The sequence below is a fragment of the Bacillus sp. NPDC094064 genome (assembly GCF_050279585.1).
Classification (GTDB): Bacteria; Bacillota; Bacilli; order Bacillales; family Bacillaceae_G; genus Bacillus_A.
This window is the reverse complement of record NZ_JBNNUI010000015.1, coordinates 21,500-79,170: the sequence shown is the minus strand read 5'-3', so window position 1 is coordinate 79,170 and position 57,671 is coordinate 21,500. Positions and strand designations below refer to the sequence as shown.

Genomic DNA, 57,671 nt, shown 5'->3' with positions numbered 1-57,671 from the left:
GAATTGATGCGGTATTTAGTATTACATCGAGTCCGATGACATTAGAAGAAGCATATAAAGTAGCAGAAGAGAATGTCGAAATAACAGCAAAAAATATTGCAGCAGTGTGGAAAATAGCATCAGAAAAACACTTCTAAATGTAGGAGTGTTTTTTATTATTATCTAATAATAATGATGGTAGTTGTTTCATTAAGTTAACTTTATACATAGAATAGTCTTAAAATTTGGATTTTAAAGCGGATACAAGTGAATAAATTGTATATCCATGCAGAAAAATGTCGAGTTGAGTCAGACTATATAAAAGATTTAAAATATTTAGTGAAGGCATAAAAGGGGGATACTAACTATGAAAAAAGAAATCTCAGTTATTGGAGTTCCAATGGATTTAGGACAGATGCGTCGCGGGGTTGATATGGGACCGAGTGCGATCCGTTATGCAGGGGTAATTGAAAGAATTGAAGAAATTGGATATGACGTTAAAGATATGGGAGATATATGTATAGAGAGAGAAAAAGAAGTAGATGAAAATACAAAGTTAAGAAACCTTACACAAGTTGCAACTGTTTGTAATGAATTAGCAAGTAAGGTGGATCATATTATAGAAGAAGGTCGTTTTCCACTTGTATTAGGTGGTGACCATAGTATTGCTATCGGTACGCTAGCTGGCGTAGCGAAGCATTATAAAAATTTAGGAGTTATTTGGTATGATGCACACGGTGATTTAAATACGGAAGAGACTTCACCGTCTGGAAATATTCACGGTATGTCACTTGCAGCAAGTTTAGGTTATGGACATCCCGCGCTTGTAGATTTATATGGAGCTTATCCAAAGGTGAAAAAAGAGAATGTTGTAATTATCGGTGCACGTGCATTAGATGAAGGAGAAAAAGACTTTATTCGTAATGAGGGTATTAAAGTATTCTCAATGCATGAGATTGACCGTATAGGTATGACGGCTGTTATGGAAGAAACAATTGCGTATTTATCTCATACTGATGGTGTGCACTTATCATTAGATTTAGATGGTCTTGATCCTCATGACGCACCAGGAGTTGGAACGCCAGTAATTGGTGGTCTATCTTATCGTGAAAGCCACTTAGCGATGGAAATGTTAGCGGAAGCTGATATTGTTACATCTGCTGAGTTTGTTGAAGTAAACACAATATTAGATGAGAGAAATAGAACAGCAACAACAGCGGTTGCTTTAATGGGTTCTTTATTCGGTGAAAAACTAAAATAAATGTAAGAAAAGCAACCGAGAGGTTGCTTTTTTTATTTGAAAATAGGCGTATAATAATGATTTAGATTATACTGTACGATAAGAATGTTTGACATCTTACCAATTTAAACTAAAGGGGGCTGTTTGTAATTGTTGTTTGTTTCATGTATGGTATAATTAACTAGTTGTTGGAAATACATACAGATAGAGCATAAAACAATATTTCAATATATGGATAGAATTGCTCGTAAGTAGGAGGAAGGGTTAGCATGCCTTTTGAAGATACGACCATTTTGAAATATCTTAGTACGGTATTAGATATTGCCGTTGTATGGTTTATTATATATAAGCTAATTCTTATAATCCGAGGGACGAAAGCTGTTCAACTTTTAAAGGGGATTACAGTTATTATTGTCGTTCGGATGATCAGCATTTTCCTTGGATTACATACGCTTTATTGGCTAACCGAACAAGTATTAACGTGGGGATTTTTAGCCGTTATTATTATCTTTCAGCCAGAATTGCGAAGAGCACTTGAGCAGCTAGGACGTGGGAGTTTATTTTCGCGTGTGGGGACTCATGGAGATGATGAACCTGAAATGGTTGCAACAGCGGTAGCAAAAGCAACGGAATACATGGGAAAACGTAGAATTGGTGCATTAATTACTTTGTCAAAAGAGACCGGTATGGGTGATTATGTGGAAACGGGTATTCCGCTAAATGCAAACGTATCATCGGAACTACTCATTAACATCTTTATTCCAAATACGCCTCTTCATGACGGAGCAGTAATTATGCAAGGTAGTACAATTAAAGCAGCAGCGTGTTATCTTCCATTATCGGAAAGTCCGTTTATTTCTAAGGAGTTAGGGACTAGGCATCGAGCTGCAATGGGAGTTAGTGAAGTTACTGATAGCATTACAGTAGTTGTGTCGGAAGAAACTGGCCAAATTTCTTTGACGAAAAATGGTAAGTTACATCGTGATTTGAAGACAGAACAGCTGAAGGATATGCTGTTAGCTGAATTTAGTGCGAATGAAAAAACGACTTCTTCGTCTTTATGGAATTGGAGGAGAAAGCGTGATGGATAAGTTAATGGAGAATCATTGGTTTTTAAAAGGGATCTCATTACTATTGGCGTGTATGCTTTTTATGTCAGCGACTTTAACTGAAAAAAATACGACATCGGGTATATTACCTTTTGTAAATGAAGCGAAAGAAACATTAACTAATTATGCTATTAACCTTAAGTATGATGAAGAGAAATATATTGTCAGCGGTATTCCATCAGAGGGAGTCAAGGTGAAGTTAGAAGGTCCAAAAGCGGCGGTTGCTACAGCAAAAGCCAAAAACCAATTTGACATACCAGTTGACTTGAGAGACCGTCCAGAGGGAACGTATGAAGTTTCTTTAAAAGCAAACGGGCTTCCAGATGATGTGAAAGGAACAGTTCAACCATCAAAAATTAAGGTCACTCTTCATGAAAAAGCGAAAAAATATGTTCATGTAGATTTGAAATTATCAAATGAAGATCAAATGCCACCAGGTGTTACTCTTGAAAAATCAAATATTAAGCCCGATACTGTTGAGGTAGTGGGAACGAAAGAAGAAATAGAAAGTATTTCGTCTGCTAAGGCATATATCGATTTAAAAGGTGTTAATAAAACTGTTACAAAAACAGCGGAAGTTACACTATATAATAAAGAAGGAAAACGTTTAAATGTAAGAACGAATCCATCGAAAATTAGTGTAACGTTGAATGTAGCAACGCAAGCTACAGCAAATAATACTGAAAAAACTGTTCCTGTAACATATACGAAGAAGGGTAGTTTACCAGAAGGATTGGCCGTTACAAATATCAGTGTTGAGCCGAAGGAAGTAACGATAGCGGGTCCAAAAGATGTTTTGGATAATATACAGTCTATAGAGGGGGTCGAAGTAGATCTTAGTCAATTGACAGAGTCTACAACATTCGATACCTCTGTTTTATTGCCGAAGGGTGTAACAAGTGCAAAGCCAAATCAAGTGAAGGTTTCCGTAGGAGTACAAAAAACGAAACAAACGAAAACCAGAACGATTGATGGTATCCCGATTCAAAAAAATGGAGTTTCTAAAGATATTACTGCTCAGCTACTTTCGCCACAGGATGGAAAGATAAGCGTTGATATTTCAGGAGAAGCAAGTATAGTAGATAAAATAACAGCTGCTCAAATAACAGCGGTAATTAATTTGCAAAATGTATCTCCAGGGACGAAAGATATTTCGATTCAAGTGAGCGGTCCTGGTAATATCTCAATAGAGCCAAAACAAAAAAGTGCTAAGGTCACAATTGTGAAGAAAGAAAAGCCAGATAAAGAAGTACAGGGTGACGGTGAACAAGCGGATTCAAATAATCAACAAGATAATCAAACTGAAAAACCAAAAAATCCTGAACCTGAACCTGATCCAGAAAAGGAAAAAGATAAAGAAACTAGTCAAGAACCAACAGGAGATAATCAAAAAGAGCCAGAAAAAGGAGCGAATCATAATGGGTAAATATTTTGGTACAGATGGAGTACGCGGAGTTGCGAATCAGGAGTTAACACCTGAATTAGCGTTCAAAATTGGACGTTTTGGGGGTTATGTATTAACAAAAGATACAGATCGTCCAAAAGTAATTATTGGCCGTGATACACGTGTATCTGGTCATATGTTAGAAGGAGCTTTAGTAGCAGGTCTATTATCAACTGGAGCAGAAGTAATGCGACTTGGTGTTATTTCTACGCCAGGTGTTGCTTATTTAACAAAAGCATTAGATGCACAAGCAGGTGTGATGATTTCTGCATCTCATAATCCGGTACAAGATAACGGAATTAAGTTCTTCGGTTCAGACGGTTTTAAATTAACAGATGAGCAAGAAGCAGAAATCGAAGCTTTATTAGACAAAGAGGTTGATGAACTACCACGTCCAACAGGTACGAACCTTGGACAAGTGAGCGATTACTTTGAAGGTGGACAAAAATACTTACAATATATTAAACAAACTGTAGAGGAAGATTTCTCTGGTTTACATATCGCTTTAGATTGCGCACATGGTGCTACGTCTTCTTTAGCTCCATACTTATTTGCAGACTTGGAAGCGGATATTTCAACAATGGGAACTTCACCAAATGGTATGAATATTAACGATGGAGTAGGCTCTACGCATCCAGAAGTATTAGCTGAATTAGTAAAAGAAAAAGGTGCTGACATCGGTCTTGCTTTTGATGGTGATGGCGACCGTTTAATTGCTGTGGATGAAAAAGGAAACATCGTTGATGGCGATCAAATTATGTTTATTTGTGCGAAGTACATGAAAGAAACTGGTCAATTAAAGCATAATACAGTCGTTTCAACAGTTATGAGTAACTTAGGTTTCTATAAAGCACTTGAAGCAAACAATATTACAAGTGATAAAACAGCAGTTGGTGATCGCTACGTAATGGAAGAAATGAAGCGTGGTGGTTACAACCTGGGCGGAGAACAATCAGGTCACATTATCTTACTTGATTACATTACAACTGGTGATGGAATGTTAAGCGCACTTCAACTTGTAAACATCATGAAAATGACGAAAAAGCCATTATCTGAGCTTGCAGGTGAGATGACGAAATTCCCACAATTACTAGTAAACGTTCGTGTAACAGATAAAAAATTAGCATTAGAAAATGAAAAAATTAAAGAAATTATTCGTGTTGTAGAGGAAGAAATGAACGGCGACGGTCGCATTCTTGTTCGTCCATCTGGAACAGAGCCACTGATTCGTGTAATGGCAGAGGCACCAACACAAGAAGTTTGTGATGCTTATGTACACCGTATTGTAGAAGTTGTGAAAGCTGAAGTTGGCGCCGAATAATTTGCTGAATTTGTTTTAAAAGGAGCACAAGAGGTGCTCCTTTTTCATATGTTTTATAGACAATGAAAAAAATTTCATTGACGGTTTATATTGTTTGTTATAAGATTGTCTTGTTCTTTTTCTCAAAGTAAATATTGTAAATTATAAAAGCGCCAGAACTACAAGTAGTGTAGTTGACGAGGTGGAGTTTATCGAGATTTCGGCGGATGACTCTCGGTTGTTCATCACAACCGCAAATTTTCACTTAAAACATTAAGGTGACTTAATGGACAAAGGTGAGAGTGTGATGAGAGAAAAGGAACGGATGAAAACTAGCTGTATAAGTATATACGGACTTAAACCCCCAATCGAAAGGAAGGTGAAAGCCGTTACAAGCTTACAGGGCTAGCAATATGTAATCCGTTTTTTAGTATAAATAAAAATGGTATCGGACTATGTCGTTACATGTTCGCAGAGCAGTGTAAGCATTTGTAACGGCGACTAAACATGTGTGGAATCGTAGGATTTATTGGAGAGCAAGATGCAAAGGAAATTTTATTAAAAGGTTTAGAAAAGCTAGAATATCGTGGATATGATTCAGCTGGTATTGCAGTACAAACAGATAACGGTGTTGTTGTATACAAAGAAAAAGGCCGTATTGCAAAACTTCGTGAAATCGTAGATGAGAACGTAGCGGCAAGTGTGGGAATCGGTCACACACGCTGGGCTACACATGGTGTTCCAAGCAAAGTAAACGCGCATCCGCATCAAAGTACATCAAAGCGCTTTACACTAGTTCATAATGGTGTAATTGAAAACTATGAGTTAGTGAAAAAGGAATATTTACAAGATGTAACGTTCGTAAGTGAAACAGATACAGAGATTATCGTACAACTTATGGAACAACAAGTGAGCACAGGATTAAGTGTAGAAGAAGCGTTCCGTAATACGCTATCTCTTTTACATGGCTCTTATGCAATCGGATTACTTGATGCTGAAAATCCAAACATGATTTATGTTGCTAAAAACAAAAGCCCGCTATTAGTAGGTGTTGGTGACAACTTTAATGTTGTGGCGAGCGACGCTATGGCGATGTTACAAGTTACAGATCAATTTATTGAGTTAATGGATAAAGAAATCGTAATCGTAACGAAAGAAAGCATTACAATTAAAAACTTACAAGGTGAAACGATTGAGCGTGCACCGTTTACAGCGGAATTAGACGCAAGTGATATTGAAAAGGGAACATATCCTCATTTCATGCTTAAAGAAATTGATGAGCAACCACTTGTAATCCGTAATATTATTCAAAAGTATCAAGATGAAAATGGCGAAATTGAATTAGATCAAGACATCCGCAATGCGATTTTGGATAGCGATCGTATTTACATCATTGCATGTGGAACGAGTTATCATGCAGGTCTTGTTGGAAAGCAATTTATCGAGAAGTTTGCAAAAATGCCAGTTGAGGTACACGTAGCAAGCGAATTCTCTTACAACATGCCATTATTAACAGAAAGACCATTCTTCATTTACATTTCACAAAGTGGTGAAACAGCTGATAGCCGTGCAGTACTTGTGCAAACAAACGAAATGGGTCATAAAGCATTAACAATTACAAACGTACCTGGTTCTACGCTTTCTCGTGAAGCTGATTATACACTTCCGTTATATGCGGGACCAGAAATTGCAGTTGCATCAACGAAAGCCTACACAGCACAGCTTGCAGTACTTTCAATTTTAGCTGCTGACATTGCAAAAGCGAAAGGTGAAGTTCTTGATTTCGATTTAACACATGAACTAGGACTTGTAGCAAATGCAATGGTAGAACTTTGTGATCAAAAAGAAGAAATGGACGCATTAGCAAAACAATTTTTAGCAACAACGCGTAACTGCTTCTTCATCGGACGTAGCGTAGACTTCTATGTAGGATTAGAAGGTGCGTTAAAACTAAAAGAAATTTCTTACATCCAAGCAGAAGGATTTGCTGGAGGAGAATTAAAACACGGTACAATCGCTTTAATCGAAAATGGTACACCAGTTATCGCCCTTGCTACACAAGAGCACGTAAACCTTGGAATTCGTGGTAACGTGAAAGAGGTAGTAGCACGCGGAGCTAACCCATGTATCATCTCAATGAAAGGCTTAGAAATGGAAGGAGACAGCTTCGTATTACCAGCTGTACACGAAGCACTAGCACCGCTAGTAGCGGTTATTCCATTACAACTTATCTCATACTACGCAGCACTTCACCGCGAGTGTGACGTTGATAAGCCACGTAACTTAGCTAAATCTGTTACGGTTGAGTAGGATCTTGGTAGATTTGAAATAAAGATGCAATATTTTACCCCTTTAGATATAGCTATCTAAAGGGGTATTTTTGTGTTAAAAAGAACATCTAAAATCGATAGGAGAAAGTCAGGCTGCCCGTACTCCACTAAAGTATTACTTTTATTTATCTGAATTTTCCGTTATCATTTTAAGTATTCGTGAACAATTTCCTTTATTACGACAAGAAGAGACGAGAGATTATTAGGCATTACGAGGGGGCTTATTAATGCAAATAAATAAAAAAAAATACTTAAGTATAGAAGAGATTATTTCATTACCAACCTTATCAAGTACAAACATAAGCGATGATGGCAAGAACGTAGCATTTGTTAAGAAGGCAGCTAACTGGAAAGACAATACGTATAGAAATCATGTATGGATATATGAAAAAGATAAGGGCCAGAGTTACCCGCTAACAAATGTGGATATAGATAGTACATGCCCGTTATGGTCTCCAAAATCTAGGGATATTGCATACCTTAGCCCTGTTGGTAATGGAAAAAATCAGATCTTTATTAAATCAATAGATGGTTATGGCGGGGTGCAAATTACTGATGAGGAAGAAGGGATCAGTACATTCAAATGGGAGCCTACTGGTAAAGGTTTTTATTATGTTACGCAGTCAAAAGAAGGTGAGGAGATAAAGAAACGTAAGGAACGATATGGAGATTTCCAACATGTAGGTAAGGAACATCAGAATAATTGTTTATATTACATTGAAATAGAAAAAGTGATACAAAATGATAAAGAGGAACGAGAGATTAGCGGTGGTTATCCATTAACTGATGGGAAAGATTTTTATATCCATGGATTTGATATTTCAAATGATGGGACAAAGGTTGTATTTATGGCTACACCAAGCCCGAGCGATCATATGAATGGTGATCTATATATATTAGATGTTGCAGCTGGGGAACTACAAAAGATGAATGTAGACAAGTTGTTGGGAGGGAGCATTTGTTTTTCTCCTGAAGGCAGTAAAATATGTTATGCAGCGAGTATAAGGGAGAAGGATTACTATAGAAACCATATACAAGACAGTACATTAGAAATATATGATATGAATAATGGAGAGGTAATTCAGCCTCTAACAGGTTTTGATAGCACAGTTATGCCATTACAATGGACAGCTAGAGGAATTTTAATTAGATGGCAAGATAAAACGAATTATCGTATTGGATTACTAGCTGAAGATGGCACTGTGGAAGCATTAAGCGACAAAGTAGATGGCTTTATAATAGATGCCTCTATAACAAAGGATGGAAATCATATAACCTATAATAAGGCTATAACAAATGAAACCTTTGAAATCTATTTGGCCGATGAAAAAATAACGAATGAAAATAGCTTTTTTGAAGGGAAGCTTAAAAGTAACAGGGAAATCATCTCATGGAAAAGTTGTGATGGTCTTGAAATAGAGGGTGTTTTATCAACCCCAGTAGCGTTTGACGCAAATAAAAAATATCCTTTATTAGTAGTAATTCACGGCGGTCCGGCTTGGGCATCCTTTCCGATATTTTCAGACTGCTTCAATGAGAAATATCCGATTGAACAGTTTGTTGAAAAAGGCTTTATCGTTTTAGAACCAAACTACAGGGGAAGTTCTGGTTATGGTAATGAATTTTTAAAAGCAAACTATAAAAAACAAGGACTTGCTGACTATGATGATGTTATATCAGGGGTGGATAAGCTAGTTGATCAAGGGATGGTAGATAAAGATAGAGTAGGAGTTATGGGATGGAGTAACGGGGGATATATATCGGCTTTCTGTTCTACATTTAGTAGCAGATTTAAGGCAATTTCAGTTGGGGGCGGAATTACGAACTGGAGTACTCATTACGTAAATACAGATATCCCTTACTTTATTAGGATGCATTTAGGAAATACTCCATGGAATGATCCAGAGATATATATGAAAACATCACCAATGACGTATATTAAATCAGCCTGTACGCCTACGTTAATCCAACATGGAGAAAAGGATGCAAGAATTCCAGTTACAAATGCATATGACTTATATCAAGGATTAATGGATATGGAAGTTGATACAGAATTAATTATATTTAAAGGAATGGCATATAGTCCTGATCAGCCGGGAATGAATGTAGCTATTATGAAGCAGAATTTGATGTGGTTTTCACACTATATTCTTGGGGAAAGTATGGAGGATTTTAGTACTATATAATGGATATACGTACAAGGATTTTTCGTTGTGCAATCGGGCCAGATTGTTGTAAACTGCATTTAAACCATTATTGAGAAGATTTAAATGAGTATAAGGAAACGTAATTCGGAGGACTAATATGACAGAGAATAAAAATGTATTACCAGTAGAACAGCGTGAAGAACTATTAAAAGTATTACAAGCTCGTTTTGAGAAAAACATGAACCGCCATGAAGGTCTTGAATGGGCTAAAGTTGAGGTAAAGCTGAATGCTACCCCTGAAAAGTTATGGTCACTTAACGAAATGGAAGTAACGGGCGGTGAACCGGATGTTGTTGGGTATGACAAAGAGAAGGACGAGTATATTTTCTGCGATTGCTCAAAGGAGAGCCCTAAAGGCCGCAGAAGCCTTTGTTATGATCTTGAAGCGTTAGAAGCAAGAAAGAAGCATAAACCAGAAAATAACGCTATTGATGTGGCAGCCGCTATGGGTATTGAACTATTAACTGAAGAACAATATCGAGAGTTACAACAACTTGGAGATTTTGATATGAAATCATCAAGTTGGGTACAAACACCTTCAGACATTAGAGAACTTGGTGGTGCTCTATTTTGCGATTATCGCTTCGGACACGTTTTCGTGTACCATAATGGAGCAGATTCCTATTATGCTGCTAGAGGATTTCGTGGTTCTTTAAGGGTGTAAGTTGTATGTACATAAGAAAAGAGTTTGCATTTGGTGATCACTAAATGCAGACTCTTTTTTTCATGTCGTTATCTCGTAGGCGGTTTCTTAAATGATGGATTAGATTCGATGGAGTTGTCTGGAGTTACTGTTTTGTTCTATCCATAGGAATGGCATTTTTGAAATCATCTTCTGTGTAAAGGCCCCCGGTTTCTTCATACACTGAATCTTTACTTTGAATATAGTTTTTTGGTTTGGAAGGCTCATCTGGATTCATTATTGTTACTGGGGTTTCAGGGGCTTCTGAAACCTTTGTTTGTTGTAATGGTAGCGACGTAGAGAATATTGAAAATAGGACAATAGAAAAGAGACATACATTTTCATTGATAAAAAATTTAAACATACTAGCCTCCTTAAACTTGATTAGATAATTATATCATCAACCAACACTTAGTGATAATAGTTATCAATTAGTGTTGCCTTTTCATTTTTTCTCCCTACACTTATACAACGAATAGGTAATGGTAATATCCCTTTAAATTCAAATGCGTTATTAACTACGGTTTATAGTACATGATACTTCATAAATAGGAGTGGTTATTTTATTTTTTGAAATATTAAATTTTTGATGGTAAAATAAAAGTTGGAGATATATGGAGAGGGGATAAGGACTCAATATGTGGATGAACTTGTAATGATTCGAAAGTAGATAGATGAATTTTTCTCTCATAAGTGAGAGTTTATTTAGCTATCTGTAAATCATGCAAGGACTGCATATTTGGCTTGTACATCCCTTTTGTAAGGACAGATGCCTATGTGGGGAAAGTTTATATCTCTTATATAAAATATGCGTCCTTTAAACTTGGAGGAGTATATGATGAACCAATTAAAAAATAAAGTAGCAGTTGTTACAGGTGTAAGTCGTTTAGACGGTATAGGAGCAGCGATTTGTAAAGAATTAGCTGAGGCAGGATATGATATCTTTTTTACGTATTGGACAGAGTATGATAAAGAGATGCCTTGGGGCGTTGAGCAAAACGAACAAATACAATTAAAAGAAGAGTTATTAAAAAACGGTGTCAAAGTATCAAGTATGGAGTTAGATTTAACTCAGAATGATGCACCGAAAGAGCTTATAAATAAAGTTACTGAACAACTAGGATACCCTCATATATTAATTAATAATGCAGCGTATTCTACAAATAATGACTTCTCTAATTTGACTGCTGAAGAGCTCGATAAGCATTACATGGTAAATATTCGTGCGACCACATTGCTCAGTAGTCAATTTGCCCGAGGATTTGATAAAAAATCTGGTGGTAGAATTGTTAATATGACTTCGGGGCAATTTCAAGGTCCTATGGTTGGAGAATTGGCGTATGCAACAACGAAAGGAGCTATTGACGCTCTTACTAGTTCGTTGTCAGCTGAGGTAGCTTATTTAGGAATAACAGTGAATGCAATTAATCCAGGTCCGACCGATACAGGCTGGATGACTGAAGAGATAAAGCAAGGTTTAAAACCAATGTTTCCTTTCGGTAGAATTGGTGAGCCAAAGGATGCAGCAAGGCTTATTAAGTTTTTAGTAAGCGAAGAAGCAGAGTGGATTACTGGACAAGTTATTCATTCAGAAGGTGGATTTAAAAGATAAAAAGAAGGTATCTCCCCCTGGTGAGATACCTTCTTTTTTTAATCTTTTTTCAATCTTCGTGCAACACCATTCCCTAAAGACTGTAATCCTTGAACGAGGATAATCAGAATAAAGACGGTTGCATACATTACTTCAGGTTCGTAGCGTAAATGTCCGAAGCGATATGCTAAGTCCCCTAGCCCGCCAGCACCTACAAGTCCAGCCATTGCTGTCGCGCCAATTAAGCCGATTGTTGCAATTGTTAATCCAAGTACAAGAGATGGACGGGCTTCTTTCACCATAACGTGCCAAATGATTTTTATAGTAGAAACCCCCATCGCCTGATAAGCTTCAATGACGCCGCGATCTACTTCTAGTAAAGCTGTCTCCATTAAACGTGCAATATAAGGAGCTGTGAAGACGACAAGCGGTACGATAACACCTTTTACGCCAATGGATGTTCCCATTAGAAACTTTGTGAAAGGTAAAATAAAGAATAATAGAATGATAAATGGAAGAGAGCGAATGACATTAATAACTGTATTAAGAATAGGATAGATGATTTTATTTTCATGCTGTCCACCAGGTCTCGTTAAAACAAGTGTGACACCAAGTGGCAGTGCAATAAGAATAGAGATAAGTAATGAAATAGATGTCATTTGAAATGTTTGAATGGTTGCTTCCCATATTACGTTACCCCATTCATCCAAAAAGGACTTGTTTCCCATAGTCTGTTCTACCTCCTTCTACGATGATCCCTTGCTCTTGTAAAAATGATAAAGCACGGTGTACTTCGTTTTCTTCCCCTTGCATATGAACGACAAGTCTCCCATATGCCTCATGTTTTAACTGTGTAATATTACCGGACAAAATATTCGGATATACTTGGAAACGTTTTGTAGCGACAGCTAATGCTGGCTCTCCTGAAGCATTTCCTATAAAAGAAAGAGTTACAATCTCACCAGTAGTTTGTAGTTCTTTTTGTACTTCTTCTGGAATTTTTGCTGCAAATGCGCTGTTTACAAATTTCTTCGTCGTTACATGTTGTGGGTTTGTGAAAATATCTTTCACAGTCCCGCTTTCGACTACAGATCCGTGTTCCATAACGGCAACGCGATCACATATACGCTGGATGACATTCATTTCATGTGTAATGAGTAAAATCGTAATTCCAATTTCTTCGTTAATCTTTAATAGCAAATCAAGGATAGAATCGGTTGTTTCTGGATCTAATGCGCTCGTTGCTTCATCACTTAATAAAACTTCAGGTTCATGTGAGAGTGCACGAGCAATCGCAACACGCTGTTTTTGACCGCCAGAAAGCTCACTTGGATATGCATCTTTTCGATTAAAAAGATCGACAATGCGTAAATACTTTTCTACTCTTTTTTCAATTTCCGCTTTTGGAATACCAGCAAGGCGTAACGGTAATGCGATATTTTCATAAACGGTAACAGTTTTAAGTAAATTGAATCCTTGAAAAATCATCCCGATTTTTTGTCTCGCTTTTGCTAGTTCTTTTGTCGATAAAGTTGTTAAGTCTTGATTGTTAACAATGATATGTCCTGTCGTTGGCTTTTCTAATAAATTTACACAGCGAATTAATGTACTTTTACCAGCGCCGCTATAGCCGATGATTCCAAATACTTCGCCTTTTGCCACTTTAAGAGAAGTTGATTTAAGAGCTTCGACATTCCCTTTTTTTGTTGAAAATACTTTGGAAATATTTTTTAATTCGATCATTATAGTCAGCTCCTACCAAGACGGTAAAACAGAACCATCAAATTTTTTCTCGATAAATTCTTTTACTTCTTTAGATTGATAAGCTTTCTTTAATTTGTTTACGACAGCATCATCTTTATTTTCAGTACGAACAACGACCCAGTTCACATACGGTGAATCTTTCCCCTCGCGGAAAATAGAGTCTTTCGCTGGACTTAATTTTGCACCTAATGCAAAGTTTGTATTGATTGCAGCTGCTTTCACTTCGCTTAGTTGTGTTGGTAATTGAGATGCCTCTAATTCAACAATTTTTAATTTTTTTGGATTTTCAATTACATCTTTCGCAGTTGCCTTTTCTGTAGCCTTTGGATCAACCTTTAAAACCCCTGCTTTTTCGAACAGTTTCAAAGCTCGAAGTTCATTCGTCGGATCGTTTGGTACAGCAATTGCGTCGCCCTCTTTTAATTCCTTTATATCTTTTAAGCTTTTAGAATATACACCCATAGGGAATGTTACTGTTGAAAATACTTCCGTTAATTTCATGTTGCGTTCGGCTTTAAATACATCTAAATACGATTTCGTTTGATAGCTATTTACATCAAGGCTTTTTTCATCTAAAGATACGTTCGGTGCTACATAATCATTAAATACTTTTACATCAATTTCGAGACCATCTTTTGCTGCAACTTCTTTTACCTTTTCAAAAATTTGTTCATGTGGTCCGCCTGTTACACCGACAGTAATCTTTTTCTCATCTAATGCCTTAACTTCTTTATCTGAGCTGGCGCTACATGCGCCTAATAATAGTACTGCTCCGCTTACAATGCTTAGTAATACTTTCTTCATCTATAATTCCCCCTTAATATACATTCCAAAATAAAAAGCACCTCTCAAAATAAGAGAGGTGCCGAATAGACAAAATAGGTTCCTCTCTTATCTTCCAAAACGAAAACTCGTTTTGCAGGAATTAGCACCTTAGCTTATACGTTATAAGCTCGGTTGCCGGGCATCATCGGGCCAGTCCCTCCGCCACTCTTGATAAGAGTATGTGTATGTAGTTTTTTAATATGGTACTAATAGTAAATCTTACAAAAAGAATTGTCAACAATATTTTCAGAATATATTTTATTTTAAGGTAATCGAAACGTTTCCTTTTTTGCGCCCTGTTTCTACGTACATATGGGCCTCTGAAATGTCTTCTAACGGATAAGTTCTATCAATAACAGGCTTTAAATTTTCTGTTTCAGTTAGTTTTTTTAGTAGAAACATATCTTCTTTACTTACCTTTGCCATCATGCCATTAACAGATACATATACACCAGTAGGCGTTAATGCTTTTTTTCCAAGGGATCTTTTATGTTTTCCAACAGCATCAAATATAATATCATAGTATTCACCCTGCTTCGTAAAATCTTCTTTCGTATAATCGATTACTTTATCAGCCCCTAAAGATTGCACTAGTTCAAAATTTGAATTGCTACAAACAGCCGTAACGGTTGCGCCGAAATATTTAGCAAGTTGTACGGCAGCTGTTCCTACGGATCCAGATGCGCCGTATATGAGCACTTTTTGCCCTCTTTTTATACGGGCCTTTCTTAGGAAGTGTAATGCCGAAGTTCCGCCAAAGGGAATAACTGCGGCTTCTTCATACGTCACATTGGTAGGTTTTAATGCTACTAATCCACTTTCATGTACACATGTATATTCTGCATAACCACCAACATTAAGCTCTGTTAATGCAAAAACTTGGTCTCCTTTTTTAAATAGAGTTACATCCGTTCCTACTTCTTCGATTTCCCCGGATAATTCTACGCCGAGTATAGGTTTTCTAGGTTTTCTGAAACCCAATATAATCCGCATAGGAACCCAAAATAAGAGGGGGCTATTAAAGCCACGTATTCTACAATCTCCAGTCGTTACACTTGTTGCGTGAATTTTAACTAATACTTCATTCTTTTTAGGTTTAGGCTTTTCTATATTTTGAAGCTGGAGAACATTAGGTGGTCCATACTTTGTGCAAATAATAGCTTTCATAATGACCTCCTGAAATTAGTTGTTTTCTTTACATCATATTTAAGTATTTCTTGAAACATGTTGTTATGAGAGGAATAAAGTTTGAGCCAATACAATTGCCAGCAGCAAAGTGATAGTCTTGATGAGGGAGGGACCTGAAATAAGTGGGCTCTCTCTTTTTTGTTAATACTTTCTTCTTAGGAAAATAGGTACAATATGAAGAGGAAGAATGTTAGAAGAGGAGAGTGCCATTTGAAAAAAAGAAAGATAGTAGTTGTCATTATAGCGTATACGGTGTTGTTAACAGCGTCTATACAGACGTATAAAAAACAACTCGATCATCCTATTATGAGTGATGTAGGTAAATTGCTTCCGACAAAAATAAAACGTGTTGAAAGTGCTACGGATGAACATTCGTTAATAAAATTAGTGCAAGATGCAAAGGTTTCAGGAGAGAAGATTTCCATTGCGGGTATGCAACATAGCCAAGGCGGACAGACGTATTATCCGAACGGTACGATGCTTGATATGAAAGGATATAACGAAATATTAGAGTTTGATCCGGAGAAAAAGAGGATTAGGGTACAAAGCGGTGTTACATGGAATGATATTCAAAAGAAAATAAATCCATATGGTCTTGCGGTTCAGGTGATGCAGTCTCAAAATATTTTTACGGTTGGTGGTTCATTAAGTGTAAATGTACATGGACGTGATATTCGTCATGAAGCATTGATTGATACAGTTGAATCATTTCGACTATTAATGGCAGATGGTACTGTACGTAATGTAAGTAGAGAAGAGAATGCGGATTTATTTCCCTATGTCATCGGTGGTTATGGGCTATTTGGTGTCATTTTAGATGTGACGCTGAATTTAACAGATGATGAATTATATGAAATGCACACGAGAATGATAGATTATAAAGAATATACGACGTATTTCAAAGAGAAGGTAAGAAAAGATGAAAATGTTCGTATGCACTTAGCGCGTATTTCTGTCGCTCCACATTCATTTTTAAGAGAAATGTATGTGACAGATTATGTATTGGTAGAAAATCAACAGAGGCTGGAAGAGTACAGTAAATTAAAAGAAGAAAATATTATAGCAGCACCGAAATTTTTGCTTGGATTATCACGTTATAGTGATTGGGGAAAGAATACATTTTGGGATATACAAAGAAGTTATTTTGAGCGTACAGATGGACAGTTTGAGACGCGGAATAATGTGATGAGATCAGATAGTGCTTTTATGGAATATGAAAATCCGAACCTTACAGAAGTGTTACAAGAATACTTTGTTCCTATAGGCTCCTTCACGGAATATATAGATGATTTACGTACCGTATTAAGTGAAGAGGAACTGAATTTACTCAATATCACGATCCGTTACGTGGAAAAGAATGAAAATGCAGTTTTATCCTATGCGAAAGATGATATGTTTGCGTTAGTTCTTTTAATTAATCAAGGGCGCTCTGAAGATGAAATAAAGAAAACAGAGGGTGTCATTCGAAAAATGATTGATGTTACATTAAAGCATAACGGTAGTTATTATTTGCCGTATTATTCTTATCCAACGAAAGAGCAGTTAAGGAGGGCATATCCTCGTATAGAAGAATTCCTTCAGAAGAAGAAGGACGTAGATCCAGAAGAGAGATTTATGAATTTATTTTATAGGGAGTATAAGAAATGACATATAGAAGATTTGTAGCCTCACAAAGTATCATTATGATGGCAGGAAGTATGGTATTTCCTTTTTACATTCTATTGCTTCGGAATGTCGGGAACAGCTTCTCACAGTTTGGATGGGCTTATGGCTTATTTGCTTTAACTGCAGCGCTTGTATATCCGTTAGTAGGAAAGGTGTCTGATAGAGTAGGCGATAGAAAATTATTAATCATATATGCTTGGTCTATGGCGATATTAATGCTTTGTTTCCCTATTGCCAGTGAAGTTTGGCATGTGTATATTCTTCAAATTGTAATGGGGATTTTAGGTGCCGTGCAGCGTAATACAGAGAAAACGTCGCTAGCAAGAAAGGTTGCACAGGAAAAGGCTGGTTATGAGATTGGGAAATATCATGTGTGGACATCAATTGGAGGCGCAATAGCAATTATTGCAACGGGGTATTTAGTAGACTTCTTTACAATTGGTACGATTTTTTATATTGCATCCATCTTATATGTAGTGAGTGGAGTTGTATTAAGTAGTAAAAAAGCATAATCATTCCCATTTTTACCTTATTAACCTTTATTTGTTATACTGAAAGGGAAAACAAAAGAAAAGGGGACATTGCCTTTGATGAAATTTTTAGTTTTAGCTATTCTCACTTTGTTTTTGATTCCATGGACACGAGGCGGTAGTAATAAACTTCGAGCGGTGGATAAGAAAGGGGATGAGAAGGTTGTAAAGGGTAAGAAATCATCTATTTTAGTTATTCCTATTTTATTTTGGATCGGTATAGCAATCTATGAATACCTTTGGCTAATTGATGATCGAGTAGATTCGATTCTTACTCATTATTCTGTTGCAGTAGCAATTTTAATTGGGCTTGTTTTATTTTCACAAGAGAAGGTAGGTAAGTTAGAGGGGACATTAAAAGGACTTCTCATGTTTGTTTTACTCGCAAGTTACGGCTATTTTGGTTATTTGCATGATATAGTAATCACGCAAAAGAAGTATGATTCTGTTGTTAAGGTAGAGAAAGAGATTTCAGAGCCATTTACTGAAAATGATCAGCCGTTTACAGTTCCGCCAAAAACTGCGGAGAATAAGATGAAAAAAGTATTTGGGGATATTCCGAAAGTTGCTTATTTTGAACTAGGAGAATTAACGCCACAAATGGTAGATGGCGAGGCTTTATATGTAGCGCCAATTGAAGTCTCAGGATTTTTTAAAGCGCGTAAAGCTGAGACGATTCCAGGGTACGTAACGATGTCAGGTACGAATCCTGATGCGGAAGCGAAACTGCATCTCGGTTATAAAATGAAGTATGTACCAAGCATGTTTTTCGGTAATAAATTAGAGCGTGTTGTACGACAAGCAGAACCAAATTTAATCTTTAAAGGGAAACCTAAATTCGAAGTTGACGATAAAGGAAAACCGTATTACACAATGACGTATGGTGAATTTATTTCAGGAAGATCAGGATTTGAGGTAGAGGGTGTTGTAGTAGTAGATGCACAAACAGGTGAGGTAAAAAGATACGATAAAGGAAAGGCACCTAAATTTGTTGATGGCGTATTAAATCACGAGACCGCATCTACGTTAAATACGTACTTCGGTAAATATATTCACGGATTTTGGAATACAAAATTCTCGCAAACTGATATGAAGATTCCAACTGAGTGGGGGACGAAAGAAGGAGTTACACCAATCTTCGGTAAGGATGGAACTCTATATTACTTTACCGATTTTACTTCTCCAAAAGAAGGAGTAGATTCTGCGTTAGGTTACTCACTTATTGATGCGCGTACAGGTAAGCTGTATTATTATAACGGAAAAGAAGTAAAAGGAATTATGGATGGTTCAGCCGCTTCAGAAGTAGTGGATAATTCCTTTAAAAGAGAGAAGTGGCATGGAACGATGCCGGTTATTTATAACGTGTATGGAAAACCTTCTTGGATTGTACCTGTTATTGATGACGGAGGATTAGTACGTGCTCATACTGTCATATATGCTTCTAATGCGAAAGTATTTGCAACAGGTTCGACGCAAAAAGAAGCACTGGAGAATTATAAAAATGCGCTGAGCGGAAGTGGAGATTCATTTAGACCGACTTCAAATGGAAAAGAAGCGCAAAAAGAAGGTATTGTACAACGAGTATATAAAGAAAAATCAGGTGAAAATACAATCGTGTACGTACTGTTAGAAAATGAACAAAAAGTATTTATGATACCTGTGAAGAAATTCCCATATGCTATGTTTACAGAAGTGGGAGATCCAATTCAAATCACATATTTAGATACAGGAGAGACTATGTCTTCCGTATCTAAATTTACGAATAGTAATTTGAAAAAGTAAAGCGATAGAATCTCTATCGCTTTTTTTTTACGGTATGAAACAGGAAAATGTACTATACTTGACGTATGTTTATGTTGTAACTATAATTGTTACGATTTAGTAGTTATGAGAAAGGGTGAATGGAAAAAGTGAATGGAGTTAACCACGAAATATATAAGCCTGTAAGGACAAACAGGTTATGGATGATTCTTGTACTAGGGACACTTACGGCGATTGGACCATTATCTATTGATATGTATTTGCCTTCTTTACCGAAATTAACAGATGATTTACAAACGGGTGCATCCCTTGCGCAGCTTACATTGACAGCTTGCTTGCTTGGGCTTTCAGTAGGACAATTATTTGTCGGTTCCATTAGTGATATTTACGGAAGGCGCAAACCTCTTATTATTGCTCTTATTATTTATGTAGCTTCTTCTTTACTTTGTGCTGTTGCACCATCTATTTGGAGTTTAGTGCTTTTACGTTTCTTACAAGGTGCTTCAGGGTCTGCTGGTATCGTTATATCACGTGCAATGGTACGTGATATGTACTCAGGTTCTGAAATGACGAAATTCTTCTCGCTTCTCATGTTAGTAAACGGAGCAGCACCTATTTTGGCACCGATTATCGGGGGACAATTGTTACAGTTTACAACATGGCGCGGTGTCTTTATCGTTCTTGGAGCAATTAGTATATTCATGCTACTATCAGCGACGTTCGTATTACGTGAAACATTACCCCCTGAAGAAAGAGAGACAGGTGGTCTGTCAGGAACATTGGCAACATACGGAAAGCTTCTGAAAGATCGTTTGTTTATGGGATATGCATTGTCACAAGGCTTAGTAACGGCGGCAATGTTTGCGTACATTTCGGGATCACCATTTGTGTTGCAAAATATATACGGAGCATCCCCACAGCAGTTTAGTTTGTTCTTTGCGATTAACGGTATTGGTATTATTATTGCTAGCCAAGTTACGGGGCGTTTAGCAGGAAAAGTGAATGAGAAAACATTATTTGTTTCTGGTATTATTATTGCGGCGGTTGGTGGTATATCTCTACTACTTACAATCGCACTTGGAATAGGATTAATTGGTGTGTTATGTTCGTTATTCCTTGTTGTATCAAGTGTTGGGGTTGTATCAACAACTGGTTTCTCTTTAGCGATGAGAAATCAAAAGCAAGCAGCAGGAACAGCATCTGCGTTATTAGGTTTATTACAGTTCATTTCAGGAGCACTTGTAGCGCCGCTGGTAGGTATTGGTGGAAGTAATACAGCATTGCCGATGGGTGTTGTGATAGCTCTTTGTGAAATTGGTGCTGTACTATGTTATTTATTTATGGCAAGAAGAAGTGAAAAGCAGTTTGAACTGCAACAAAAACAAAATGTAGAGGCTTAATAAAAAAGAGTTGATTCAAAGGAAATATTTGAATCAACTCTTTTTTTATTTTTTGAAATAACTTCTACCCATTTGTAAGTTGATAGAGTAAAGTGATGCAAAAGTTATTTGCATAAAGTGACGATACTGTGACAAAAATGTTGGTATATACATTACGATAGCGTCTTAAGTGTAAAAAGTAGGATGTTCTCGGTATAATAACAAGTGGAGATAAAAGAAACTATAATGAGTAGTAGCTGTAGATAAAAGGAGAGTTAAAGATGAAGAAGGTTTTGGGTGTTGCTGTAATGGGAAGTATGATCCTTCTAGCGGGATGTAATGGAAATAAAGATACGAAAGAACCACAAGAAAAAGTAGAGCAGCAATCTACTGAACAAACAGAAGAGATGAAAGAATACAGTGCAGTACATGAAAAATATGATTTGAAAATGAATAAAGAAATCAATAAAGCATTACAGTTATTTGAAGTGGCAAAAGAAAAAGGCGGTAAGGAAATAACGAATGCTACATATAAAGAAGACGTGCAAAAAGTAACAACGAGCATGTTAGAAGATATTGATAATATACGTAAAGAAATTCGTGTTCCAAAGTCGAAAGAGGAAGAACATGAGTTATATGTTGGTTTCTTAAACGAATCGGAACAAGCGATGAAAAAATTACAGAAGCTAGCTAAAGAAGAAGATTCATCGTTGATTCGTGATATAGAAATTAATTTTGCAACAGCATCAACATACTATAAACGTTTTCAAACAGAAGCGAAAAAATAACCTTGCGCATGCGCAAGGTTATTTTTTCTTCTTCCCATCACCGTCTTCATCTTCACATACTAACACTTTCTGCTCTTCGTGAAATTCGGAAATAGTTTGTCCGGTAATATTATCGAAGGGGGTGTAAAAAGAAGTAATACTTTTCTTTTTAATGAAGAGTTTGTAGAACCCGATGATGACAAGTATGACGATTGTTAATGGTAATCCTATAGTAGCTAGAAGTAAAGGATCCATCATGTAACTCCTTTAATATAATTTTTTTTATTATAAGTGAAAACTGAGATTTTTAATAAATAATAGCATTAAAAACAGATCCTAAAGAGTTAATTACGAACGGACCGTTCACGTTAAAAGAATGGGAGCATAGCCAAGCAATTACCGTATAAAAAATAAAGAAGTAGGCAATCGCCTACTTCTTTATTTTATTTCTCTTTTATATTCTTTTTTCGTTCCATCAGAGAAGACAACTTCTAAATCGAATTTTTGATAGTCTTTATCAAGTTTGAACACGTTTATTACTTGATCGATTACTTCTTGGTCAGGAGTATCTTTATCAAATTTTAATTCTTGTAGAAGTGGGCTTAATTTTGTAATAGCCTCATCACCTGTGAACTTTGCATTTGTTTTATGGTCTTCAAGCTTTGCTTCCATTTTTTTATCAGCTGCTACATTTTTATAATCAGCTTCGTAGTCTTTCTTCGTATCTTGATAGTCTGCATCTAAACTAAATTCATTAAAGTTTAGTTTTAAGTCTGCAGGAGCCTCATTTTTTGCTTCTTCAGTCGTTTTCTTATCAGAAGTTGCCTCTTCTTTTGCAGGAGCTTTACATCCTGTTAATGCAGGTACTAGCATAAGAGCTAATAAAAGGGATAGTAGAGTTCTCATTATAAATTCCTCCTTATGTAAATTCGTTCTATACAAGTTTTTCCAAAAAATATGTAATTATGTATGTGTTAACAATAAATTGTTTTCTTATGGCTTCAAGGGTTAATTCGTAATTTAAATCAAAAATGATTTGTGCGTATGTGGATACATGAAAAAAGTTTTTAAAACAATCTGGTGGTAGGTGCGTTAGCGTTCAAACATGTAAGTTTAGGTGCAATAGGTACCACATGAGATGCTTTCTAAAACATATCAAACAATCGGCGAATTATTTCCCACAACATATGCAGTAAATGGCTATTATACAATAATATTTTTGGTAGTTAGTTTAGAGAGAAATATTATTTCATTATTAGTTATTATATTGGTTACACAATCAGTAGCAGTGATTACTTAGCTATAAAAGAATGGTAAAGGGAAGAAGAAGCTCTGTAGTTAAAGAGGCATAAAAAATGCACCTCCAATTGTTAGACCGTGTCTAACAATTGGGGTGCACTTCACAATTGGATACCTTTTTTATGGCACTTATTATTTTGCAACTTCTGTCCACTTGTAGTTAAATTCACCGCCAAAGTCAGTTGTTACAAGTCCCTTAATGAAAGAGCGTTGTAAGTAAGAACGACCTTGTTGGTATAAAGGAGCGACAGCACCGTCTTGTAATAAGATTTTTTCAGCTTGCTTCATTGCTTCAAAGCGTGCTTTTTCATCACCAGCTAAATCTGTTTTCACTTTATGAATTAGCTCGTCGTACTCTTTGTTAGAGTATTTATCGAAGTTATAAGCACTATCTGTTGTAAATAAATCTAAGAATGTAATTGGGTCAGCGAAGTCAGGGCCCCAGCCATCAATTCCGATTTCGTAATCACCACTTAATAGTAGCTTCAACTGTTGTTTACGTGGTTGTGGTTTTAAATTCACTGTTAAGCCATCTAGGTTCTTTTCTAGTTCACCTTTTAAATATTCACCAGTCTTTTTAGCTAAAGCATTATCACTAGTTAATAGTTCGATTGTTACTTTGTCAGTACCAAGTTCTTGTTTCGCTTTTTTCCAGTTTTCTTTCGCTGTTTTCACATCATCTTTGACAAGGTTTCCGTTTTCTTTACGGAAGTCATTGCCTTCTGGACTTTTTGCGAATTTCGCAGGCACCATTCCTTCAGCTGGAACAGCACCGTTATTTAAAATTGTTTCTACGTACGCTTTTTTATTCATCGCGCCGTTAATAGCAAGGCGTGCATGTTGATTTTTTAATGTTTCATTTTTTTGATTTAGTCGTAAAAATTGAATGCCGACTTCAGCACGTTCCTTGAAGTTTGGATCACCCTTATATTTATCAACAAACTCCGCAGTTAAAGCAACACGATCAATTTGTCCTGAATCATATAAGTTCACCTCTGTAGACTTATCTTTCACGACATTGAAGTTGATTTCTTCTAATTTTACCGTTTTAGCATCCCAATAGTTAGGGTTTTTCTTGAGCTGGAAGCTTTGTTCATGTTTCCAGTTATCTAATGTGAAAGCACCGTTGTAAATTAAATGATTTGTTTCTAAACCGTATTTATCACCTTGAGATTTTAAGTACTCTTCATTAATTGGTAAGAATGTTGCGAATGTCGTTAAGCTTAAGAAGTAAGGAACAGGACGATCTAGTTGTACTTCTAAAGTTTTGTCATCAAGAGCTTTAATACCTAATTGATCAACTGGTAATTGTTTTTGGTTTATTTGTTTCGCATTCTTTATATCGAAGAATAGGAATGCATATTCAGCAGCTGTTTCAGGATTTACAGCACGTTGCCAAGCGAAGGCAAAGTCCTTTGCTGTAACAGGAGTGCCGTTTGACCATTTCGAATCGCGAAGATGGAATGTGTATTTTGTTTTATCAGGGCTAATGTCAACCGACTCAGCAACGCCAGGAATAGGCTTATTATCTTCTCCCATTGCATATAAACCTTCAAAAACATTACGCATTACGTTCATGGATTCCCCATCCGTTGCTTTTGCAACATCCATCGTTGGAATTTCTGAAGCAAATGATAAGTTAATTGCTTGTTTATCGGGTGCTTTATCGTTTGCTTTCGCTCCGCTTGCATTATCTTTATTTCCCCCACAAGCAGTTAGTAGTAGACTTGCCCCTAAAACAGATGCAACAACAGGTACGACTTTTTTCTTCATTGTTCTTTCCTCCCTAAATGTGTTGTTCGTAACGTCATAATGTCCATGTCTTGAAGTAGCTATAGAAGGAGATAAAACCTATTATGAATATTTTTTTATAGGTAATCAGGTATTCTATATGTATATACGTGTTGAACTATAATCTGACGTTATATGTTTCAACGTAGTAGACATTATATTTTGATGGTGAAATATTTCGTTTCTTTGATTATTTAGAATATTAACACTATAAATAACTATATGTCAATAATAAAAACAGAATGTTAATTTCTCGAAATAATATATTAAAAAAGTAGATTTTCGTGCATTAAGGGACCTGCTTTTAATGCATTTTACGCAAAAATAATTAGTATGGTGGAATAACGCTGGTTAAAGTTGCAATTTATCCCGCATTAATGGATAGTAAGCCCCTCACCTCAAAATTCAGCGAAAGCAAAGACGTTAGGTGGGGGATCAACTGCCCGTAAAAGCCCGATTGATTCAACTAATAATCAGTGGGTGATGAACAAAACCCCCACTGATTAAAGTTTCACTTTATTTTTCGATTTTTGCCCATTTGAAGTTTAATTGACCTGCAAAGTCTACTTGCACAATTCCTTTCACATAAGAACGTTCTAAATAAGATTCACCTTTTTGGTAAAGAGGAGCGATAACAGAGTCTTTAAATAATATTTTTTCGGATGCTAGTAATGCATCAAAGCGTGCTTTTTCATCACCAGCTAAAGTCGTTTTTACTTTTTCAATTGTGTCATCGAATTCTTTATTAGAGTAGTGATCTAAGTTATAAGGGTTGTTCGTTGTAAATAGTTCAAGGAATGTAATTGGGTCCGCAAAGTCAGGGCTCCAACCGTCAATTCCAATTTCGTAGTCACCTTTTAATAAAAGTGAAACTTGTTGCTTACGCGGTTGCGGTTTTATATTTACTGTTAATCCATCTAAATTCTTTTCAAGCTGTCCTTTTAGGAACTCACCAGTTTTCTTCTCAAGGTCACCATCACTTGTTAATAATTCTAACGTTATTTTTTCAGATCCAAGTTCTTGTTTTGCCTTTTTCCATAATTCTTGTGCCGATTTTGTATCAACCTTTGTTAAATCGCCGTTTGCAACGCGGAAGTCTGTTCCGTCAGGTCCTTTTGCAAAGTTTTTTGGTACGAGACCAAAGGTTGGTGTAGAGCCATCATTTAATAATGTATTTACAAAGGATTTTCTATCAATAGTTTGATCAATTGCTTGGCGTGCAGAAACGTTTTGTAGCACTTTGTTTTGTTGATTCATACGTAAAAATTGTACGCCTACGTTCGGACGTTCTTTGAAGTTAGCATCCTTTTTATATTTATCCACGAAATCAGATGTTAGTTTGATACGGTCTAATTGTTTGGACTCAAATAAGTTCACTTCTGTTGATTTTTCTTTTACGACATTAAAATTGATTTCTTCCAGTTTGACATTATCTTTATCCCAATAGGTAGAGTTTTTCTTGAATTTAAAGCTTTGTTCGTGCTTCCAATCGCTTAGTGTAAAAGCTCCGTTGTACAAGAGTGTATTATCTTCTAAAGCGTACTTATCACCTTGTGCTTTAAAGAATTCCTCGTTAATTGGTAGAAATGTTGGGAACGCTGTTAAGCTAATAAAATACGGAACAGGACGCTCTAATTCTACCTCAAACGTATGGTCATCAATTGCTTTTACACCAAGTTGTTCGGCTGGAAGTTCTTTGTTGTTAATTTTTGTTGCGTTTTTAATATCAAAGAATAGAAATGCATATTCAGAGGCTGTTGTTGGATCGACAGCTCTTTGCCAAGCGAAGACAAAATCTTTCGCGGTAACAGGAGTGCCGTTTGACCATTTTGAATCTCGTAAATGGAATGTGTATTTCGTTTTATCGCCACTTACTTCATGAGATTTTGCAACACCAGGAACAGGTTTATTACCTTCACCAAGATTATACAAACCTTCAAATACGTTTCTCATTACTTGGCCAGAATCAGTATCTGTAGCACGAGCTGTATCCATTGTTCGTATTTCAGTAGGGGAAGATAAGTTTAAAACTTGTTTACTAGGTGCCTCGTCTTTTGCATTTGCTCCGCTTGCTTCGTTTTTATAACTACCGCAACCAGTTAATAAAATACTTACTCCTACAACTGATGCAATACCGGGTACAAACTTCTTTTTCATTTGATTTTCCTCCTAAATAATTAATAAGTTTGGATGATGATGAGGGAAATGAAAAACAAAAAATCCCTCTTTTCAGATCGAGAAAGAGGGATTTTTACGTACAAGTTATGCACCCGTATATAAACGAAGTCCCTCATTCTATCTTTCAAGCATAAAGCTTGCAGGAAGTGGCACAGTATTCAAAATGAACCTGCTGCCGAGGTTTCAAAGGGCCAGTCCCTCCACCTCTCTTGATACAATGAGTAAACGAATAAATTTTATTAATTTTTGTGTTTCTTTGATAATTCAAAATCTTACACCTCGGATAATAAAGTGTCAACCTAATGAAATATAGTTTAAATTTTCAGTTTTCTTTAACAGAAAAACCACTGCATATGGCAGTGGTTTTTCTACTAGAAGTTAAAGTTATCTGGATCTGGACCAACGCGATGATTTTCATTTAAAGCTTGAATTGCTTTCATATCATCAGTACTTAATTCAAAATCGAATATATTTGCATTTTCAATAATGCGATGTTCTTTAATTGATTTAGGAATTGTTACAACTTCATTTTGTAAATCCCAACGTAAAATAATTTGTGCAGTTGATTTATTATATTTTGTCGCAATTTCTTGTAATGTTGGGTTATCCAGTAGTTGTCCTTGCATTAATGGTGACCAAGCTTCAAGCTGGATGTTATGTTCTTTACAGAAAGTGTGTAATTCTTCTTGAGCTAAACGTGGGTGGTATTCTACTTGGTTGACCATTGGTTTAATTTCAGCGATTTCAAATACATCTTGCAAATGATGAATGTGGAAATTACTCACACCGATAGCGCGAACACGGCCATCTTTATAAAGCTTTTCTAATGCTTTCCATGATTCAGTATATTTCCCTTTTACAGGCCAATGTACTAAATATAAATCTAAATATTCTAGACCTAATTTTTCTAATGTAGTTTCAAATGCTTGAAGTGTTGTTTCATAGCCTTGATCGCTATTCCACACTTTTGATGTAATGAATAATTCTTCACGTGAAACACCTGATTCACGAATCGCTTGTCCAACGCCTTCTTCGTTTTGATAGATTGCTGCAGTATCGATGCTGCGGTATCCATTTTTAATAGCTGCTTTTACAGAATCAATTACTTCTGAACCATCTTCTACTTTAAAAACGCCTAAACCGAACCAAGGCATTTTCACACCATTATGAAGTGTTGTATAGTCTTTTAAACTTGTTAAACTCATATTATTTCCCCCTAGCTTTTTTATTTGTTGCTTCAACTGCTTGTTGGATTGCCTCCGAAAAATTATATTCATATAAAGTTTTGAGCCCTTCAGCTGTGGAACCACCTGGTGTTGTTACTTGTTCGCGGAGGTTAGCTGGATCTTGTGTTTGTTCAAGCATAGAAGCAGAGCCAGAAATCATTTGAATGACAAGGTGTTTTGCAGTTGCTTCATCGACTCCATAACTCTTTGTTGCTTCAATTAAGCTTTCAGCAAAGTAATAAAGGAAGGCTGGTGCACTTCCAGTAACTGCAGTAAGTTGATGCACTTCTTCCTCAGTGCAAAGTTGCGAAGTACCAATGCCTCTTAGAAGCAGTTGCAGGGTTTCTTGATGCATCTCATTTACTGATTGTCCCATTGTATATAAGGAGATAGACTTGCCAATTTCAGCAGCTGTATTAGGCATGATCCAAGCAACAGGTGTTCCTTTTGGAAGTCTTTCTTCTAAATAAGATGGGCCAATGCCAGCAGCTACCGTTACGACAAGTTGATTCGATAGTAACGGAGATAATTCCACTAATAATTCTTCATGTGCAGAAGGTGGCATTGCTAAAACAATCGTATCAACAGATGTAACATGTTGCTTCCAATCTGTTGTAATAGACACATTATATTGTTCTTGTAATTGTTCTAGCTTTTCTACGTTGCTTCGGTTAGAAACGATAATTTCTTCGATGTATTCTTTGCTTGTTTTCAGTAATCCGGAAAATATAGCTTCTGCCATACGACCAGCACCAATAAATAAAATTCGATGTTTATTAGGCATGTCCTTTATTCCTTTCTGATGAGAATATGTTATAAAAAACGATACCATTTTTAAGAGATTTTTGTAAAAAGAAAAGGCTTATAGAGAAAAGAATGAAATTGGAGGGAGGAGAAGTGAGGCAAAAAGGGCTATAGAGATTGTTATATTTGAAAAATAGTTGTTTGCAATGAAAAATCCCTGAAGCATAACTGCTTCAGGGATTGATAAATTATAAACTTATGCTTTCGTCATACCAAGTAATACAGCGCCGCCGATAATTAAAACACTACCTAGTGCAATAAAGATCAATTGACGTTTTGTTTTCTTTTCACCTAAGAAGACAATCGCACCGAAAGTTGAGATAACGATACCAGTTTGAGACAATGGGAAGCTTGTTGCTACTCCAACACGTGGTAAGGAAAGAAGTAAGAATAAGTTTCCTGTTCCCCATAGTAAACCAGACAAAGCATTACGAATTGCATATTTGTTAAATGGTTTATGTTTAGATGTCAGTACAACTGCACCGACAAACATACCAACTGCCTGTGGTAAAATAGCAGACCAACCATCAATGTTATACCAACGAATAATAATTACATATACAAGATAGCCGAAAGTAGAAACAATTAAAGTAAGAAGTCCTTTTTTCAATTGTCCTGGTGGCTGTGCATTTTCTTTATCATCTAATGATGTGAATACAACACCAACTACGATTAATAGGATTGCAATCGTTCCCAGAACAATCGTTGTTGTAGTAGTCCACTCATGGAAAGCGATAACTCCAAAAATAGAAGTTGCAACAAGTTGCATACCAGTAGAAATTGTTACAGTAGTAGAAACACCTAGCTTTTCAACTGTTTTTAATTGGTTCACTTGTCCTAAAGCCCAGAATAAACCTGAAATAAAGCCAACAATCAAGACTGTCATTGTTAAAGTTGGTTGAGTAAATACATACATAATTGTTGCGAAGAATAGAGCACCGATTGTCATACCTACCGTTTGGCTATATGCACCACCGCCCATTTTTACGCTTACTAATAAGATGTTTCCCCATGCAATCGCAGGAAGAAGCGCTAATAAAATGTCCATTACAAGACTCCCTTCATTTCACTATACCAATATAATTACATATCGTTCTAACGATCGGTAATGCACCACTAATAGAGTAGAAGATTACCGATCGCTAAAACAGGATGAAGAACTTACGATATAAATGCGTTTTCATTTCTTCAATTTTTGAAACACCTCCATATAATAACAGGAAATTGCCTATTTTAGAAAGTAAATTCAAATAAAATGTATATTTGAATAAAAAGTAAAATTCAGTTATTTCCTATCCCAATATTTTATTTCCTAAGAAATAAAGAAGCAGCTTCGAAAAAAGCTGCTTTAGGAAGTGGTGATGCGCTTATTAATCAGTTGAATACATAATAAGAATAGAAGTGACATGCTAATCGTTATAATTACAAGTGTCCAAGCGAGTTGCATATTACTTGCATCAATAGCCATATAAATTGCAGTTGGGATTGTCTGTGTTTTACCAGGAATGTTCCCAGCAAACATGAGTGTAGCACCAAATTCACCAAGTGCACGAACGAAGCTCAAAATCATCCCGCTTAGTAATGCAGGAAATGCAAGCGGAAGTGTAACGTGTAGGAAAACTTGATATTCACTAGCGCCAAGGTCACGAGCGCTCTCTTCAATTTGTACATTCGCAATAGAAAACCCTGTCTTCGCTGATTGGTACATAAGCGGAAATGCAACAACCGTAGAAGCGATGATAGCAGCAGTAGATGTGAACATAATGGACTGCTGAAATAATGATTCAATCCACTTTCCGATCGGGCTATTATTTCCGAAAATGATAATGAGAAAAAAGCCAATTACAGTTGGTGGAAGTACCATTGGTAACAAGAAAATAGTTTCTAGTATTACTTTATATCTCCAGGAGGAGCGTGCTAGCGCCCGCCCGATAATCGTTCCTAAAATTGTAACGATTATTGTGGCGCATGCAGCTACTTGCAAAGATAGAAAGATTGGTGACAAAATAGCATCAAAGTTCATTGGACTTATGACAGGACTGTAAATCCATATTTCTTAAAGATAGATTGCGCATTTTTTGACTGCAAATACTCATAAAATGAATTCGCCTCTTTCTTATGCTTAGACTCTTTTATAACCCCTAAAGGATAGTGGATTGGCTCATGAGAGGAAGCTGTTGCTTTCTCGCCAATCTTTACTTTGTCTGAAATGAGGGCATCTGTTTTGTATACAATACCAGCATCAACATTGCCTGTTTCTACATATGTTAACACTTGGCGAACATCTTTTGTAAATACGACTTTATTTTGAATGTCATTCCAAAGGTTTTCATGTGTAAGAGAAGCCTTTGCGTATTTTCCTGCAGGTACAGATTCGGGTGTACCAAGTGCAATTTTTTTGATTTTCTCATCTTTTAAATCTTGAAATTTTGTAAGAGAACTATCTTTTGGAACGACTAGAACTAGTTCGTTTCCAAGAAGGTTTTTCTCTTCTTTTTCATCAATGAAGCCTTTTTTAACAAGGGTTTGGAATTTATCTTCTGCTGCAGAGAAGAATAAATCGGCAGGCGCACCTTGTTCAATTTGTTGTTGAAGTGCACCAGAAGCACCGAAGTTAAAAGAAAGTTGAATATTTGGCTCTTTTTCTTTATATTGTTTTTCAATTTCTTTTAATGCATCTTGTAAGCTTGCAGCAGCTGAGATAGTCAGCTCGACTGTTTTTTCTTCTTTAGCAATTGATTTCTCTTTCTTATCTCCGTTTGTACATGCAACACTAAATATAAGAAGAAAAGAAAGTATAAGTGCCCCGATGGATCGCAATGTAAACTTGTTCATAAAAAAATCCCCTTTTGTTTTAATATAATTAATTATAACTAAATATAATTAATTATAACTAGTTATAATTGAATATAATTTGAACGATGTAGTTGTTTTTAAAATATAGGAGAAATATTCTTTTCTTTGTTACAATGAAGAAAGAAAGTGAGGAATCGTCTATGGATCATCATTCCTACACAACGGAAGAGGTAGCAAAGCGATTAAAAGTATCAAAACTAACTGTATACGACTTAATTAAAAAAGGTGAACTGCCTTCTTATAGGGTTGGTAGACAGATGCGCATTGATGCAGCGGATTTAGAACAATATATAAAGCAAATGAAAACAGGGAAGGTACAAGCTACTCCTGTAAAAAACGATGGTAATCGTATCTCGAATACATGTATTATTAGCGGACAAGAACTAACGCTAGATATGTTGGCAAAGCGTATAGAAAATCGTCTGCTAAATTCTAATATATTGCGGGCATATCAAGGTAGTTTAACGAGTCTAGTGAAAATGTATCAAGGTGAAGGCAGTATCGTTAGCTTGCATTTATTTGATGGCGAAACGGGTACGTATAATGTGCCTTATGTAAAACGTATTTTGGTGGGACAGCCATGTATTATGATTAATTTATTAGCAAGAAATGTTGGGTTTTATGTGCAAAAGGGGAACCCGAAGAAAATAAAGACATGGGCTGACATATCTCAATCTGCTATCAGATTTGTAAATCGAGAAAAAGGTTCTGGTATTAGGGTATTAGTGGATGAGCAATTGCGAATTCAAAAATTAAATAAAGAACATATTAGCGGATATGAACGAGAAGAATCGAATCATCTTGGTGTTGCCTCGCAAGTTGCGAATGGGAAAGCTGATGTTGGGGTAGGATCAGAAAAGTTTTCGCAAATTGTAAATGTAGATTTTATTCCAATCATGAAAGAGCAGTATGATTTAGTAATTTTGAAGAATAAAGAAAATGAAGAGCTTATCGAAGTTGTGAAAGAAATTCTGCAATCGGAAGAATTTCATAATGAATTAAAAGCAATTGGTGGATATGATATGACGAAAACAGGTCAAATTATATATGAAACAAACTAAAAAGCTGCTTGTCTATAAGACGAGCAGCTTTCTCTATATATAAAGGGGTTTGGGGAAACGAATTGTTAAACAAGACTTTGAGCAAGTGCGTAAATGAAAGCTGTAAGAAGAGTTGCTCCACTTGCAAGGCCTATAAAGTCTGATTTGTTGAATGTAATGTTGTTCATCATGATCTCTCCTTATTTGTTTAATGTAGTTGCAACAGATTTTGCATCAACAAGTGCGGATAGCACCATGCCCATTGTATTTAAAAATTTGTTTGATTTCATATTGTTCATTATGCGTATCCGCTCCTTTTCGAATTGTTGTTGCCCTGCTTATGTCTTAATTATAGGAAATATGGTCACCTGCAACTATCGAATTAGCTTACGAAAGACTTACACTTTTGTAAGAAAAAAAGACATTCCTGTAAGAATGTCTTTTAAAGCAAATTAATGTGATGATGCTCTTTAATTGTTTTTAAAAAGCTTCGCATCGAATTGGTCATGTAACTATCTTTACGACGTATGAAAACTGTTGAAATGCTGCCGTATTTCTCGGGAATTGGATGGCAGTGTACTTTACCTGCTGTAGAAAGGTGTTGCACCGCAGACTGGGGAACGAGTGTAATCCCAAGACCGAGTGCTACACTATTTAATATAGTTTCTAATATGTTAAATTCCATAATTCTTTTTGGTAGTAAACCTTCATCTTTAAGCCATCGTTCTAGTTTGGAACGGTAGCCACATCCTTGATTAAAAACGAGTAGGGGCGTTGTTGTAAATTCTTCTATATGAAAAGCTTTATTTTGTGTTACAAGCATTAATTTTTCTGTACTAACATCGTATTGTTCGATTAGTGGATGTTTAATAGGACCTGATATAAAGGCACCATCTAATTGGTGATCAAGTACTTCTCTAATAAGTCCTTCCGTTAGACCAGCTTGTAATGATAAATCGACATTTGGATAGCTTTTATAGTAAGAAGACAAAATGGTAGGTAATGTACTTACTGTTTCGACTGTACCGATTTTTAATATACCAGATGGTGTTTCACTATCTAAAAATACTTGTTTTAGCTCTTCAACATCTTGCAAAATTTTATTAACATAAACGAGCATTTTCCTTCCTTCAGCTGTTAAAGTCATGCCTCGTTTATGACGATAAAAGAGCGGTGTTTTTAGCTCGTTCTCTAATTGTTTAATACGTGCTGTTACATTTGATTGTACGTAATTTAATTCCTTTGCGGCGTTACTGGCACTACCGTATTCAGCGACGCTTTGGAAGATTTGTAAGTCTCTTAATTCCATATTACGATCCCCCTTGATGTTAACTATCATTATAAATGATAGTTAACATCATTTTGAATCATTTTACGTGATATATTTTTTCTTTTACAATTCTCTTTGTGCAAATAGAAAGAAGAGGAGGATTGTGGTGAGAAGAGGTCAAATGATAATAGGCGCTTTGGCGTGTTTAATAGCAAGTATGTCATGGGGAGCGATGTTTCCAGTTGCTGATCATGCACTAGAATACATAGATCCATTTTATTTTTCACTTATTCGCTATGGAGCAGTGGCGATAGTACTGATTGTATTATTATTAATGAAAGAAGGAAAACAGGCATTTCGTTTAGAGGGAAGAGGAAAGTTGCTCGTCTTTTTTGGAACGATGGCGTTTACTGTATATAATGTACTCGTATTTTTAGGTCAAATGTTAATGGGGAAATCAGGTGTAATGGTAGCATCCATTATGGAAGCACTTATGCCGATGATTTCTATTTGTATTTTATGGGGATATAAGCATATAAAACCGAAAAAGTATATGATAACGAGCATGATTATTGCTTTTGTAGGAGCTGTGTTTGTTATTACGAAAGGTGACATGAGTTTCTTTTTAACATTGAAAGATAACATGTTTTCATTAGCATTTATATTTATTGGTGTTATAGGTTGGGTTATTTATACGATGGGTGGTCAAACGTGTAGCGATTGGTCAACATTACGCTATTCTACGTTGACGTGTGTATTTGGTACAACTGTCACAGGAATAATAACGGTAATTATTACGGCGCTTGGATATGTTTCAGTTCCGAGTATAGAAACGATTTCTATTGTGAAATATGATTTATTATTTATGATGACATTACCAGGTATCGTAGCGTTACTTGCTTGGAATTATGGTGTGAAAGTTTTATCGTCTATTAATGGGATTTTATTTATTAATTTTGTACCCATTACGACTTTAGTTATTATGATGATGCAAGGATATCAAATAACAACGTTTGATATTGCAGGAACTTTACTTGTTATTGCAGCACTTATTCGCAATAACGTTTGTCAAAGAAAAGAAGAAAATATAAATAAACAGGTTTTACAAGAAGAGCAATTACGCCAAGCTGTTTAATAGGTAATTGGAGGATTTCGCATGTTAGAAAGTTTATTGTTTTTCTTTGCTGCCGGAGTTGCTTGCGAGCTTGCAGCTATTAATCGAAATGGTCGTAAAAATATAAAACAACAAGCTGAACTGATACAGCTTTTAAAAGAATTAAAGGAAAGAAAAATGTAAAAAGACGACCGGGCATAGACGGTCGTCTTTTCTATTACTATTTATATAAAGGGGAAAGGGGACACAAAGTTTATATAAGCGTAGCAGCGTAAATAAAAGCAGTAAGAAGAAGGGAGCCGCTAGCTAATCCTAAAAAATCTAATTTGTTAAAAGTGATGTTATTCATAATACATTCTCCTTACTTGTTTCTTTCTGACTTAATTATATGAAATATTGCAAGAAGTAACTATCGAATTAGCTTACAAGAAAATTACACTTTTGTAAGAATTGAAATGTAACAATTAATACTTAAAATTGTTACCAACTCCTAAAACTTAGTGTTATAATTGTTGTAAGAAAATGATTATAATTCGGATATTCAGAAAGGAACGAAACAAATGTATAAACCAATTACATTTTTGTTGAAATATATATTTAAAACGGCTGGGAAAGTAGAAGTGCAAGGGAGAGAGAAGTTACCAGAAGGTGGCCCGTATGTTGTTGCGTGTACGCATACAAGTTTTATGGATGTGCTAATGTTAGCGACAGGAATGTATCCGACTGAGATTCATTACATGGCAAAAAAAGAATTGTTTGAAGGGAAATTTAAAAATTGGTTCTTTAAAAATGTAAATGCATTCCCTGTAGATCGTGCGAATCCAGGGCCGAGTACACTCAAAATTCCATCACGGCTATTAAAAGAAGGAAAAGTGGTAGGGATTTTTCCGAGTGGGACGAGATCATCAGAAGATGTTTCATTAAAAGCTGGGGCTGTTACGATTGCGCTGCGTTCTAACGTTCCATTAGTGCCGGCAGCTTATATTGGTCCATCAAGTGTGAAAGAATTAATAAAAGGGAAAAAGGCGCAATTAATTTTTGGTGATCCAATTCAAATTGATGCTGGAGAACAAATAGATCGGAAAACAGCTATGAATATGATGACGGATCAATTAAATGAGAAGTTTGAGGAGCTAAAGGAAGTTTTGCAGTCGAATCAAAAATAAGAAAAGACGACCGGGCATAGGCGGTCGTCTTTTTCTATATAAAGGGGAAAGGGGACACAAAGTTATACAAGCGTAGCAGCGTAAATAAAAGCAGTAAGAAGAATCGAGCCGCTAGCTAGTCCTAAAAAATCTAATTTGTTAAAAGTGATGTTATTCATCATACATTCTCCTTACTTGTTTAATGTTGAAGCAACAGATTTTGCATCAATAAGAGCGGATAATACCATACCCATTGTGTGTAAGAAATTGTTTGATTTCATATTGTTCATCATATAAATCCGCTCCTTTTTGAATGGTTGTTGCCCTGTTTCTGACTTAATTGTATGAAATATTGCGGAGAGTCACTATCGAATTAGCTTACAGGAAAATTACACTTTTGTAAGAAAAACGAATGAAGGTGTAATGATAAGAGGATTTGACATATGTTCATAGGATTCATTAAGTTAAAAAGAGAGGTGAGTGTATGGCTAATATTAAAGATATTGCAAAGATGGCTGGGGTTTCAGTTACAACTGTTTCGAGGGTACTAAATGATCATCCATACGTAAGTGAAGAAAAAAGGAAAGTTGTTTTAGAAATAGTTGAGCAATTGAATTACTCACAAAACGCAAATGCTGTTCATTTATCGAAAGGGAAAACGAATATTGTTGGTGTGATTTTACCGTATATTAATCATCCGTGTTTTGATGCGATGGTGGGCGGAATGATGGAGGTTGCGTTAGCTCGTAACTATAAGGTGCTACTTTGCCAAACAAACTATAATAAAAAAGAAGAAATGAAAAGTTTACATATGTTAAAAACAAAACAATTGGATGGTCTCATTATTTGTTCTCGTGCGAATGATTGGGAAACGGTAGAGCCGTATGCTTCCTACGGGACAATTGTTGCTTGTGAAGATAATGATATTTCAAATATCTCAAGTGTATATACGAATCATTCGGCGGCCTTTCAATTCGGAATGAATTATTTGATTGAGAAAGGTTATAAAAAAATTGGTTATTGTACAGGAAGGAAATTAGGACCGAGTAGTCAAAAGCGTTTTGATGTTTATAAACAGCAATTGCAATCTATAGATGAAGAAGTTAATGAAGAATGGATTTTTACAGAATGTTTTACGTTAGAAGATGGTGTGAGAGCTGCTCATAAGTTAAAGGGGATGCAGGATCTTCCTGAAGCGTTAATAGTGGCGGGAGATGAAGTTGCGATTGGGGTTATGACAGAAGCTGAAAAATTGGGTATTCAGGTTCCTGAGGATTTAGCGATCATTGGCTTTGATAATCAACCCATTTCACAAGTGTTGCAACTTACAACTATTGATCAAAATTTAAAGGAGATAGGTAAAAAGGCCTTTGAAATGTTTTATAGGCAAATAAGTGATGAAAGTTCTAAACAAGAAAAAGTGGAAATTCCATATGAACTTGTGGAACGTTCTACCGTTTAGTTTTAATCCGTTATGTGTATAATCGCATAACGGATTATTTTTTTGAAATATCTTTGACAGGAAACGCGTTTCATAATTTATAAAGGAATTAAACCGGTCTGTAATAATCCATGGATTCTTTTCAAAAATAGTATTTGGAGGGTAACTAACTGTTACGATTTATTTAACCAATTATAACGAAAGTTAATTAAATATATCAGTAAGCCCTGCTAGTCAAGTGATTGGCTAGTAGTGAGGGGTAACTGCGGGCAATCCCTAAAGCTGATTGAACTACAACGTGGCTAGAAATAGCGAGCGTGAATGTTGCGAAAGCAGAAAAAATCAATCAGATCGTGCAAGGTTAAATCCTAAACATTAGAACAATGGGTCTTCCGCCTCGAATCATCTAAGTCAAAATGGATAAGATGAACGTTCAACGACTATCTCGTATAACTGACGAGAGTACATCACAGGCCTATGGTGGTGGAAAAATCCTCTATCTCTAAAGAGATAAACATATAGTCTGCGCTCATGTGAAAACAGGAGAAGTTCATAAGAGAACTGGCTAAGGAATTGCGCCCTTAGTTGAACGAGATACATTTAATTAAATCTATCAAACCTCATTGAACCTATCGAACATATGTGCTAAATTAGATTCAATGAGATAAGAATAATAATGAAATTTTTACGAGTTAGTCAAGTATCAGAATTAACAGGTTTGCATCCGAGTAGTCTCAGGAGAATGCTGGTGGAACACGCTACGATTCAGAAGAACAAATCTTTCATTAAAGGAAAGACTGGTTATAGGAAAGAAAGTAGTTCATATTCAGTCCATTGGAGAAGTGAAAACAAGCCAACAACTACCAAGAAACAAAAAAACATCCAATCCAAGAGTTACATTTGACGGTCGTTACTGGTGGATTAGTGTAGGGTTCCAAGAAGACTTTGAATCCCAAGAACTAACCGATGAGTCGATTGGTGTGGATGTTGGTTTAAAAGATCTTTTTGTAGCTTCTAATGGCATGAAAGAACGAAATATAAACAAAGATGCCAAGGTTAAAAAACTTTTGAAAAGGAAAAAATCAGCGCAAAGAGATATGTCTAGGAGATTTAAAAAAGGTGTAAAAATTCAATCTGCCGGATATGAAAAAGCGAAAACTGAGCACCTGCGGTTATCTAGGAAAATTACGAATATCCGAAATAACCATATCCATCAAGCAACAGCTAAATTGGTGAAAACCAAACCAATGAGGATTGTTGTGGAAGACTTATCTATTTCAAACCTGTTAAAAAACAAAAAACTATCGAAAGCATTTTCATTTCAAAAATTAAACTTCTTCTTTCAATGTTTGTCATACAAGTGCGAGAAGTACGGCATTGCGTATGTAAAAGCTGATAAATGGTTCGCTTCAAGCAAGATTTGCTCATGTTGCGGCGTTAAATACGGCCATTCAGTTCAACCAGAAGGACAGTGGAGTGTAAAGATTCGTGAATGGCGTTGTGCTTCATGCAATAGTTATCACGATAGGGATGTAAATGCTGCGATAAATTTATCAAGATGGGTAAAATAAATGCTTGATAATAGGAGGTAACGATACTGCCTCGTGTGGAGTGTTATACCCCTCGTCCCTTTGGGGCTGCGAGAACACGATGAAGCACTAACTTGTATAAATTTGATTGAATTGTATAGATTTAGTTAAGTTTATCGTATCGGATATGCATGAATGAACTTTTATTGAGTATGAAAAAGTATGTAGAGGACGATGAAAAGGTTTTGGCTTTTTTAGTAGGGATATTTGAGAAGGATAATTTTACGTTATCGTATCAATATGGGATTTTTGTTGCCACTACTAGACGTCTCCTGTTTTACGGGAAATTTCCGTACTATCCTTCAACATTTAAAGAGTACTCATATTTGCATATAGATAGCATAGATTTTCATCCGTACTTTGAGTTTACGTGTAATCATGAAATGGTTAGAGCTAAGCATATTCAGAGAGGGAATGTGGAGCGATTTGTCCGTATAGTTAGAGCAAATATGAATAATTAATCATCCCTTTGTTTAAACATAATATCTTGGTCTTTATGAGGGAAAATGAGGAATAAAAACCACTTCTAAACCTCTAGGAGATAGTGATACAATGTCAAATGGGGGGAGGGTATGAACTATGGTTAATCAACGTATAAAGGAAATAACACTAATTACAATTGGTTCATTATTATTCGCAATTGGTATTAATTATTTTGCAATTCCAAACCGTTTATCAGAGGGTGGCATTATTGGTGTAACGGTTGTTACGTATTATTTATTTGGTTGGTCGCCAGGGGTTGTGAATTTTGCTATAAATGCAGTTTTACTGGCTATTGGCTATAAATTTTTTGATAAGAAAACGATGGTTTATACAATTTTAGGGATTGTAGAAACATCTTTGTTTTTATATGTTACAGAACATATTGAGTATCATGTGAATAGTGATACGTTATTAGCGGCACTATTTGCTGGTGTGTTTGTCGGTGTCGGGTTAGGCTGTATGTTCAAAGCTGGAGGTACATCAGGAGGATCGGCAATTTTAGCACAGTTAGCAAATCAATATTTAGGTTGGAGCGTTGGTAAAGGTGTACTTATTATTGATATTGTTGTAATTGCTGGTTCTGTATTTATAATAGGACAAGAAAAAGCAATGTATACGCTTGTTGCTGTATTCATCGGAGCGAAAGTGATTGATTTCATTGTAGAAGGAATGGATACAAAAACGGCTGTTACGATTATTTCGAATCAACCAGACTTGATCCGCGAGGCGATTACGAAAAGCATGACACGTGGCGTCACTGTATTGGAAGGGCGCGGCGGATATACAGGTAGAAATAAAGAAGTGTTATATGTTGTTATAAATAAACAAGAACTTGTTAGATTAAAGCAAGTTATTAGTCGAGTAGATGAAGATGCTTTCGTTGTTATCCACGACGTACGTGATGTACTTGGCGGTGGCTTTAAAGCAAGCTAAAAGATGAACGAATAAATTCGTTCATCTTTTTTTATTACAAAAATGTAAGGGTAATGTAATGGGATTCAATGGTAGATTATATTCCTTCTTTTTAAAATAGATGTATAGATATCCTGCGGAGGAGGAAGGTTTATTATGAAGAAAAAAATGATCACTACTGTAGTAGCGATAGTAGTAATAGTAGTAATGTTACTGCCTACGAAACTTGGACCGGTTATCGATAAATATAATCCGCTTTATAAGACGAAAGAATATTATACGGTTGTGAATACAATTGGTCAGCATATTGGTGATGAGTGGTATGAATATGAATTTATTGCATTTGATGAACGTGGAAAAGAGCAAAAAATAAAGAAGACTGTTAAGCATATGTTAAAGAGAGATGAAGCGTTAAAGGTGTACGCAAAAGGACGCTATGGAGAGTCGATTGAAGAAATTGAAGCTGTAAATATTCCTATTCATGCGAAGAGTAAACTTTTAGCGATGAGATAGCGGATTATACCCCCGCTTATTTTTTGTCGAAAATAAAAATACTAGGTAGGGGTATTTGTGGGTGCGTGAAAAAGCCTTAGTCCATATGAACTAAGGCTTTTTTTATTATATAAAGGGGAAGGGGGTACATTGTAGTAGCGTGAGTGAAAGGTATAAGAAGAGTAGACTACTAGCAATGTAATTTGGTTATGTGAGTGTTCTTCTTATTTGGCTTGCTTTCTAACCTTATTGTACGAAATATAGGTAAGGGGAACTATCGAATTACATTACATATAGCTTACAAACATGTAAGACTCCTGTAATGCAATTCGATAGTTAAAAGATAGTAAATTTACTATAGTATAAGTAGAAAGTCTCAATGTATTACTTTCTGTTTGTAATGAAGAATGAAAAATGAAAACCAACTAACTTTGAATAGCCCTCATCTTAGCTTAAGATGAGGCTCTTTTTTTAAACCTTACAACATTGTAAGGTTTACGTAAGTTAATTCGATAGTAATTTTGTCATATTTTTTGCATAATAGATACAAATAGATAAAGTAATTAGGGATTTAGTAAGAAGGGGGAAAAATGGGATGCGTAAAGAAGAAGTAGTGAAGTTTCCAATTAAAGATTTCTGTAGCTACTTTACCGTTGCCGTAGTGTGTATTGGATTATTTGATATAATAACAAACTTAGTTGTTAAATAATATAGATAAAAAAACAAGAAGGGAGATCCTTTCTTGTTTTTTTTATGGGGGCATAAAGATGAAATGGATTGATAGCCATATACATGTTGATCAATATAAGGATGAAGAGAAACGTAGATTACTTATAGATGTAGAAAACAGCAAAGAGATACAAGGGCTTATTACAGTATCTATGAATTATCGATCATGTCTAGAAACTCTATCTTTAGCAAAGCGATATCCTTTTGTACATCCAGCAATAGGTTTTCATCCGGAGCAACCGATTCATAAAGAAGAATGTGAGAAAATTTATAAACTAATTGAAGATCATGTAGAGGACATAGTTGCGATTGGTGAAGTAGGCTTACCATATTATTTAAGAAAAGAAGATGAGCACATTGCTATCAATTCGTATATATCAGTGTTACAACGGTTTGTTGAACTAGCTAGTAAATATGATTTACCAATTATATTGCATGCAGTGTATGAAGATGCTGATATTGTATGTGATTTATTGGAGAAATATAAAGTTTTACGTGCACACTTTCATTGGTTTAAAGGAAGTGAAGAGACAATGAAACGGATGATGAAGAATGGTTATTATATTTCTATCACACCGGATATTTTACATAAGGAGAAAATTAGAAAAATTGTTTCGTATTATCCACTTGAATATATGATGGTAGAAACGGATGGGCCGTGGGAATTTCAAGAGAATGTTATGACGCACCCAAGAATGATCCGAGAGGTACTTAAAGAAATCAGTGTCATAAAAAACATACCTGTTGATAAGGTTGCAGAAACAATATATGAAAATACAACGCAGTTTTATTTGAAAGGATAAAAGAGTTATGCTGGTCCTTTTTATTATGGAGGAATAGAAATTGAGTTTATTTATGAAGATAATCAATGGGTCGTTAAAAACATGCCGTGTTTTGATTTAGGTTTAAAAAACCACCAAGCGTTTCGCTTGGTGGTTTTTTATTAGGACTCTAATTTTTTCCCGCGTCTTAATAATAAAAGAAAGACAATGATAATGAATCCAAGTATAAGGAAGAACCCATATTGTTTTATATAATCAATTATATCAGTTGCACTTGTTGGTTTTTCAACATGAATGCCGTCTTTATTAGTAGTAATATGAATATCGTTCATTTTTACTTCGTTCGTCTCTTTTTTTAAATCGATCCATTCTATGTTTGGAATGCTTTCCAGATCTTTTAAAACTTCTTTTAATGGTTCCACCCCTAAGTAAGGATGATAGAATGCACCGATAATGCCATCAGATAGTTTTGCAACAGATACAGCACGTTCCTTCATCTTTGCAATAGCTTGTGGCTTATCTTCTTCAATAAAGCCAACTGTTTCAGGCATTAATTTCATTCCATGTAAAAATGATGGTGTACTTGTATAAAATGGTGAGTGCATGGATCGCCAAGTTGTATCATTTAACTGTAGTTGTCCTACATAAGTTGAAAAGTACCTCGATAATATTTCATACCCTTTTTGAGACATTGTGTAATGAGGCGCTTCAAATGCAACAGGATATAGTTTAGCATCTACAAGTTCTTGAATGCCTTTTTCGATATGATCAGTCGTATATTGTTCTTCAAACTCTTCCCCTTTTTGTACATATTGGTTATATGCTTCTGTATTAGGAAAATCATCCTTTGTTTTTGGTTTTTCATGTTTCGGTTGACGAATTGGTTGATCTGTTTTTACGTCCCAAAATTCAAAGCCTTCACCAGTTTCACTGTCATAAAATTGGTGAGTATAGCCATGCATAATGATGGAGGCACCATCATCTTGCATAGAGCGTAAAAGATCGACTAATTCGGGTTTGTCTTTTAAGTGTATCGTTTTTCCTGTATCCGGATCTGTATATACCGGAATGACCGTAATCATGTAAGGGATCTTCTTCTCTTTTAGTAATTCAGCAATTTCTTTTAATTGATTTATATCTGCGGCCGGATGAACGTCTTCAAGACGTAAATAAGCTGCAGTTTTATTTGTCGTAGGCTTTTGTCCGAAGTAAGAGAATAACATTTCACCGACATAATGAGAAATCCAATCAAAGAGATTTGGCGTTGCAACGTAATAAGATGTTTCGTTTTGAACAATTAATGGATTTGTGTTATTAGAGCTTAAAGCATTAGCAAGAATGGTTCCGTTCGTATCAAACGATTGAATTAATCGTTCCTCTTCTAAGGTGTTTTTTAGCTTCTTGCTTGGATATTCAATTTTTTTAACTCGTATATCATCGCTTTTCAATGTAATGAAAGAAAAACGATTAGATAGTTGTTCGACATTTTGTCCTAACACTAAGACAGGACCTGAGAATTTTTCTAGAAATTGTTTTGTTTCATCAGAAAACTCTTCTTTTTTTTCACCGATATAGACAATATGTGTATAAGAAGATGCGCTAGTAATTGTAGTTGCCTCTTTCAAGCTTTTCACAGTTATATCATTTGTAAAATGTCCTAACTGAGTATTAAGGATTTGGACATTATTTGAAACCTTATCGTCTGTTGTACTATATAGAACAAGTACCTTTGGTTTTGATGATGTTTGTGCAGAGGTATGTATAGGGATGAGTAGTACAATGCTGAACAAGAGTAGTAGGTATTTTTTCATTTTGCGTTCTCCTATTCTATATATGGAATTCAACTTACAATTATATATAAGAAAGAAGCTGTGGTCCAATTATGTTACATTTTTACATGAATTTACCATTATTTTATTCGCAAAATCAGTCTAAAGCATGATGATAATATGTAAAGCTATTTGCTATGATGAAAGAGTAAGAGAATGATAGAATGTAGGTAATTGTAAAGAGAAGAAGGCTGAAAGGGGACAAATTTCAGCAGAGGAAGAGGTAGAGATAGTGAAGAAATTCTTTGTAGGATTTTTAGTTGTTCTTGGAGTATATTTATATTTCCAAGGAAAGTCTGAAGGAATGGATAAGCTAGTGAATGAGACAAGTTATGTTGATTCAGAAGAAGCGAAACAGATGAAACAAATCATTATAGAGGAAGCAAAGAAAGTAGATCTTCCGGAATGGATACCTCTTACAATTGCCGAACATGAAAGTCGGTTAAATCCAAGAAGTGTTGGAGATAATGGAACTTCATTCGGATTGTTTCAATTGCACCGTGGTGGCGGACTTGCGCCGGATCATTTCACTGATGATGAGCTGAAAGATCCACGTATAAATGCACAAATTGCAATGCCGCATTTAGTGAAAGGATATAAGCGCGGGGTGCAAAAAGGTTTAACTGATTTTGCATTACTAAAATATGTAGCGAATACATCTGGATGGCCAGGAAATTTAGGACCAGAGTGGACGGATAACAATATGAAGTATAACGTTGGGTTAGAGGAAGTGTACTATCGAAATAAAGGTGTAATAAAGTGAGACCTTAATCAGCGGGATAACAGAGTAGGTTTTCTATACCTACTCTGTTTTTTTATGAATCATTTCATCCTTTTCTCTCGTGAAGTACTGTGCTAGTTGTATTTTCACCTCTTCTAGTTTTGTAGAAACTTGCGGTATTTTATATCCTACATACAATGGTGAAACGACAAAACGTGGAACAACTTTACAAATGATTTTTCCATGTAAGTGATAGAAGAATAAGTTATAGCTACTGCATCCTTTATGGAAATCTGTTAGTATGTAGCGTACAGTTTGCTGAATATAATTTGCCATTTCATCTATGAATTCAACATCTTCACTGATGATGTTAAATTCAGTAAAACCAATAATAGGACGATCTGAAATATTGAGTTCAATGCGTTCGTTTTTTTGTACAATTACTCCTTGGAAGTTGTCCTGATCTACGTTATTAAGGTAGTTTACATGTTTCATTCCAATAATTTGCATGTGTGCATGGTGCAAACTCCCACCTGAGAATGGACCGTGGTTTTTGTATAAAATCACAGACGTAAATTCCTCACTTTCCTGTAAGTTTAGCCAATGGTGAATAGAGAAACGAATTAGTTTTCTCATATGTTCTTCTGTATATGTTGCAATATGGTCTTCACAATTATCTGTTTCGATCAGCACCGTTTGAAACGTATCTTTTAATGTAGGGAATTTATTTTTCAACCAAATAATTGAGCCCTCAGTTGCTAAAATATCCGTTAAATTTTCTCTGTCACAAAAAGGACATGTAGTGCTTCTGTTCCGAATACTCTCTGGTTTTTGTTTACCGATGTCGTTTAAAAAATATAGTTGTTGTGTATCCATTTGTATATATGCCCCTTTAAAATATGTGTAAAAATCCCGCTTAATACATTCGGGAAAAGGAGGAGGAAATCCTTTAAAGGAAATAGGAAAAATAAAAGACAAGATATCCTCATTCCGATAGGGTACCTTGTCTTTTATTTTTTCTTTAATAGTGTGTAGGGATAATATAGAGGTTTTTCATTCTGTTTCTTTTTTCTATGTTTTATTGTGTATAAGGCAATTGCTGTACTTGCGATTACAATAATGGCTTTCTTCATATTCATAGACCCCTTTTTATTGTTGGTTTAGTTCTTGGCTAACTGCTTTTGCATCGACTAAAGCATGTAAAAGCATTTTTACCATGTTCATCATATTTTCTTCACCCCTTTTTATAGTTCGTTTAGTTCTTTTACAACTGCTTGTCCGTTCACTAATACCTCAAAGATTGCTTTTACGATTTCTTTCATCATGATTGTTTCCTCCTTGTGTTTGTCTCTCTTGTTTACATCTTTATTGTATAGGGAGGCACCTTTTCGTACTATCGCTTTCCATTACGTGAACATAACAGTTTTGTAAGATTTGATGTCACTTATTGAAATGTTTAGTCTATCTTCATTATTTTCAGAAAAATGACTATTCAAACATGAAATGGGAAAGTATAATAAAGAAGTAAGTATTAAATTCCGTACGAAAGAGGTGAATGAGATGAAACGTTCTTTAGCTGCACGTGCCAAATTTTTAGATTTTATCTATTATTGTCGTGCGATTTTTCATGATGTAGTTGTTAACGGGATACGTCTGTCCTTTTTTAACAATTGCATAGTAGCTATTGAACGATAGAAATCTCTTCACCCATTTTTTATAAACGTGTGAAAAGGGAGCTATTTGGCTTCCTTTTTCTATGCCGAAAACCATGGGGAATGTTTCTTTCCCATGGTTTTTTATATTGAAAGGAGTACGGAAAATGACTATTTGTAGTGTAAATAATGTAACGAAATCTTTTGGTGGAAACATCATATTTGAAAATATATCGCTTGAAATAAAGAACGGTGAACGTGTTGGGTTAGTTGGTCGTAACGGTAGTGGGAAGACAACAATCTTTCAGCTTCTGACAGGAAGGGAGAGTTTGGATGCAGGAGCTATTCATATGAAGAAAGGTACACGTATTGGTCATGTGGCACAAATCCCAAAATTTGATGAGGATATGACTGTATATGATGTATTGAGTTCCGCATTTAAAGCAGAAAAGGAATTAGAACAAGAAATGCATGTTTTAGAAAAGAACATGGCGGAAGAACAAGAACCATCTGCTTTGCAAAAATTAATGGAGAGGTACGGAGTAATCCAAGAAAACTTTGCGTTTCTTGGTGGTTATGAAATAGAAGCGAATATTATGAAGGTAGCAAATGGTCTACAGGTGACAGAACTATTCCCCCGATCATTTCTGGAGTTAAGTGGTGGGGAACAAACAAAAGTAAGCCTTGCATACATGCTATTGCAAAAACCAGATTTACTTCTATTAGATGAGCCAACCAATCATCTAGATTTGTTCGCCGTAGAATGGCTAGAGCAATTTTTAAAAGAATACACTGGAACAGTTGTAGTTATTTCACATGATCGCTATTTCCTAGATGAAGTTGTAACGAAGATTTTTGATTTAGAAGATGGAGAAATTCACGTGTATCATACGAACTATTCTCAGTTCGTTGAGGAAAAGGAAGAACGGTTGCTTCAGGAGTTTCAAGCTTATCAAGAACAGCAAAAGAAAATAAAGAAAATGAAGGAAGCCATTAAGCGTCTACGTGAATGGGCAAATCAAGCGAATCCGCCGAACGAAGGATTGCATAAGAGAGCGAGAAATATGGAACGTGCGCTAGAGCGTATGGAGAAATTAAAGAGGCCAATGTTAGAAAGAAAACAGATGGGGCTAGAGTTTGAAGGACAAGAGAGAAGCGGGAAAGATGTTGTTATCATGAAAGAAGTGAGTAAAGGTTTTGCAGACCACCCTTTATTTGAACGAGCGAATTTACATGTTCGTTTTCAAGATCGTGCGGCCATCGTTGGTCGTAATGGTACGGGAAAAACAACGCTACTAAAATTATTATTAGAAGAAATAGAACCAGATGTTGGAGAAATTCGGATTGGTAGTAGTGTTAAAATCGGTTATTTATCGCAGCATGCGTACGGAAATATGAAGAGTAATGTATTGGAAGCATTCAGAGAGTGTGTAGCTGTAACAGAGGGAGATGCAAGACATATATTAGCTAAGTTTTTATTTTATGGTCCAGCGGTGTTTAAGAAAGTAACACAACTGAGCGGTGGAGAAAAAATGCGTTTAAGACTCGCGCAACTTATGTATCAAGATATCAATTTTTTAATTTTAGATGAGCCGACAAACCATCTCGACATTGAATCAAGAGAAGTTTTAGAGGAAGCCCTTGAGCAATATAATGGAACGATTCTAGCTGTTTCACATGATCGTTATTTTTTAAATAAGTTATTTGAAAAGACGTATTGGATTGATGAGCGTAAATTATTTGAGTTTGCAGGGAACTATGCATGGGCGCGTCAAAAGTGGGAAGAAAAACTTGAGAAACAAGTAATAAAGCAAAAACGCCAAGGAAGAAAAAGCGTTGAAGTATCCCCTATAAAAAAGAAAGACGCTAGAAGTTTTGAGGAAATTGAAACCGAGTTAATGCATATAGAAGAAAGTATATATGCGATAGAATGTGAAATGGAACATGTAGCTGATGTTGAAAGACTTGAAAAATTATATGAGGAAAAAACGAAGAAAGAGTTGTTACGAGTAGAGTTATATAATGAGTTAGAGAATATTGTGGAGTAAAGGATAGAAAGTTAATCCCTTTCAGCTTTGCTGAAGGAATTAACTTTCTTTTTTATAACTATATTTTAAGTGGTAAATAAAAATTGTGTTTCACGTGAAACAGTAAATTCGATAAATATTTGTTACGCAATTTGTATAGTTCGTGGAATATGTGAAATGGTAAGGGGAATGACAAAATATAGGTTAATTATTTCCCGAGATATAACTATATGTAACAGAGAGATAAGATTGAAAATAAAAAGAAAGCAGAGTTACAGCTTTACACGCTGAACGCTGCTTTCTTTTTGTGTGGTATCTTCCCTTGTTGAAATGATAATAGCGGTCCCAAGCATAATAAAAAAAGCTAAAAAGAGGACGAACTTGGGGAAGAACGGGAATAGTAATAGTGCCCCGACTATTATAATTGTTAATAGTACATAGTGCAGGACATATTGGAATAGGTTGTCCATATTTTCGCCCCCTTTTTGGTAATTGGTTATTAGTATTCTATGTTCTATGATTAACAAATAGAATCAGTTTTTTATGATTTTTATAACGAAATAAAGGAGAATGATTGAGGAGTTTGTTTCAACAAGTAAACGTTGATGGATATCATAATCCGAAGTAGATGAATTAGCGAAGTAGACGTTAGAAACATTAGATATTGAAAAACGAAAAAAACTCTATAAAAAACTATATCAAGAGTTAAGCGAAGATCCACCTATAACCTTCTTGAATAATAGCAAAGTTGTGTCTGCACATCATGCACGAATTCAAGGATTACAAGAAACTAACTATAACGGTATTTTGTTAAGTTTACCTAAATTAAAGATAGAGTAATGATTTTAAAAAATTCCCAAAATATTTTTTTAGAAAGAATTGACAAAATATAATGAACAATATAAGCTAATAACCATAAAGTCTACCGGAAAAGTCGGAATAGGATTGTTACCCCTCAAAAAACATCTATTTTTTTACGATTAAAACCGACTTTTCCGATTGGCTATAAATGTTGCTGTGGGAGGCATACATAAGGTAAGTAGTTCAGAGGGTATAATCATAAAAAGTTAGGGTGGGGACAATGAAGACAAAGACGAAAAAATGGGCTGGTGTATTTTCGGTATTACTGAGTAGTTCGCTTGTGTTATCTGCTTGTGGGGGACAGGAGGATACGGCTTCTACAGAACCGGTAAAAAAGCAGGATTTAAAAGACGCTAAGATTGAATCAATTCCAGCGACAGATAAAAAGAAAAGTCCAGAGAAAGCAAATCAGCGAAAGGATACTTTTATTACAGCCATTTCTAAGCCAGGGGGAGTTTTCCTTCCATATTTCCAAGAGAATGGTTGGGATGGAAATGTAACGTCTGTTATTTTTGCGTCACTAGTCACAACAGACAAACAAAGTAAACCTGTTCCGGACCTTGCAGAAAAATGGGATATTTCTGCTGACCAATTAACATATACATTCCATTTACGTAAAAACTTAAAATTTAGTGATGGGTCGCCTTTAACAGCGGATGATGTAGCATTTACACTAACACTACTTCATGATAAAGCGTATGAAGGTGGATTGGATATTGCTCAGTATGCTGTTAAAGGCGGGAAAGAATATAAAGAAGGAAAAGCAACTTCTATTGAAGGAATTCAAGTTGTTGATCCACAGACAATTAAAATTACAACTGAAAAAGTTAATTCACAGGCGCTAACTAATTTAGGTGGCCCAGTGCTATCAAAAGCTTATTATGGAAAAGATTATAAACAAAATACAAGTTTAGACTATTTAAAAGCATTATATGGGCAACCGATTGCAGCGGGTCCGTATAAATTTGAAAAATATGTTCCAGGTCAAGAAGTACGCTTTGTTGCTAACGAAAATTATTATGCAGGTAAACCAAAAATCAAAAACTTTATTTACAAAATCACATCAGGTGATACTGGATTCCAATTATTCCAAACAGGTGAACTGGACTATAGTGGATTTAGAGCGAATCCTGAGAATATAGACCAATTAAAAGGATTAGAGTTTGCAAATATTAATCTTGAATCATCAAGTGATATTGCTTATATCTATGTAAATAATAAGAAGTCGTATTTGAAAGATAAAAAGGTACGCCAAGCACTTACTTATGGATTAGACCGTAAGAAGTATGTGGATACAGCTTTACAAGGATATGGCTCTGTTGCTAACGTACCAATTGCTCCAGTTTCATGGGCATATACAGAAGAAGGTATTAATAAGTATCCGCACGACGTAGAAAAGGCTAAAAAATTATTGGATGAGGCTGGTTGGAAATTAGGTTCTGACGGGGTTCGTGAAAAAGATGGTCAAAAATTAAAATTAACATACTATGCATCAAATACAGGTAAAACAAATGATATCTTTATTCCGATTGCAAAAGAAAGTTACAAAGAAATTGGTGTTGAATTAAATCCAGAGTTGATGGACTTTAATACGATGCTTTCAAAAGTAGGAAAAGGTGACTACGATTTAGCGGCAGTTTCAACACCAGGAATTAGTGATCCAAGTGAAGTTGTAAGTGAGTACTTATCAACTAATCCAAAAAGTGATACGGGTTATAATAATCCGAAAGTAGATGATTTGATTGTAAAAGGTATAGGAACGACAGATATTGAAAAACGTAAAGCGATTTATAAAGAGCTGTATAAAGAGTTAAGTGATGATCCACCAGTTATTTTATTAAACTATCGTAAACTACTTTATGCTCATAATGCACGTATAAAAGGAATTGATCCAGAAAAGTACGATGGCATCAGTTCCAACTTACCAGTGTTATCTATTGAACAATAAGGGTTGACCTAAATAATAGAAGACGTTTTTTCACACAGCAATGGAATGGTAGCTGTTTTGAAAAAATGTTCTTCTATTTTTAAGTAAATAGGATTGGGGAGACAAAAGGTGAAAACATATATCATTCGTAGGTTCCTTCAAATGATCCCTACATTGTTTGGTACATCTATTATTATTTTTTTCTTATTTGCACTTTTGCCGGGAGATTATATTGATTCAAATCCAAAGTTAACACCAGAGAGAGCCCAAGAATTAAGGGAATTATACGGCTTAAACAAACCAATTATTGAAAGGTATTTTCATTGGTTAGTGAATGCTTTGCATGGTGATTTTGGATTTTCTTTACAGTACCAAGAACCGGTAACTTCATTACTTAATAAATTCATTTGGAATACATTTATTGTTGCTGTTGCAGCTTTATTTTTCACTTGGATTATTGCTCTTATTATTGGGGTTATCTCTGCAACAAAGCAGCACTCTTGGTTTGATAGATTGGTAACAATCGGTGTCTTTGCAGCAATGTCATTTCCATCATTCTTTATCGGACTATTTTTAATTAAATTATTAGCAGTTGATTTAAAGTTATTACCTATTGGTGGCATGATTGATATTGGGAGTAACTCAACAGGGATAGCATACATATTAGAAGTATTACGTCATATGATTCTACCTGTATTTATTTTAACGCTTCTTGGTGTAGGATCGTTAACGCGATATTTTAGAACCGGCATGTTGGATGTTATTAGACAAGATTATATTCGTACCGCTCGTGCAAAAGGTTTAAAAGAAAGAACTGTTATTTATAAACATGCATTGAAAAATGCAATTTTGCCAGCAATTACATTACTCGCTTTTGAATTACCGGGTTTATTTTCAGGAGCTATTATTATTGAACAGATTTTTAATTGGCCAGGGATTGGGAGTATTCAATTAGAAGCATTAAACTTCCGTGATTATACAGTATTAATGGCGTTTACAATGTTTCTTTCTTGTTTAACAATTATGGCTAATTTCTTAGCTGATATTGTATATGCGTTTGTTGATCCAAGAATTCGATTGAAGTAAGGGGGGAAAGATATGGAGACTATTACACCAATAATAGGGAAAAAGAAAGAACGGAAAAAGAGAAATGAATCATCACCATGGCGCCAAGCGTATAAAAAAATCAAGAAAAATAAGATGGCACTGTGTGGCTTATACGTTTTAATATTTATGTTTTTATTTAGTTTTATCGGTCCAATCTTTTCACCGTATGCTGATGGGAAAGTACAAGTAACACAAATTAATAAACCACCCAGCCTGTCACATTTGCTTGGAACAGACCAGTTGGGGCGGGATATTTTAACTAGACTTATGCAAGCAGGGCGTATTTCATTAACAATTGGTTTAGCGTCGATGCTACTATCCGTTATACTAGGAGCCTTATTAGGAGCAATTGCTGGTTTTTATCGAGGGGTTGTGGATCATTTAATTATGCGAGTTGCGGATGTGTTAATGTCCATTCCGGGATTACCGCTACTTATTATAATGGGAGCAATTTTATCAGAATGGAAATTACCATCCGAATACCGTTTATATGTTGTAATGATTATTTTAAGTTTAGTAGGATGGCCGGGACTTGCTCGTCTTGTGAGAGGACAAATTTTAACATTGCGAGAGCAAGCCTTTATGCAAGCAGCAGATGTATTAGGATTAAAGGATTCTCGAAAAATTATTCATCATTTAATTCCTAACGTCTTTCCGTTGCTTATTGTTGTAGCAACTTTGGGCGTAGCTGGATCTATTTTAAGTGAGTCCGCACTAAGTTACTTAGGTCTCGGTGTCGTCCCGCCTACCCCATCATGGGGGAACATGATTAGCGCAGCTAACTCATTAATCGATTTCCAAAAGCGTCCGTGGCTATGGATTCCGCCCGGTTTTGCAATCTTTATAACAGTTGTATCAATTAACTTACTTGGTGATGCACTTCGTGATGCGTTAGATCCAAAGATGAGACGGTAGGTGAGAAGATATGAATAAAGCGGTAGTAGAGCTGAAAGATTTACAAACACACTTCCAAACGGAGGAAGGAACAGTAAAGGCTGTAAACCATGTTAGCTTTGCAGTTCGAGAAGGTGAAACGGTTTGTGTTGTAGGTGAATCAGGGTGCGGGAAGAGTGTAACGGCTTTATCTATTATGGGACTTATTGCTGAATCGGGCAGTGTAGTAGGCGGTGATATTCTATATGAAGGAAAAAGTCTTTTAGGAATGAAAGAGAAAGAACTTCGTAGTTTAAGAGGTAATGATATTGCGATGATTTTCCAAGAACCGATGACATCGCTAAATCCAGTTTTCACTGTAGGAGAACAAATTGTAGAAACGTTAAGAGAGCATGAATTACTTAGTAAAAATGAAGCGTATAAGAAGGCAATCGAATTAATTCGTAAAGTCGGCATAGCTCGTGCAGATGAAATTGTCCATTCTTATCCGCATGAACTAAGCGGCGGGATGTTACAACGTATTATGATTGCTGTTGCACTTAGTTGTAATCCGAAGTTATTAATTGCAGATGAGCCAACAACGGCTCTTGATGTTACGATTCAAGCACAAATATTAGATTTACTAAGACAAATAAAGGAAGAATTCAAAACATCGATCTTATTAATTACACATGACTTAGGTGTTGTAGCAGAAATGGCTGATTACGTTGTCGTTATGTATGGTGGAAAAGTTATTGAAGAAGCCCCGGTACTAGAAATATTCCAAAATCCGAAACATCCGTATACGAAAGGGTTGCTAAAATCTAAACCAGTAATGGGGAAACGAATAGATAAACTTTATTCTATTCCAGGGCAAGTTCCGAATTTAGTTGGTTTAGGGGAATTTTGTTACTTTAGCGGTCGTTGTGAGCATTGTATGGAAATATGTAAAGAAGAAGCACCGAATCTGAATGTACATGATGAGAATCATAAAGTAGCTTGCTGGTTATATGAGGAGCGTGCGGAACAATGAGCGAACCATTATTAGAAGTAACAAACTTAAAGACATATTTCCCGATTAAAGGTGGCATATTTAGTCGAACAATTGGACATGTAAAAGCAGTTGATGGAGTAAGTTTTACTATTAATAAAGGCGAAGTATTTGGCCTTGTTGGCGAATCAGGAAGCGGAAAAACAACGATAGGGAAAACAATTTTACGTCTCGTCCAAAAGACGGAAGGGGAAGTGAAGTTTAAAGGACAAGATGTTTATTCTTTATCCAAGGAAGAATTGAGAAAACACCGTCCTAACATGCAACTCGTGTTCCAAGATCCATTTAGTTCGTTAAATCCAAGAATGAGAATTGGAGAAGCGCTTGGTGAACCGATGTTGGCCCATGGACTAGCGACGAAAGAAAATGTTCGTGAAAAGGTGATAGAAGTATTGGAGTTATGCGGCTTAGCTCCATATCATATTGATCGGTACCCTCATGAGTTTTCTGGTGGACAACGTCAGCGTATCGTTATTGCAAGAGCTATGGTATTAAATCCAGAATTTATTGTAGCTGACGAACCTGTGGCAGCACTAGATGTATCTATTCAAGCACAAATCATTAATTTATTTAGTGAGTTACAGGAGAAAAAGGGATTATCTTATTTATTCATTTCGCACGATTTAAGTGTAGTGGAGCACTTATGTACGAAAATTGGGATTATGTATTTAGGGACGATTGTAGAGACTGCACCGCGCGATGAGTTATTTACGAATCCGCTTCATCCGTATACAAAAGCATTGTTATCGGCTGTGCCAATACCAGATCCAACAGTGAAGCGAGAGCGAATTATATTAGAGGGTGATATTCCAAGTCCAGCGAATCCACCTTCAGGTTGTCGCTTTCATACCCGTTGCCCGTTTGCTACAGAGGTTTGTAAAAAAACAGTACCGGAATTTCGTAATGTTGGCGAAGAGCACTTTGTTGCTTGTCATCATGTATAAAAGAAAAGGACTCTTTCAAAATGTGAAAGAGTCCTTTTTTATCTCGCATTAACTGCCTGTAAAAGCCCGATTAGTTGAACTTTATTTACTAGATGAAGTTTGTTTCAATACAAATTGTTCAATTGCGTGAGCAACACCATGCTCATTATTCGTTAATGTTACAACATCACATAATTTCTTTACATCATCTTCAGCATTACCCATTGCAACAGATAAACCAGCAACTTCTAACATTGGTACATCGTTAAAATTGTCACCGATAGCAATTGTATCTTCAATTGGAATGTTAAAATGAGCAGCCATCTGCTTTAGGCCATTCCCTTTATGCCCATTCTTATCCATAATTTCTAAATTAGTAGGAGCTGACGCTGTAACTGAAATGTCCGCATCTTCTTGTAAAGTTTGTAATAGTTGCTCACGATGAGCAGCATTAAATGTCAAAATGAAGAATTTAGATATTTCTAATTCTGGATTATTTACAACATCTTCAATCTTTTGGAAATCAGTAATTAAGTTTGATTTCTTTTGCTTTTCTGTAATTCTTTCGAGTTCTTCCAGTGTAACATCTAGCGTATGCTTATTTTCTTCAAATGCCTGCATAACTTGATTTTGCCACGTATAAGGAGAATAGACTCCTTTATTTGTATATAGCTTATATGGAAATCCTTCAGATTCTAGTAATTTTGCAAGTTTGTATACTTTATCGCTTTGTAAACAACACGAGTTAATTACATTTCCATCCACATAAACAATTGCCCCATTGCTTGCTCCAACTGGAAGAGATAATTGATATTCCTCCAATAGTTTTAAAGCATCCTCTTTTGCACGACCAGAACAAATCATTACAATATGCCCAGCTTCTTTTGCATTTTGGATTGCTTGTAAGTTCTCTTTGGAGATTTCAAGATTAGATGACAGTAGTGTACCATCCATATCTAATGCGATTAATTTCAAAATGACCACCTCTTTGTTTTTATTATACATAGTTATATAGAGGAAACATATAAACTTATCTTGGAAAGATGGTGTTTTATCCCGTAGTAACTGTTCGTGAAAATTCAATAGGCTCACCGTCATGTAATAGAGAGTTTTACTTTGATTTGTAACAAGAGTAGGGAAGAAGAGGGGTATATTTCGTTTTACGACCGTAATATTACATTAATGTTACAAACGTGAATCTAGTAGAAAATGCATTAAATCAAGGTTTTTGAAGGTGTTTATAAAAAAACGTAAAAAAAGTGTAATAAAATTTACGTAATTATATTGCAACGTAACAATAGTTATGTTACATTAATGTTACAAACGTTACGTTATTAACTTTAATGTAACGCTAGCATAAAAACTATGAAATAAACATTTCTTAGAAATTACATATAGATAACTTATTAAAAGGAGGATACATAAAATGAACGAGCAAGTATTACAAGTAACAAAAGGTGATTTCGTAGGATCAGCAAGTGGAGCAGTAGTATTAACAGCGTTAATCGTATTTCTATCAAGCGTATTAGTATAATAGAAATTTTGTAACAAAAACAAACGAAGGGAGAATGAAAAAATGAACGAGCAAGTATTACAAGTAACAAAAGGTGATTTCGTAGGATCAGCAAGCGGAGCAGTAGTATTAACAGCGTTAATCGTATTTCTATCAAGCGTATTAGTATAATAGAAGTTTTGTAACAAAAACAAACGAAGGGAGAATGAAAAAATGAACGAGCAAGTATTACAAGTAACAAAAGGTGATTTCGTAGGATCAGCAAGCGGAGCATA

At 35.6% G+C, this 57,671-nt stretch carries 57 protein-coding genes, 4 pseudogenes and 2 riboswitches (1 of these 63 cut by a window edge); of the genes and pseudogenes, 38 read left to right on the top strand and 23 right to left on the bottom strand.

The annotated features are described in order from the left end of the window. The 9 genes and pseudogenes from ACQKNI_RS24930 to ACQKNI_RS24890 all read left to right on the top strand — a co-directional run. Positions 1-137, top strand: partial view of a glycerate kinase gene (locus ACQKNI_RS24930; RefSeq protein ID WP_088232783.1) — the 3' end only. It extends 1,009 nt beyond the left edge of the window; only the last 137 of its 1,146 coding nucleotides appear in the window; the start codon falls outside the window, past its left edge; its stop codon occupies positions 135-137. Positions 138-346: 209 nt separating this feature from the next. Continuing rightward, positions 347-1,240, top strand: coding sequence for an arginase (rocF, locus tag ACQKNI_RS24925; RefSeq protein WP_088232784.1), 894 nt, complete (start codon positions 347-349; stop codon positions 1,238-1,240). 248 nt (positions 1,241-1,488) lie between these two features. After that, positions 1,489-2,310, top strand: a complete 822-nt coding sequence (gene cdaA, locus ACQKNI_RS24920; protein WP_088232785.1) for a diadenylate cyclase CdaA — start codon at positions 1,489-1,491, stop codon at positions 2,308-2,310. After that, a complete protein-coding gene (locus tag ACQKNI_RS24915) occupies positions 2,303-3,754 on the top strand; it encodes a CdaR family protein (RefSeq protein WP_088232786.1) in 1,452 nt (483 codons plus the stop codon). The genes cdaA and ACQKNI_RS24915 overlap by 8 nt, the downstream gene beginning before the upstream one ends. After that, the gene (gene glmM, locus ACQKNI_RS24910; protein ID WP_000521487.1) at positions 3,747-5,093 is read left to right on the top strand and encodes a phosphoglucosamine mutase; all 1,347 of its coding nucleotides are present in this window, start codon (positions 3,747-3,749) and stop codon (positions 5,091-5,093) included. The genes ACQKNI_RS24915 and glmM overlap by 8 nt, the downstream gene beginning before the upstream one ends. 286 nt (positions 5,094-5,379) lie before the next feature. Then, positions 5,380-5,567: pseudogene (locus tag ACQKNI_RS24905) on the top strand (hypothetical protein). Positions 5,568-5,579: 12 nt separating this feature from the next. After that, positions 5,580-7,382, top strand: coding sequence for a glutamine--fructose-6-phosphate transaminase (isomerizing) (gene glmS / locus ACQKNI_RS24900; protein WP_088232787.1), 1,803 nt, complete (start codon positions 5,580-5,582; stop codon positions 7,380-7,382). Positions 7,383-7,629: 247 nt separating this feature from the next. Then, positions 7,630-9,588, top strand: coding sequence for a S9 family peptidase (locus ACQKNI_RS24895; RefSeq protein WP_427282716.1), 1,959 nt, complete (start codon positions 7,630-7,632; stop codon positions 9,586-9,588). 118 nt (positions 9,589-9,706) lie between these two features. After that, positions 9,707-10,273, top strand: coding sequence for a DUF4256 domain-containing protein (locus ACQKNI_RS24890; protein WP_098357379.1), 567 nt, complete (start codon positions 9,707-9,709; stop codon positions 10,271-10,273). A 124-nt stretch (positions 10,274-10,397) separates the two neighbouring features. Here ACQKNI_RS24890 and ACQKNI_RS24885 read toward each other — a convergent pair whose 3' ends face one another. Further along, entirely contained in the window at positions 10,398-10,655 is a 258-nt protein-coding gene (locus tag ACQKNI_RS24885) for a hypothetical protein (RefSeq protein WP_249278340.1), read from the bottom strand. Positions 10,656-11,126: 471 nt separating this feature from the next. On the opposite strand from ACQKNI_RS24885, the gene ACQKNI_RS24880 reads away from it, so the two are divergent. Continuing rightward, on the top strand, positions 11,127-11,903 hold the full coding sequence (locus tag ACQKNI_RS24880; RefSeq protein WP_141524797.1) for an SDR family oxidoreductase: 777 nt from the start codon (positions 11,127-11,129) through the stop codon (positions 11,901-11,903). A gap of 38 nt (positions 11,904-11,941) precedes the next feature. On the opposite strand, the gene ACQKNI_RS24875 is transcribed toward ACQKNI_RS24880, so the two are convergent. The 4 genes from ACQKNI_RS24875 to ACQKNI_RS24860 all read right to left on the bottom strand — a co-directional run bounded on the left by ACQKNI_RS24875 (position 11,942) and on the right by ACQKNI_RS24860 (position 15,638). Continuing rightward, positions 11,942-12,610 (bottom strand): methionine ABC transporter permease, encoded by a 669-nt coding sequence (locus ACQKNI_RS24875; protein ID WP_088232791.1) that lies wholly within the window; start codon positions 12,608-12,610, stop codon positions 11,942-11,944. After that, positions 12,585-13,625 carry a methionine ABC transporter ATP-binding protein gene (locus ACQKNI_RS24870; protein WP_088232792.1) on the bottom strand — a complete coding sequence of 347 codons (1,041 nt, stop codon included), beginning with the start codon at positions 13,623-13,625 and terminating at the stop codon, positions 12,585-12,587. The genes ACQKNI_RS24875 and ACQKNI_RS24870 overlap by 26 nt, the downstream gene beginning before the upstream one ends. A 12-nt stretch (positions 13,626-13,637) precedes the next feature. Next, positions 13,638-14,450, bottom strand: coding sequence for a MetQ/NlpA family ABC transporter substrate-binding protein (locus ACQKNI_RS24865; RefSeq protein WP_088232793.1), 813 nt, complete (start codon positions 14,448-14,450; stop codon positions 13,638-13,640). 84 nt (positions 14,451-14,534) lie between these two features. Beyond that, a riboswitch (SAM riboswitch) is annotated at positions 14,535-14,649 on the bottom strand. Positions 14,650-14,729: 80 nt separating this feature from the next. Continuing rightward, the gene (locus ACQKNI_RS24860; protein ID WP_098253238.1) at positions 14,730-15,638 is read right to left on the bottom strand and encodes an NAD(P)-dependent alcohol dehydrogenase; all 909 of its coding nucleotides are present in this window, start codon (positions 15,636-15,638) and stop codon (positions 14,730-14,732) included. Positions 15,639-15,869: 231 nt separating this feature from the next. On the opposite strand from ACQKNI_RS24860, the gene ACQKNI_RS24855 reads away from it, so the two are divergent. The 5 genes from ACQKNI_RS24855 to ACQKNI_RS24835 all read left to right on the top strand — a co-directional run bounded on the left by ACQKNI_RS24855 (position 15,870) and on the right by ACQKNI_RS24835 (position 21,782). Further along, complete coding sequence (locus ACQKNI_RS24855) at positions 15,870-17,306, top strand: FAD-binding oxidoreductase (RefSeq protein ID WP_098253239.1); 1,437 nt, start codon at positions 15,870-15,872, stop codon at positions 17,304-17,306. After that, positions 17,303-17,836, top strand: a complete 534-nt coding sequence (locus tag ACQKNI_RS24850; RefSeq protein ID WP_088232796.1) for an MFS transporter — start codon at positions 17,303-17,305, stop codon at positions 17,834-17,836. The genes ACQKNI_RS24855 and ACQKNI_RS24850 overlap by 4 nt, the downstream gene beginning before the upstream one ends. Positions 17,837-17,914: 78 nt before the next feature. After that, complete coding sequence (locus tag ACQKNI_RS24845; RefSeq protein ID WP_088232797.1) at positions 17,915-19,636, top strand: DUF3981 domain-containing protein; 1,722 nt, start codon at positions 17,915-17,917, stop codon at positions 19,634-19,636. A gap of 119 nt (positions 19,637-19,755) precedes the next feature. Further along, positions 19,756-21,015, top strand: a complete 1,260-nt coding sequence (locus tag ACQKNI_RS24840; RefSeq protein WP_098253240.1) for a multidrug effflux MFS transporter — start codon at positions 19,756-19,758, stop codon at positions 21,013-21,015. Positions 21,016-21,275: 260 nt separating this feature from the next. After that, a complete protein-coding gene (locus ACQKNI_RS24835) occupies positions 21,276-21,782 on the top strand; it encodes a hypothetical protein (RefSeq protein WP_088232798.1) in 507 nt (168 codons plus the stop codon). Between the two features lie 18 nt (positions 21,783-21,800). On the opposite strand, the gene ACQKNI_RS24830 is transcribed toward ACQKNI_RS24835, so the two are convergent. After that, entirely contained in the window at positions 21,801-22,016 is a 216-nt protein-coding gene (locus ACQKNI_RS24830; RefSeq protein WP_098253241.1) for a DUF3951 domain-containing protein, read from the bottom strand. A gap of 183 nt (positions 22,017-22,199) precedes the next feature. Beyond that, complete coding sequence (locus tag ACQKNI_RS24825) at positions 22,200-22,667, bottom strand: YusW family protein (RefSeq protein WP_088232800.1); 468 nt, start codon at positions 22,665-22,667, stop codon at positions 22,200-22,202. A gap of 220 nt (positions 22,668-22,887) precedes the next feature. Between ACQKNI_RS24825 and ACQKNI_RS24820 the strand changes: the two are divergent. After that, positions 22,888-23,113, top strand: a pseudogene (locus ACQKNI_RS24820) (hypothetical protein); the annotation flags it as partial. 79 nt (positions 23,114-23,192) lie between these two features. Here the strand turns inward: ACQKNI_RS24820 and ACQKNI_RS24815 are convergent. The 7 genes from ACQKNI_RS24815 to modA form a co-directional block, all read right to left on the bottom strand. Beyond that, positions 23,193-24,833 carry a peptide ABC transporter substrate-binding protein gene (locus ACQKNI_RS24815; protein ID WP_098253242.1) on the bottom strand — a complete coding sequence of 547 codons (1,641 nt, stop codon included), beginning with the start codon at positions 24,831-24,833 and terminating at the stop codon, positions 23,193-23,195. A gap of 534 nt (positions 24,834-25,367) precedes the next feature. Next, positions 25,368-27,008 carry a peptide ABC transporter substrate-binding protein gene (locus ACQKNI_RS24810; RefSeq protein ID WP_098841484.1) on the bottom strand — a complete coding sequence of 547 codons (1,641 nt, stop codon included), beginning with the start codon at positions 27,006-27,008 and terminating at the stop codon, positions 25,368-25,370. A gap of 135 nt (positions 27,009-27,143) precedes the next feature. Then, a riboswitch (SAM riboswitch) is annotated at positions 27,144-27,248 on the bottom strand. A 152-nt stretch (positions 27,249-27,400) separates the two neighbouring features. Continuing rightward, entirely contained in the window at positions 27,401-28,234 is an 834-nt protein-coding gene (locus tag ACQKNI_RS24805; RefSeq protein WP_098841483.1) for an aldo/keto reductase, read from the bottom strand. A 1-nt stretch (position 28,235) separates the two neighbouring features. Beyond that, positions 28,236-29,039, bottom strand: coding sequence for a pyrroline-5-carboxylate reductase (proC, locus tag ACQKNI_RS24800; protein ID WP_098945785.1), 804 nt, complete (start codon positions 29,037-29,039; stop codon positions 28,236-28,238). Positions 29,040-29,255: 216 nt separating this feature from the next. Next, on the bottom strand, positions 29,256-30,107 hold the full coding sequence (locus ACQKNI_RS24795; RefSeq protein ID WP_098253244.1) for a GRP family sugar transporter: 852 nt from the start codon (positions 30,105-30,107) through the stop codon (positions 29,256-29,258). Positions 30,108-30,407: 300 nt separating this feature from the next. After that, positions 30,408-31,082, bottom strand: coding sequence for a molybdate ABC transporter permease subunit (gene modB / locus ACQKNI_RS24790; protein ID WP_088232806.1), 675 nt, complete (start codon positions 31,080-31,082; stop codon positions 30,408-30,410). Between the two features lie 5 nt (positions 31,083-31,087). After that, positions 31,088-31,894, bottom strand: a complete 807-nt coding sequence (gene modA / locus ACQKNI_RS24785; RefSeq protein WP_427282715.1) for a molybdate ABC transporter substrate-binding protein — start codon at positions 31,892-31,894, stop codon at positions 31,088-31,090. 134 nt (positions 31,895-32,028) lie between these two features. Here modA and ACQKNI_RS24780 point away from each other — a divergent pair, with 134 nt between their 5' ends. Further along, on the top strand, positions 32,029-32,976 hold the full coding sequence (locus tag ACQKNI_RS24780) for a substrate-binding domain-containing protein (protein ID WP_098357374.1): 948 nt from the start codon (positions 32,029-32,031) through the stop codon (positions 32,974-32,976). Between the two features lie 65 nt (positions 32,977-33,041). On the opposite strand, the gene ACQKNI_RS24775 is transcribed toward ACQKNI_RS24780, so the two are convergent. Beyond that, the gene (locus ACQKNI_RS24775; protein WP_088232809.1) at positions 33,042-33,143 is read right to left on the bottom strand and encodes a DUF3948 family protein; all 102 of its coding nucleotides are present in this window, start codon (positions 33,141-33,143) and stop codon (positions 33,042-33,044) included. Between the two features lie 254 nt (positions 33,144-33,397). Continuing rightward, positions 33,398-34,264 (bottom strand): LysR family transcriptional regulator, encoded by an 867-nt coding sequence (locus ACQKNI_RS24770; protein ID WP_097903021.1) that lies wholly within the window; start codon positions 34,262-34,264, stop codon positions 33,398-33,400. 127 nt (positions 34,265-34,391) lie between these two features. On the opposite strand from ACQKNI_RS24770, the gene ACQKNI_RS24765 reads away from it, so the two are divergent. Both ACQKNI_RS24765 and ACQKNI_RS24760 read left to right on the top strand, forming a co-directional pair. Continuing rightward, the gene (locus ACQKNI_RS24765) at positions 34,392-35,360 is read left to right on the top strand and encodes a DMT family transporter (protein ID WP_427282714.1); all 969 of its coding nucleotides are present in this window, start codon (positions 34,392-34,394) and stop codon (positions 35,358-35,360) included. Positions 35,361-35,381: 21 nt separating this feature from the next. Then, the gene (locus ACQKNI_RS24760) at positions 35,382-35,522 is read left to right on the top strand and encodes a YrzO family protein (RefSeq protein WP_088232812.1); all 141 of its coding nucleotides are present in this window, start codon (positions 35,382-35,384) and stop codon (positions 35,520-35,522) included. A gap of 70 nt (positions 35,523-35,592) precedes the next feature. Here ACQKNI_RS24760 and ACQKNI_RS24755 read toward each other — a convergent pair whose 3' ends face one another. Beyond that, positions 35,593-35,688 carry a DUF3948 family protein gene (locus tag ACQKNI_RS24755; protein WP_001060006.1) on the bottom strand — a complete coding sequence of 32 codons (96 nt, stop codon included), beginning with the start codon at positions 35,686-35,688 and terminating at the stop codon, positions 35,593-35,595. Positions 35,689-35,899: 211 nt separating this feature from the next. Here ACQKNI_RS24755 and ACQKNI_RS24750 point away from each other — a divergent pair, with 211 nt between their 5' ends. Then, positions 35,900-36,505 (top strand): lysophospholipid acyltransferase family protein, encoded by a 606-nt coding sequence (locus ACQKNI_RS24750; protein ID WP_088232813.1) that lies wholly within the window; start codon positions 35,900-35,902, stop codon positions 36,503-36,505. Between the two features lie 62 nt (positions 36,506-36,567). Here ACQKNI_RS24750 and ACQKNI_RS24745 read toward each other — a convergent pair whose 3' ends face one another. Further along, a complete protein-coding gene (locus ACQKNI_RS24745) occupies positions 36,568-36,663 on the bottom strand; it encodes a DUF3948 family protein (protein WP_001059999.1) in 96 nt (31 codons plus the stop codon). 305 nt (positions 36,664-36,968) lie between these two features. Here ACQKNI_RS24745 and ACQKNI_RS24740 point away from each other — a divergent pair, with 305 nt between their 5' ends. The 6 genes and pseudogenes from ACQKNI_RS24740 (at position 36,969) to ACQKNI_RS24715 (ending at position 42,933) form a co-directional block, all read left to right on the top strand. Next, a complete protein-coding gene (locus ACQKNI_RS24740) occupies positions 36,969-37,946 on the top strand; it encodes a LacI family DNA-binding transcriptional regulator (RefSeq protein ID WP_088232814.1) in 978 nt (325 codons plus the stop codon). 770 nt (positions 37,947-38,716) lie between these two features. Next, positions 38,717-39,496: pseudogene (locus ACQKNI_RS24735) on the top strand (RNA-guided endonuclease InsQ/TnpB family protein); the annotation flags it as partial. Positions 39,497-39,645: 149 nt separating this feature from the next. Next, on the top strand, positions 39,646-39,975 hold the full coding sequence (locus tag ACQKNI_RS24730; protein ID WP_088232816.1) for a PH domain-containing protein: 330 nt from the start codon (positions 39,646-39,648) through the stop codon (positions 39,973-39,975). A gap of 118 nt (positions 39,976-40,093) precedes the next feature. Next, positions 40,094-40,930, top strand: coding sequence for a YitT family protein (locus ACQKNI_RS24725; RefSeq protein ID WP_088232817.1), 837 nt, complete (start codon positions 40,094-40,096; stop codon positions 40,928-40,930). Positions 40,931-41,065: 135 nt separating this feature from the next. Next, entirely contained in the window at positions 41,066-41,422 is a 357-nt protein-coding gene (locus ACQKNI_RS24720; protein ID WP_088232818.1) for a YxeA family protein, read from the top strand. Positions 41,423-42,168: 746 nt separating this feature from the next. Beyond that, on the top strand, positions 42,169-42,933 hold the full coding sequence (locus ACQKNI_RS24715; protein ID WP_427282713.1) for a TatD family hydrolase: 765 nt from the start codon (positions 42,169-42,171) through the stop codon (positions 42,931-42,933). Positions 42,934-43,073: 140 nt separating this feature from the next. Here the strand turns inward: ACQKNI_RS24715 and ACQKNI_RS24710 are convergent, their stop codons facing one another. Beyond that, positions 43,074-44,723: a DUF2334 domain-containing protein gene (locus ACQKNI_RS24710; RefSeq protein WP_098253258.1), complete on the bottom strand. Its 1,650-nt coding sequence runs from the start codon at positions 44,721-44,723 to the stop codon at positions 43,074-43,076. A 250-nt stretch (positions 44,724-44,973) separates the two neighbouring features. On the opposite strand from ACQKNI_RS24710, the gene ACQKNI_RS24705 reads away from it, so the two are divergent. Next, the gene (locus ACQKNI_RS24705) at positions 44,974-45,504 is read left to right on the top strand and encodes a transglycosylase SLT domain-containing protein (RefSeq protein WP_088232821.1); all 531 of its coding nucleotides are present in this window, start codon (positions 44,974-44,976) and stop codon (positions 45,502-45,504) included. Positions 45,505-45,543: 39 nt separating this feature from the next. Here the strand turns inward: ACQKNI_RS24705 and ACQKNI_RS24700 are convergent, their stop codons facing one another. Together ACQKNI_RS24700 and ACQKNI_RS24695 are read right to left on the bottom strand one after the other, a co-directional pair. Then, positions 45,544-46,440 (bottom strand): DUF4931 domain-containing protein, encoded by an 897-nt coding sequence (locus ACQKNI_RS24700; protein WP_140417504.1) that lies wholly within the window; start codon positions 46,438-46,440, stop codon positions 45,544-45,546. Between the two features lie 32 nt (positions 46,441-46,472). Continuing rightward, positions 46,473-46,601, bottom strand: a complete 129-nt coding sequence (locus ACQKNI_RS24695) for a spore coat protein B (protein WP_088232823.1) — start codon at positions 46,599-46,601, stop codon at positions 46,473-46,475. Positions 46,602-47,022: 421 nt separating this feature from the next. On the opposite strand from ACQKNI_RS24695, the gene ACQKNI_RS24690 reads away from it, so the two are divergent. Next, positions 47,023-47,157: an RAxF-45 family protein gene (locus tag ACQKNI_RS24690; RefSeq protein WP_278248848.1), complete on the top strand. Its 135-nt coding sequence runs from the start codon at positions 47,023-47,025 to the stop codon at positions 47,155-47,157. A 73-nt stretch (positions 47,158-47,230) separates the two neighbouring features. Continuing rightward, positions 47,231-49,162 carry a ribosomal protection-like ABC-F family protein gene (abc-f, locus tag ACQKNI_RS24685; protein ID WP_140417507.1) on the top strand — a complete coding sequence of 644 codons (1,932 nt, stop codon included), beginning with the start codon at positions 47,231-47,233 and terminating at the stop codon, positions 49,160-49,162. 251 nt (positions 49,163-49,413) lie between these two features. Here the strand turns inward: abc-f and ACQKNI_RS24680 are convergent, their stop codons facing one another. Then, positions 49,414-49,611 carry a hypothetical protein gene (locus ACQKNI_RS24680; protein ID WP_088232826.1) on the bottom strand — a complete coding sequence of 66 codons (198 nt, stop codon included), beginning with the start codon at positions 49,609-49,611 and terminating at the stop codon, positions 49,414-49,416. 103 nt (positions 49,612-49,714) lie between these two features. Here ACQKNI_RS24680 and ACQKNI_RS24675 point away from each other — a divergent pair. From ACQKNI_RS24675 to ACQKNI_RS24650, 6 genes and pseudogenes are all read left to right on the top strand, one after another. Then, a pseudogene (locus tag ACQKNI_RS24675) lies at positions 49,715-49,981 on the top strand (ABC transporter substrate-binding protein); the annotation flags it as partial. A gap of 241 nt (positions 49,982-50,222) precedes the next feature. Further along, positions 50,223-51,950, top strand: a complete 1,728-nt coding sequence (locus ACQKNI_RS24670) for an ABC transporter substrate-binding protein (RefSeq protein WP_141524798.1) — start codon at positions 50,223-50,225, stop codon at positions 51,948-51,950. A 108-nt stretch (positions 51,951-52,058) separates the two neighbouring features. Beyond that, positions 52,059-53,015, top strand: a complete 957-nt coding sequence (locus ACQKNI_RS24665; RefSeq protein WP_000860691.1) for an ABC transporter permease — start codon at positions 52,059-52,061, stop codon at positions 53,013-53,015. Positions 53,016-53,027: 12 nt separating this feature from the next. Beyond that, positions 53,028-53,951: an oligopeptide ABC transporter permease gene (gene opp4C / locus ACQKNI_RS24660; RefSeq protein ID WP_427282712.1), complete on the top strand. Its 924-nt coding sequence runs from the start codon at positions 53,028-53,030 to the stop codon at positions 53,949-53,951. A gap of 10 nt (positions 53,952-53,961) precedes the next feature. Continuing rightward, complete coding sequence (locus ACQKNI_RS24655) at positions 53,962-54,942, top strand: ABC transporter ATP-binding protein (RefSeq protein WP_088232829.1); 981 nt, start codon at positions 53,962-53,964, stop codon at positions 54,940-54,942. Then, positions 54,939-55,904: an ABC transporter ATP-binding protein gene (locus ACQKNI_RS24650; RefSeq protein WP_088232830.1), complete on the top strand. Its 966-nt coding sequence runs from the start codon at positions 54,939-54,941 to the stop codon at positions 55,902-55,904. The genes ACQKNI_RS24655 and ACQKNI_RS24650 overlap by 4 nt, the downstream gene beginning before the upstream one ends. A gap of 81 nt (positions 55,905-55,985) precedes the next feature. On the opposite strand, the gene ACQKNI_RS24645 is transcribed toward ACQKNI_RS24650, so the two are convergent. Further along, positions 55,986-56,858, bottom strand: coding sequence for a Cof-type HAD-IIB family hydrolase (locus ACQKNI_RS24645; RefSeq protein ID WP_088232831.1), 873 nt, complete (start codon positions 56,856-56,858; stop codon positions 55,986-55,988). Positions 56,859-57,309: 451 nt separating this feature from the next. On the opposite strand from ACQKNI_RS24645, the gene ACQKNI_RS24640 reads away from it, so the two are divergent. From ACQKNI_RS24640 to ACQKNI_RS24630, 3 genes are all read left to right on the top strand, one after another. Then, positions 57,310-57,417, top strand: a complete 108-nt coding sequence (locus tag ACQKNI_RS24640) for a DUF3948 family protein (protein ID WP_088232832.1) — start codon at positions 57,310-57,312, stop codon at positions 57,415-57,417. Between the two features lie 42 nt (positions 57,418-57,459). After that, positions 57,460-57,567, top strand: coding sequence for a DUF3948 family protein (locus ACQKNI_RS24635; RefSeq protein ID WP_088232832.1), 108 nt, complete (start codon positions 57,460-57,462; stop codon positions 57,565-57,567). 42 nt (positions 57,568-57,609) lie between these two features. Continuing rightward, positions 57,610-57,671, top strand: a 62-nt coding sequence (locus ACQKNI_RS24630) for a DUF3948 family protein (RefSeq protein ID WP_427282717.1), incomplete at its 3' end; no start/stop codon positions are given.

Bases quoted from the DNA above. Each gene is read 5' to 3' on its own strand.
- ACQKNI_RS24750 (WP_088232813.1), top strand. From the start codon at position 35,900: ATGTATAAACCAATTACATTTTTGTTGAAATATATATTTAAAACGGCT.
- ACQKNI_RS24760 (WP_088232812.1), top strand. From the start codon at position 35,382: ATGTTAGAAAGTTTATTGTTTTTCTTTGCTGCCGGAGTTGCTTGCGAG.
- ACQKNI_RS24680 (WP_088232826.1), bottom strand. From the start codon at position 49,611: ATGGACAACCTATTCCAATATGTCCTGCACTATGTACTATTAACAATT.
- ACQKNI_RS24835 (WP_088232798.1), top strand. From the start codon at position 21,276: ATGAAGAAGGTTTTGGGTGTTGCTGTAATGGGAAGTATGATCCTTCTA.
- glmM (WP_000521487.1), top strand. From the start codon at position 3,747: ATGGGTAAATATTTTGGTACAGATGGAGTACGCGGAGTTGCGAATCAG.
- ACQKNI_RS24730 (WP_088232816.1), top strand. From the start codon at position 39,646: ATGAATGAACTTTTATTGAGTATGAAAAAGTATGTAGAGGACGATGAA.
- glmS (WP_088232787.1), top strand. From the start codon at position 5,580: ATGTGTGGAATCGTAGGATTTATTGGAGAGCAAGATGCAAAGGAAATT.
- ACQKNI_RS24895 (WP_427282716.1), top strand. From the start codon at position 7,630: ATGCAAATAAATAAAAAAAAATACTTAAGTATAGAAGAGATTATTTCA.
- ACQKNI_RS24875 (WP_088232791.1), bottom strand. From the start codon at position 12,610: ATGGGAAACAAGTCCTTTTTGGATGAATGGGGTAACGTAATATGGGAA.
- ACQKNI_RS24740 (WP_088232814.1), top strand. From the start codon at position 36,969: ATGGCTAATATTAAAGATATTGCAAAGATGGCTGGGGTTTCAGTTACA.
- ACQKNI_RS24915 (WP_088232786.1), top strand. From the start codon at position 2,303: ATGGATAAGTTAATGGAGAATCATTGGTTTTTAAAAGGGATCTCATTA.
- ACQKNI_RS24815 (WP_098253242.1), bottom strand. From the start codon at position 24,833: ATGAAGAAAAAAGTCGTACCTGTTGTTGCATCTGTTTTAGGGGCAAGT.
- ACQKNI_RS24720 (WP_088232818.1), top strand. From the start codon at position 41,066: ATGAAGAAAAAAATGATCACTACTGTAGTAGCGATAGTAGTAATAGTA.
- ACQKNI_RS24805 (WP_098841483.1), bottom strand. From the start codon at position 28,234: ATGAGTTTAACAAGTTTAAAAGACTATACAACACTTCATAATGGTGTG.
- ACQKNI_RS24650 (WP_088232830.1), top strand. From the start codon at position 54,939: ATGAGCGAACCATTATTAGAAGTAACAAACTTAAAGACATATTTCCCG.
- ACQKNI_RS24885 (WP_249278340.1), bottom strand. From the start codon at position 10,655: ATGTTTAAATTTTTTATCAATGAAAATGTATGTCTCTTTTCTATTGTC.
- ACQKNI_RS24770 (WP_097903021.1), bottom strand. From the start codon at position 34,264: ATGGAATTAAGAGACTTACAAATCTTCCAAAGCGTCGCTGAATACGGT.
- ACQKNI_RS24860 (WP_098253238.1), bottom strand. From the start codon at position 15,638: ATGAAAGCTATTATTTGCACAAAGTATGGACCACCTAATGTTCTCCAG.
- ACQKNI_RS24715 (WP_427282713.1), top strand. From the start codon at position 42,169: ATGAAATGGATTGATAGCCATATACATGTTGATCAATATAAGGATGAA.
- ACQKNI_RS24810 (WP_098841484.1), bottom strand. From the start codon at position 27,008: ATGAAAAAGAAGTTTGTACCCGGTATTGCATCAGTTGTAGGAGTAAGT.
- ACQKNI_RS24840 (WP_098253240.1), top strand. From the start codon at position 19,756: ATGGAAAAAGTGAATGGAGTTAACCACGAAATATATAAGCCTGTAAGG.
- cdaA (WP_088232785.1), top strand. From the start codon at position 1,489: ATGCCTTTTGAAGATACGACCATTTTGAAATATCTTAGTACGGTATTA.
- ACQKNI_RS24870 (WP_088232792.1), bottom strand. From the start codon at position 13,625: ATGATCGAATTAAAAAATATTTCCAAAGTATTTTCAACAAAAAAAGGG.
- ACQKNI_RS24795 (WP_098253244.1), bottom strand. From the start codon at position 30,107: ATGGACATTTTATTAGCGCTTCTTCCTGCGATTGCATGGGGAAACATC.
- ACQKNI_RS24690 (WP_278248848.1), top strand. From the start codon at position 47,023: ATGAAACGTTCTTTAGCTGCACGTGCCAAATTTTTAGATTTTATCTAT.
- abc-f (WP_140417507.1), top strand. From the start codon at position 47,231: ATGGGGAATGTTTCTTTCCCATGGTTTTTTATATTGAAAGGAGTACGG.
- ACQKNI_RS24635 (WP_088232832.1), top strand. From the start codon at position 57,460: ATGAACGAGCAAGTATTACAAGTAACAAAAGGTGATTTCGTAGGATCA.
- ACQKNI_RS24850 (WP_088232796.1), top strand. From the start codon at position 17,303: ATGACATATAGAAGATTTGTAGCCTCACAAAGTATCATTATGATGGCA.
- ACQKNI_RS24745 (WP_001059999.1), bottom strand. From the start codon at position 36,663: ATGAATAACATCACTTTTAACAAATTAGATTTTTTAGGACTAGCTAGC.
- ACQKNI_RS24710 (WP_098253258.1), bottom strand. From the start codon at position 44,723: ATGAAAAAATACCTACTACTCTTGTTCAGCATTGTACTACTCATCCCT.
- ACQKNI_RS24830 (WP_098253241.1), bottom strand. From the start codon at position 22,016: ATGGATCCTTTACTTCTAGCTACTATAGGATTACCATTAACAATCGTC.
- ACQKNI_RS24725 (WP_088232817.1), top strand. From the start codon at position 40,094: ATGGTTAATCAACGTATAAAGGAAATAACACTAATTACAATTGGTTCA.
- ACQKNI_RS24655 (WP_088232829.1), top strand. From the start codon at position 53,962: ATGAATAAAGCGGTAGTAGAGCTGAAAGATTTACAAACACACTTCCAA.
- ACQKNI_RS24845 (WP_088232797.1), top strand. From the start codon at position 17,915: ATGAAATTTTTAGTTTTAGCTATTCTCACTTTGTTTTTGATTCCATGG.
- ACQKNI_RS24880 (WP_141524797.1), top strand. From the start codon at position 11,127: ATGATGAACCAATTAAAAAATAAAGTAGCAGTTGTTACAGGTGTAAGT.
- modB (WP_088232806.1), bottom strand. From the start codon at position 31,082: ATGAACTTTGATGCTATTTTGTCACCAATCTTTCTATCTTTGCAAGTA.
- proC (WP_098945785.1), bottom strand. From the start codon at position 29,039: ATGCCTAATAAACATCGAATTTTATTTATTGGTGCTGGTCGTATGGCA.
- ACQKNI_RS24865 (WP_088232793.1), bottom strand. From the start codon at position 14,450: ATGAAGAAAGTATTACTAAGCATTGTAAGCGGAGCAGTACTATTATTA.
- ACQKNI_RS24670 (WP_141524798.1), top strand. From the start codon at position 50,223: ATGAAGACAAAGACGAAAAAATGGGCTGGTGTATTTTCGGTATTACTG.
- ACQKNI_RS24780 (WP_098357374.1), top strand. From the start codon at position 32,029: ATGAAGAAAGAAAGTGAGGAATCGTCTATGGATCATCATTCCTACACA.
- ACQKNI_RS24640 (WP_088232832.1), top strand. From the start codon at position 57,310: ATGAACGAGCAAGTATTACAAGTAACAAAAGGTGATTTCGTAGGATCA.
- opp4C (WP_427282712.1), top strand. From the start codon at position 53,028: ATGGAGACTATTACACCAATAATAGGGAAAAAGAAAGAACGGAAAAAG.
- ACQKNI_RS24755 (WP_001060006.1), bottom strand. From the start codon at position 35,688: ATGAATAACATCACTTTTAACAAATTAGATTTTTTAGGATTAGCTAGC.
- ACQKNI_RS24825 (WP_088232800.1), bottom strand. From the start codon at position 22,667: ATGAGAACTCTACTATCCCTTTTATTAGCTCTTATGCTAGTACCTGCA.
- ACQKNI_RS24890 (WP_098357379.1), top strand. From the start codon at position 9,707: ATGACAGAGAATAAAAATGTATTACCAGTAGAACAGCGTGAAGAACTA.
- ACQKNI_RS24695 (WP_088232823.1), bottom strand. From the start codon at position 46,601: ATGAATATGAAGAAAGCCATTATTGTAATCGCAAGTACAGCAATTGCC.
- ACQKNI_RS24775 (WP_088232809.1), bottom strand. From the start codon at position 33,143: ATGAACAACATTACATTCAACAAATCAGACTTTATAGGCCTTGCAAGT.
- rocF (WP_088232784.1), top strand. From the start codon at position 347: ATGAAAAAAGAAATCTCAGTTATTGGAGTTCCAATGGATTTAGGACAG.
- modA (WP_427282715.1), bottom strand. From the start codon at position 31,894: ATGAACAAGTTTACATTGCGATCCATCGGGGCACTTATACTTTCTTTT.